This is a genomic window from Variovorax sp. 01N425 (assembly GCF_056399465.1).
Map to the genome: position 1 here is coordinate 167,259 of NZ_JBFTRJ010000014.1, position 44,980 is coordinate 212,238.

37 protein-coding genes (1 of these 37 running past the window's edge) are annotated in these 44,980 nt (G+C 68.6%); 12 read left to right on the forward strand and 25 right to left on the reverse strand.

Annotated features, from left to right (window positions below; genetic code table 11):
• On the forward strand, positions 1-283 hold the 3' portion of the coding sequence (locus tag AC1DSC_RS24235; RefSeq protein WP_436287173.1) for a polysaccharide deacetylase family protein. The gene continues 641 nt to the left of window position 1, outside the view; only the last 283 of its 924 coding nucleotides appear in the window; its start codon lies off the left edge, out of view; it ends in the stop codon at positions 281-283.
• Positions 284-340: 57 nt separating this feature from the next.
• A complete protein-coding gene (locus AC1DSC_RS24240) occupies positions 341-1,111 on the forward strand; it encodes a GntR family transcriptional regulator (RefSeq protein WP_278877475.1) in 771 nt (256 codons plus the stop codon).
• A gap of 45 nt (positions 1,112-1,156) precedes the next feature.
• On the opposite strand, the gene AC1DSC_RS24245 is transcribed toward AC1DSC_RS24240, so the two are convergent.
• The 6 genes from AC1DSC_RS24245 to leuS form a co-directional block, all read right to left on the reverse strand.
• Positions 1,157-3,028, reverse strand: a complete 1,872-nt coding sequence (locus AC1DSC_RS24245) for a potassium transporter Kup (protein ID WP_026283919.1) — start codon at positions 3,026-3,028, stop codon at positions 1,157-1,159.
• Positions 3,029-3,202: 174 nt separating this feature from the next.
• Positions 3,203-4,513 carry a glutamate--cysteine ligase gene (gene gshA / locus AC1DSC_RS24250; RefSeq protein ID WP_012745589.1) on the reverse strand — a complete coding sequence of 437 codons (1,311 nt, stop codon included), beginning with the start codon at positions 4,511-4,513 and terminating at the stop codon, positions 3,203-3,205.
• A gap of 121 nt (positions 4,514-4,634) precedes the next feature.
• On the reverse strand, positions 4,635-5,930 hold the full coding sequence (locus AC1DSC_RS24255; RefSeq protein ID WP_418146624.1) for a glutamate-5-semialdehyde dehydrogenase: 1,296 nt from the start codon (positions 5,928-5,930) through the stop codon (positions 4,635-4,637).
• Between the two features lie 134 nt (positions 5,931-6,064).
• Entirely contained in the window at positions 6,065-7,150 is a 1,086-nt protein-coding gene (holA, locus tag AC1DSC_RS24260; protein ID WP_436034958.1) for a DNA polymerase III subunit delta, read from the reverse strand.
• Between the two features lie 4 nt (positions 7,151-7,154).
• Positions 7,155-7,676, reverse strand: a complete 522-nt coding sequence (locus tag AC1DSC_RS24265; RefSeq protein WP_436034957.1) for an LPS-assembly lipoprotein LptE — start codon at positions 7,674-7,676, stop codon at positions 7,155-7,157.
• Positions 7,677-7,696: 20 nt separating this feature from the next.
• Positions 7,697-10,327, reverse strand: a complete 2,631-nt coding sequence (gene leuS / locus AC1DSC_RS24270) for a leucine--tRNA ligase (protein ID WP_436034956.1) — start codon at positions 10,325-10,327, stop codon at positions 7,697-7,699.
• 203 nt (positions 10,328-10,530) lie between these two features.
• Here leuS and AC1DSC_RS24275 point away from each other — a divergent pair, with 203 nt between their 5' ends.
• Positions 10,531-11,508 (forward strand): Bug family tripartite tricarboxylate transporter substrate binding protein, encoded by a 978-nt coding sequence (locus AC1DSC_RS24275; protein WP_436034955.1) that lies wholly within the window; start codon positions 10,531-10,533, stop codon positions 11,506-11,508.
• Positions 11,501-12,580: an NAD/NADP octopine/nopaline dehydrogenase family protein gene (locus AC1DSC_RS24280; RefSeq protein WP_436034954.1), complete on the forward strand. Its 1,080-nt coding sequence runs from the start codon at positions 11,501-11,503 to the stop codon at positions 12,578-12,580. The genes AC1DSC_RS24275 and AC1DSC_RS24280 overlap by 8 nt, the downstream gene beginning before the upstream one ends.
• On the opposite strand, the gene AC1DSC_RS24285 is transcribed toward AC1DSC_RS24280, so the two are convergent.
• From AC1DSC_RS24285 to AC1DSC_RS24295, 3 genes are read right to left on the reverse strand one after another with little or no spacing between them, the layout of a single operon-like run.
• Entirely contained in the window at positions 12,575-13,192 is a 618-nt protein-coding gene (locus AC1DSC_RS24285; RefSeq protein ID WP_436034953.1) for a peroxidase-related enzyme, read from the reverse strand. The two genes, AC1DSC_RS24280 and AC1DSC_RS24285, sit on opposite strands and share 6 nt — an antisense overlap.
• Positions 13,189-13,710 carry a CMD domain-containing protein gene (locus tag AC1DSC_RS24290; RefSeq protein ID WP_436034952.1) on the reverse strand — a complete coding sequence of 174 codons (522 nt, stop codon included), beginning with the start codon at positions 13,708-13,710 and terminating at the stop codon, positions 13,189-13,191. Before AC1DSC_RS24290 ends, AC1DSC_RS24285 begins: the two co-directional genes overlap by 4 nt.
• Before the next feature lie 25 nt (positions 13,711-13,735).
• Positions 13,736-15,211, reverse strand: a complete 1,476-nt coding sequence (locus AC1DSC_RS24295; protein ID WP_436034951.1) for an FAD-dependent oxidoreductase — start codon at positions 15,209-15,211, stop codon at positions 13,736-13,738.
• Between the two features lie 141 nt (positions 15,212-15,352).
• Between AC1DSC_RS24295 and AC1DSC_RS24300 the strand changes: the two genes are divergently transcribed.
• The 6 genes from AC1DSC_RS24300 (at position 15,353) to AC1DSC_RS24325 (ending at position 26,737) form a co-directional block, all read left to right on the forward strand.
• Positions 15,353-17,026, forward strand: a complete 1,674-nt coding sequence (locus tag AC1DSC_RS24300; RefSeq protein WP_436287172.1) for an alpha-glucosidase — start codon at positions 15,353-15,355, stop codon at positions 17,024-17,026.
• An 8-nt stretch (positions 17,027-17,034) separates the two neighbouring features.
• Positions 17,035-19,206 (forward strand): 1,4-alpha-glucan branching protein GlgB, encoded by a 2,172-nt coding sequence (gene glgB, locus AC1DSC_RS24305; RefSeq protein WP_436287171.1) that lies wholly within the window; start codon positions 17,035-17,037, stop codon positions 19,204-19,206.
• A 4-nt stretch (positions 19,207-19,210) separates the two neighbouring features.
• The gene (gene glgX, locus AC1DSC_RS24310) at positions 19,211-21,292 is read left to right on the forward strand and encodes a glycogen debranching protein GlgX (RefSeq protein ID WP_436287170.1); all 2,082 of its coding nucleotides are present in this window, start codon (positions 19,211-19,213) and stop codon (positions 21,290-21,292) included.
• A 94-nt stretch (positions 21,293-21,386) separates the two neighbouring features.
• A complete protein-coding gene (gene glgC / locus AC1DSC_RS24315; RefSeq protein WP_436287169.1) occupies positions 21,387-22,703 on the forward strand; it encodes a glucose-1-phosphate adenylyltransferase in 1,317 nt (438 codons plus the stop codon).
• A 17-nt stretch (positions 22,704-22,720) separates the two neighbouring features.
• Entirely contained in the window at positions 22,721-24,208 is a 1,488-nt protein-coding gene (glgA, locus tag AC1DSC_RS24320; RefSeq protein WP_436287168.1) for a glycogen synthase GlgA, read from the forward strand.
• A 45-nt stretch (positions 24,209-24,253) separates the two neighbouring features.
• On the forward strand, positions 24,254-26,737 hold the full coding sequence (locus tag AC1DSC_RS24325; protein ID WP_436034949.1) for a glycogen/starch/alpha-glucan phosphorylase: 2,484 nt from the start codon (positions 24,254-24,256) through the stop codon (positions 26,735-26,737).
• 24 nt (positions 26,738-26,761) lie between these two features.
• On the opposite strand, the gene AC1DSC_RS24330 is transcribed toward AC1DSC_RS24325, so the two are convergent.
• The 4 genes from AC1DSC_RS24330 to AC1DSC_RS24345 form a co-directional block, all read right to left on the reverse strand.
• Positions 26,762-27,232 carry an ExbD/TolR family protein gene (locus tag AC1DSC_RS24330; protein ID WP_018903972.1) on the reverse strand — a complete coding sequence of 157 codons (471 nt, stop codon included), beginning with the start codon at positions 27,230-27,232 and terminating at the stop codon, positions 26,762-26,764.
• Between the two features lie 20 nt (positions 27,233-27,252).
• The gene (locus tag AC1DSC_RS24335) at positions 27,253-27,960 is read right to left on the reverse strand and encodes a MotA/TolQ/ExbB proton channel family protein (RefSeq protein WP_436287167.1); all 708 of its coding nucleotides are present in this window, start codon (positions 27,958-27,960) and stop codon (positions 27,253-27,255) included.
• Positions 27,961-27,967: 7 nt separating this feature from the next.
• Positions 27,968-28,768 (reverse strand): 4-hydroxy-tetrahydrodipicolinate reductase, encoded by an 801-nt coding sequence (gene dapB / locus AC1DSC_RS24340; RefSeq protein ID WP_259347626.1) that lies wholly within the window; start codon positions 28,766-28,768, stop codon positions 27,968-27,970.
• 144 nt (positions 28,769-28,912) lie between these two features.
• On the reverse strand, positions 28,913-29,473 hold the full coding sequence (locus AC1DSC_RS24345; RefSeq protein WP_012745570.1) for an outer membrane protein assembly factor BamE: 561 nt from the start codon (positions 29,471-29,473) through the stop codon (positions 28,913-28,915).
• A gap of 91 nt (positions 29,474-29,564) precedes the next feature.
• Between AC1DSC_RS24345 and fur the strand changes: the two genes are divergently transcribed.
• Positions 29,565-29,984 carry a ferric iron uptake transcriptional regulator gene (gene fur, locus AC1DSC_RS24350; protein WP_012745569.1) on the forward strand — a complete coding sequence of 140 codons (420 nt, stop codon included), beginning with the start codon at positions 29,565-29,567 and terminating at the stop codon, positions 29,982-29,984.
• Positions 29,985-29,988: 4 nt separating this feature from the next.
• Here fur and hprK read toward each other — a convergent pair whose 3' ends face one another.
• From hprK to AC1DSC_RS24370, 4 genes are all read right to left on the reverse strand, one after another.
• Positions 29,989-30,948: an HPr(Ser) kinase/phosphatase gene (hprK, locus tag AC1DSC_RS24355; RefSeq protein ID WP_012745568.1), complete on the reverse strand. Its 960-nt coding sequence runs from the start codon at positions 30,946-30,948 to the stop codon at positions 29,989-29,991.
• Between the two features lie 94 nt (positions 30,949-31,042).
• Entirely contained in the window at positions 31,043-31,510 is a 468-nt protein-coding gene (locus tag AC1DSC_RS24360; RefSeq protein ID WP_012745567.1) for a PTS sugar transporter subunit IIA, read from the reverse strand.
• Between the two features lie 184 nt (positions 31,511-31,694).
• On the reverse strand, positions 31,695-32,024 hold the full coding sequence (gene hpf, locus AC1DSC_RS24365; RefSeq protein WP_012745566.1) for a ribosome hibernation-promoting factor, HPF/YfiA family: 330 nt from the start codon (positions 32,022-32,024) through the stop codon (positions 31,695-31,697).
• A 316-nt stretch (positions 32,025-32,340) separates the two neighbouring features.
• The gene (locus AC1DSC_RS24370; protein WP_436034948.1) at positions 32,341-34,461 is read right to left on the reverse strand and encodes an ATP-dependent helicase; all 2,121 of its coding nucleotides are present in this window, start codon (positions 34,459-34,461) and stop codon (positions 32,341-32,343) included.
• Positions 34,462-34,673: 212 nt separating this feature from the next.
• Here AC1DSC_RS24370 and corA point away from each other — a divergent pair, with 212 nt between their 5' ends.
• A complete protein-coding gene (gene corA / locus AC1DSC_RS24375; protein WP_012745564.1) occupies positions 34,674-35,660 on the forward strand; it encodes a magnesium/cobalt transporter CorA in 987 nt (328 codons plus the stop codon).
• Here the strand turns inward: corA and AC1DSC_RS24380 are convergent.
• From AC1DSC_RS24380 to AC1DSC_RS24415, 8 genes are all read right to left on the reverse strand, one after another.
• Positions 35,653-36,435, reverse strand: coding sequence for a 5'-methylthioadenosine/adenosylhomocysteine nucleosidase (locus AC1DSC_RS24380; protein WP_369664063.1), 783 nt, complete (start codon positions 36,433-36,435; stop codon positions 35,653-35,655). The two genes, corA and AC1DSC_RS24380, sit on opposite strands and share 8 nt — an antisense overlap.
• Before the next feature lie 3 nt (positions 36,436-36,438).
• Complete coding sequence (locus tag AC1DSC_RS24385; protein WP_369664062.1) at positions 36,439-38,079, reverse strand: ABC transporter substrate-binding protein; 1,641 nt, start codon at positions 38,077-38,079, stop codon at positions 36,439-36,441.
• Positions 38,080-38,109: 30 nt separating this feature from the next.
• Complete coding sequence (locus tag AC1DSC_RS24390) at positions 38,110-39,156, reverse strand: peptide ABC transporter ATP-binding protein (protein WP_278881113.1); 1,047 nt, start codon at positions 39,154-39,156, stop codon at positions 38,110-38,112.
• On the reverse strand, positions 39,153-40,190 hold the full coding sequence (locus tag AC1DSC_RS24395) for an ABC transporter ATP-binding protein (protein WP_369664061.1): 1,038 nt from the start codon (positions 40,188-40,190) through the stop codon (positions 39,153-39,155). The genes AC1DSC_RS24390 and AC1DSC_RS24395 overlap by 4 nt, the downstream gene beginning before the upstream one ends.
• Positions 40,187-41,101 carry an ABC transporter permease subunit gene (locus tag AC1DSC_RS24400; RefSeq protein ID WP_369664060.1) on the reverse strand — a complete coding sequence of 305 codons (915 nt, stop codon included), beginning with the start codon at positions 41,099-41,101 and terminating at the stop codon, positions 40,187-40,189. Before AC1DSC_RS24400 ends, AC1DSC_RS24395 begins: the two co-directional genes overlap by 4 nt.
• Positions 41,102-41,109: 8 nt before the next feature.
• A complete protein-coding gene (locus tag AC1DSC_RS24405) occupies positions 41,110-42,114 on the reverse strand; it encodes an ABC transporter permease subunit (RefSeq protein WP_369664059.1) in 1,005 nt (334 codons plus the stop codon).
• A 50-nt stretch (positions 42,115-42,164) separates the two neighbouring features.
• Positions 42,165-43,844, reverse strand: a complete 1,680-nt coding sequence (locus AC1DSC_RS24410) for a long-chain-fatty-acid--CoA ligase (protein WP_018903964.1) — start codon at positions 43,842-43,844, stop codon at positions 42,165-42,167.
• Positions 43,845-43,945: 101 nt separating this feature from the next.
• On the reverse strand, positions 43,946-44,980 hold a 1,035-nt coding region (locus AC1DSC_RS24415; protein ID WP_478131934.1), incomplete at its 5' end, for an NAD(P)(+) transhydrogenase (Re/Si-specific) subunit beta.

Here is a 44,980-nt window from a genome sequence, read left to right on the forward strand (position 1 = left end):
TCCGATGATCGTGGGCCGACTCATGGACGCCAGGGATTTCAGCGCGATGGTGGTCGACAACTTCGACGAGATGCGCGAGCAGTCGCGCGCGCAGCCGCTGGTGATGGGGCTCGCGCTGCATCCCTACATCGTGGGCCAGCCCTACCGGCTGCGCCACCTGCGCACCGCGCTCGCGCACCTGGCGCGCGCGCGCGACCGCGGCGACATCTGGTTCACCACGCCCGGGGCGATCGCATCGCACATGCAGCAGCTTGCGGCGGACCGGCCCGCGGACTTTGCATAAGCCCCGGCACGCGCCGCACGCGCTCGATAATGGGCAGGTTCCCCCATCGACTGCGCCATGCCCCGTTCTTCTTCGCCGCCGCCCAAGCCCGCCACCGCGCCGCGATCCACCCGGCGCAAGCTGCCGCCCACCGGCGGCGCCGCGGCAAAGAACGAGGGCAACGGCGACATCGAGGAACGCATCTTCCGCTCGGTCTTCGAAGGCGTGGCCAGCCAGCGCCTCGCGCCCGGCACCAAGCTGCCGGAGGCATCGCTGTGCGAACTGTTCGGCGTGAGCCGCGCGCTGGTGCGCAAGGTGCTGCAGCGGCTCGCGCACGACCACATCGTGGAACTGCGGCCGAACCGCGGCGCCATCGTCGCCATGCCCTCGCCCGAGGAGACGCGGCAGATCTTCGAGGCGCGCCGCGCGCTCGAGGCCGCGCTGGTGCGCATGGCGGTGCGCAATGCCACGCGCGCCGAAGTCGCCGAGCTGCGGCGCCACCTGAAGCAGGAGCATGCGGCGATGCACCGCTATGCGCAGCCCGAGTGGGCGCGCCTGGCCAGCACCTTTCACCTGCGCGTGGCGAAGCTCGCGCGCAACCCGATCCTGGAGCGCTACCTGAGCGAGCTCATGTCGCGCTGCTCGCTGATCGTGGCGCTCTACGAGCCGCCCGGCAATGCATCGTGCGAACACGGCGAGCATGCGGACGTGGTCGATGCCATTGCGCGCGGCGATGCGGACGAGGCCGTGCGCCTGATGGAAGCGCACCTCCTGGTGCTCGAGAAGAACATCGCGCTCGACCGGCCCGCTTCCGGGCGCAGCCTGGGCCAGATGCTGGGACTGGGCTGAGCGGCGGCGGGCGGCCTGCCGCGGCAGGGCCCGTCGCCATCATCATCAGATCTCGATCTTCGAGCCCAGCTCGACCACCGCGTTGTTCGGCAGCCCCAGGAATGCGGCGGCGCCGCTCGCGTTGTGGTGCATCTGCGCGAACAGCTTCTCGCGCCACGGCGCCATGCCGCTGCCCAGCGTGGGAATGACGACGTCGCGCGAGAGGAAGTAGCTCGTCGTCATCGGCTCGAGCTGGCAGCCGCGCATGCGCGCGTTGTCGAGCGCGCGCGGCAGGTCGATGTCGTTCTTGAAGCCGTAGTGCACGGTGACCTGCCAGCAATGGTGGCCGAGCGCCTCGATCTCGATGCGCTTGTCCATCGGTATCCAGGGCACTTCGTGGTTGCGCACGGTCACGAACATGTTCTGCTCGTGCAGCACCTTGTTGTGCTTGAGGTTGTGCAGCAGCGCATTGGGCACCACGCCGGGTTCGGCGGTGAGGAACACCGCGGTGCCGTCCACGCGCGCGGGCGGGCTCTCGAACACCGAATCGAGAAAGGCCTTCAGCTCGATGGCGTCGGCGCGCTGCACCTCGCCCATCAGCCGGCGGCCTTCCTTCCAGGTGATCATCAGCGTGAACACGGCGCCGCCGATCACCAGCGGGAACCAGCCGCCCTCGAACAGCTTGAGCAGGTTCGAGGCGAAGAACAGGAAGTCGACCACGAAGAACATCGCGGTCGATGCAATGCACAGCGCCAGCGGCAGCTTCCAGGCGTAGCGGATCACGAAGAAGGTCAGGATCGTGGTGATCAGCATGTCGGTGGTCACGGCGATGCCATAGGCCGCGGCCAGGCTGCTCGACGAGCGGAACATGACCACCGCCAGCACGATGGCCACGAACAGCCCCCAGTTGACCAGCGGAATGTAGATCTGCCCCGCCGTACGCACGCTCGTGTGCTCGATGTTCAGGCGCGGCAGGTAGCCCAGCTGGATGACCTGGCGCGTGACGCTGAAGGCACCCGTGATGAGCGCCTGCGACGCGATGACGGTGGCCGCCGTGGCCAGCAGCACCAGCGGAACGAGCGCCCATTCGGGCGCCATCATGAAGAAGGGGTTCTTCACGGCCTCGGGGTTCGCCAGCAGCAGCGCGCCCTGGCCGAAGTAGTTGAGCGTGAGCGCCGGCATCACGACCGTGAACCAGGCCACGCGGATCGGCCGCTTGCCGAAGTGGCCCAGGTCGGCGTAGAGCGCCTCGGCGCCCGTCACGCACAGCACCGTGGCGCCCAGCAGGATGAAGCTGGTGCCCGGGTTGTCCCACATGAACTTCAGCGCGAACCAGGGGTTCAGCGACTTGAGGATTTCAGGGTGGTGCAGGATCTGCGACACGCCGAGCACCGCAATGGCCAGGAACCACGCGAGCGTGATGGGCCCGAAGAACTTGCCGATGCCCGCCGTGCCGCGCTTTTGCACCACGAAGAGGCCGAACAGCACCACCAGCGTGACCGGCAGCACATAGTGCTTGAAGTGGGGCGACACCACTTCGAGGCCTTCGACCGCCGAAAGCACCGAGATGGCCGGCGTGATGACGCCGTCGCCATAGAAGAGCGAGGTGCCGAAGATGCCCACCAGCAGCAGCACGTGGCGCAGCCTGGGCTTGTCGGCCACCGCGCGCGAGGCCAGCGCCAGCATGGCGACCAGGCCGCCCTCGCCTTCGTTGTCGGCGCGCAGCACCAGCACCACGTACTTGATCGACACGATGACGGTGAGCGTCCAGAAGAACATCGACAGGATGCCGTAGACGTTTTCGACAGTGAACGGCAGGTGGCCGTGGCCGAACACTTCCTTGACTGCATACAGCACGCTGGTGCCGATGTCGCCATAGACGACACCGATGGCGCCGATGATCAAGGCGGCGGCGGAAGTGGATTTGGGAGGTGACACGAAGTCGATGGGAAAAAGGGAGGCTGCCCGCGCGTAACCAGACGTCACACGCACCGAGATGCTGCCGCGGTGGAATTTCCAGCCGCCGCGCGCACCCCTCCGCCCTTTTGTTTCCTTTGCTGTGGGGCCGCTATTTTGCCGCCGACCGGGGCCCGCGCAAGCCGCCCCGGAAAATCATTCGTAGATTTCGGCGTCCGGATCGGTGGCTTCCATCTCGTAGCTCGCAGCCACCATGGCCAGGCGGCCCACCACGCCATACATGTAGAAGCGGTTCGGGGCGCTCGCGCCGGGCTTGGCGCCGGGCTGCGGCAGGTGCGCGCTTTCGGAGAACGCCAGCGGCACGAAGCTCGCGCCCGGGAGCTTGAGGTTCTCGTCGGGCGCACGCTCGGCATGCACGCGGTAGAAGCCGCCCACCACGTAGCGGTCCATCATGTAGACCACCGGCTCGGCCACGCCGTTGTGCACGCGCTCGTTGGTCAGCACGCCTTCCTGCACGATCACCTCGCCGGGCTCGCGCAGCTCCCTGGCGGCCGCGCCCGCCTTGCCTGCCGGAGCGCTGCGCGGCTTGCCGACCAGGCCCTCGACTTCCTTCGCGTCGCGCACGGTGACCACGCCCGGGCCGTCGCCGCCGACATGGCCCTTGACGACGACGAAAGGCTTCTCATTGATGCCGTATTCCTTGTACTTGCGGCGCACCTTGGTCAGCACCGCGTCCACGTGGCTGGTCAGCACGTCGATGCCGCGGCCTTCGGAAAAATCGACGCCGTCGGCGCGCGCATAGATCGGGTTGATCAGCCAGGGGTCGATGCCCAGCAGCTTGCCGAAGCGCTTGGACAGCTCTTCGTAGCTGTGCAGGTGGTTGCTCTTGCGCCGCACCGACCAGCCCGCGTGCAGCGGCGGCAGCAGGTACTGCTCGTGCAGGTCTTCCAGGATGCCCGGCGTGCCGGCCGTCAGCTCGTTGTTGAGCAGGATGGTGCAGGGATCGAAGTTCTTGAGCCCGAGGCGGCGCTTGCTGCGCACCACGGGCTCCAGGCACACGGTCTCGCCGTTGGGCAGCTCGATCTTCTTGGGCGACTTGATGGCCGGATCGATCGAGCCCACGCGCACGTTCAGTCCCGCCATGTGGAAGATCCGCACCAGCTGGGCAACGTTGGCGAGGTAGAAGGTGTTCTTCGAGTGGTTCTCGGGAATGACCAGCAGGTTGCGCGCTTCCGGGCAGATCTTCTCGATGGCGGCCTGCGCGGCCTGCACCGCCAGCGGCAGCATCTCCTTGGTGAGATTGTTCCAGCCGCCGGGGAAGAGGTTGGTGTCGACCGGCGCCAGCTTGAAGCCCGCGTTGCGGATGTCGACCGCGCTGTAGAACGGCGGCGTGTGCTCCATCCATTCGAGCCGGAACCAGCGCTCGATGGCGGGCGTGGAGTCGAGGACGCGCTGTTCCAGTTCGTTGATCGGGCCGGTCAGGGCGGTGACGAGATGCGGAACCATGCGGCGGCCTTGTTGGATTTGTACTTGAAAGGTAGAGCGGAATTGTAGGATTTGGGGATGGCCGCCCCAATGACAAGACTACGTAGAGCGGACTTGGTTCAGTCCGCCCGCTTCCGGTGCATCAGCTGCGCACTTCGCCCTGCCCGAGCACCACGTATTTGAGCGAGGTCAGCCCTTCGATGCCGACCGGCCCGCGCGCATGGAACTTGTCGGTGCTGATGCCGATTTCCGCCCCCAGGCCAAACTCGAAACCGTCCGCGAAGCGTGTGCTCGCATTGACCATGACGCTGGCCGAATCGACCTCGCGCAGGAAACGCTGCGCATGCACGTGGTCGCGCGTGACGATCGCGTCGGTGTGGTGGCTCGAGTAGCGGTTGATGTGCGCAATGGCCTCGTCGACCCCTTGGACCACCTTGATGCTGATCACCGCGGCAAGGTATTCCTCGGACCAGTCGGACTCGGCCGCGTCGACGATTCTTGCGCCGGCACCGGCCAATGCCTCGTCGGCGCGCAGGATGCGGGCCGCCACCGGGTCGCAGCGCATCTCAACGCCCTTGGCCGCGAAGATGGCGGCGATCCGGGGCAGGAAGTCTTCGGCCACCGCGGCCGACACCAGCAGGCCTTCGGCCGCGTTGCAGGGGCTGTATTTCTGCGTCTTGGCGTTGTCGACGATGCGCAGCGCCATCTCGAACTCGGCCGTGTCGTCCACATAGACGTGGCAGTTGCCGTCCAGGTGCTTGATGACCGGCACCTTGGCATCGCGGCTGATGCGCTCGATCAGGCCCTTGCCGCCGCGCGGGATGATCACGTCGACGAACTCGGGCATCGCGATGAGCTGGCCCACGGCCTCGCGGTCGGTGGTCTGCACCAGCTGCACCGCCTCGACCGGCAGGCCGGCCTCGGCCAGCGCGCCGGACACCAGCAGCGCCAGCGCCTTGTTCGACTCGATCGCTTCCGAGCCGCCGCGCAGGATGGCGGCGTTGCCGCTCTTGATGGCCAGGCTCGCGGCCTCGATGGTCACGTTGGGGCGGCTCTCGTAGATCATGCCGAAGACGCCGATCGGCACGCGCATCTGGCCCACGCGGATGCCGCTGGGCTGCTGCTTCATGCCGATGATCTCGCCGATCACGTCGGCCATGCCGGCGAGCTGCTCGCAGCCCAGCGCCACGGTCTCGATGACCTTGGGCGTGAGCTTGAGGCGGTCGACCATCGGCGCCGACAGGCCGGCGGCCGTGGCGCGCGCCAGGTCCTTCTGGTTGGCCTCGGCCAGCCCCGGGCCGGCTTCGCGCAGGCGCTTGGCCAGGGCCTTCAATGCTCTGTTTTTGGTAGCTGCATCCGCTCGGGCCATGAGGAATGCGGCGGTTTTTGCCTGCAGGCCGAGGGTCTGCATGTGCTCGCTGACGTTGAACGCGTTCATGCGGGCATTTTCCTGCATTTGGATCAACCCCAGGCTTCGCCCATTTGCCGGGTTGTCCCCTCTCCCTCCGGGAGAGGGCTAGGGTGAGGGCCGCGGCACCCGAAAACGCGCGATGCGATGAAGGCCGCCGGCCCTCACCCCAACCCTCTCCCGGAGGGAGAGGGAGCGGGAGCGGTGCTGCAGGCGCGGCACAGCATCAGCGCCAGGCGCTGCAGCGCCTGCCAGCCGCCGGCCGGCCAGTCGGGCTGCTTGAGCCCCTTGCAGATGCCGTCCACCACATGGGCCGCGCGCAGCAGGCGGGCCAGCATGCGGTCGTCCAGCCGCGGCAGCACGCGCTCGAAGGCGCGCTCGCGCGGGCCCCAGATGCGGTTCTCGCGCAGCGCCATGGGCAGCGGCCGGCCCGCGGCCATGGCGTCCTTCACGCGCTTGAGCGCGCGGATGTCCTCAGCGATCGTGTAGTGCACCAATACCTCGGCCTCGCCTTCGGCCTGCAGGCCGTCGAGCATGCGCGCCACGCGCTGCGGGTTGCCGGCCAGCACGGCCTCGGAGAGCTTGAAGACGTCGTAGCGCGCCACGTTGTTGACCGCGCCCTCGACCTGCTCCCAGCTCAGCTCGCCGGCCGGGTGCAGCAGGGCGAGCTTCTGGATCTCCTGGTGGGCGGCCAGCAGGTTGCCCTCCACGCGGTCGGCAAAGAACTGCAGCGTGCGCTGGCCTTCGTCGCCGGGCATCACGCGCTGGCCCTGCAGGCCCAGGCGCTGCGCGATCCACTGCGGCAGCGCGTTGCGCTCGATCGGGTCGACCTGCAGGCTCACGCCGTTGTTCTCGAGCGCCGAGAACCAGGCACCGGTGCGCGTGGCCTTGTCCAGCCGCGGCAGCATCACCAGCGTGAGCGTGCTGTCGTTGCCCTGCGCCGCCTCGGCCAGCTGCTGCAGCGCGGTGCTGCCGTCCTTGCCGGGCTTGCCCGAGGGAATGCGGATCTCGACGATCTGCTTGTCGGCGAACAGCGAGAGCGAACCGCCCGCCGCGAGCACCGCGCTCCAATCGAAGTGCGCGCCGGCCACGGTGTACGAACTGCGCTCCGTATAGCCCGCCACGCGCGCCGCGGCGCGGATGGCATCCGCCGCCTCCTGCGCGAGCAGCGGCTCGTCGCCATGGATCGTGTAGAGGGGCTTCAGCCCCTTCTGCAGATGGGAGCCCAGCTGGGCACTGGCAAGTTGCATCCGCCTAGAGTTCCTTGACGGCCGCGAGGCGGCGCATCAGCTGCTGCGCGATGTCGGCCTGCATGTCGCGGTACAGCAGCTCGGCTTCGCCTTCCTTGGCGAGCGCGTTGGTTTCGTTGAAGCTCAGGTCGCGCGTCTGCGACACCTCGGTGGGCGCAAGCAGCATCTTGCCGCCCGGCGTGCGCAGGCTGAAGCGAACGCGCAATTGCAGCTGCAGCTCGCGCAGCAGGCCGGCCGAATTGGTCGAGATCACGATGCGGTCGCGGTTCTCGCCGAGGATCTCGAGGATCGCGTCGGCGCTCTGGGTCTGATCGGGCGGCACCAGCGTGACGGTGCCCGCGGCGCGCATCTCGCGCCGCAGCCGGTTGATCAGTTCCGAATTGCCCGACAGCGACAGCGTCTTGAACGCGAACACCGGCGCCTTGCGCAGTTCGAACCCGCAGCCGGCCAGCGCGAGGCTCGCGCCCGCCACAGCCAGGCCCAGGAGAAAGCCGCGGCGCGGCAGCGGGGCGTTGCGATTGTTCATGCTTCTATCGTTCGTTTCGTTCAGATGACCACGTTGACCAGCCGGCCGGGAACCACGATGACGCGCTTGGCCGGCGCGCCTTCGGCGAACTTGACGAAGTCGTCGCACGAGAGCGCGAGCGCTTCGATCTCGGCCTTGGAGGCGCCGGCCGGCACGCGCAGCGCGCCGCGCAGCTTGCCGTTGACCTGCAGCATGAGCTCGATCTCGTCCTGCTCCAGCGCGGCCACGTCCACCACGGGCCAGGGCGCATCGAGCAGGTCGCCCAGCTCCTTGTCGTAGCCCAGATGCTGCCAGAGCTGGTGGGCGATGTGCGGCGTGGCCGGATACAGGCAGCGCAGCAGGATGCCCAGGCCTTCGCGCAGCGCGGCGGCATCGCCGGCGCTGCCGTCGGGCTTGAAGCCTTCGAGCGCATTCAGGAGCTTCATCGCGCCTGAGACCACGGTGTTGTATTGCATGCGCTGGTAGTCGTAGTCGACCTGGCGCAGCACGGTGTGCACTTCGCGCCGCAGCCCCTGGGCGGCCTTGCCGAAGGCCTGGCCGCCGAACGCCACCGGGGCCATGTCGGCCTGCGCCACGCCGAAGTTCCAGACCCGGCGCAGGAACCGGTAGCTGCCTTCGACGGCCGCGTCGTTCCACTCGAGCGTGGCCTCGGGCGGTGCGGTGAACATGGTGTACAGGCGCGCGGTGTCGGCGCCGTACTTCTCGATCAGGTCCTGCGGGTCGACGCCGTTGCGTTCGCTCTTGCCCATCTTGCCGACGCCGCCGTATTCGACCTTGGTGCCGTCCGCGGTGGTGCCGCCGACGATGCGGCCCTGCGCATCGAGCGTGGGCGTGACCTCCAGCGGCGGGTGGTAGTTCTTGCCGCCCTTCTCGTCGCGGTGGTAGTAGATGTGGTTGAGCACCATGCCCTGCGTGAGCAGCTTGCTGAAGGGCTCGTCGACCTTCACCAGGCCCAGGTCGCGCATCACCTTGGTCCAGAAGCGCGCGTACAGCAGGTGAAGGATCGCATGCTCGATGCCGCCGATGTACTGGTCCATCGGCATCCAGTAGTCGGCGCCCTCGGCGACCATGGCCTGGTCGTTCTTCGGGTCGCAGTAGCGCATGAAGTACCACGAGCTGTCGACGAAGGTGTCCATGGTGTCGGTCTCGCGCCGCGCGGGCTTGCCGCAGACCGGGCACACCACGCCGGCATGGAAGCCTTCGTGCTTGGCGAGCGGGTTGCCCGAACCGTCGGGCACGCAGTCGGTGGGCAGCACCACGGGCAGGTCCTTCTCGGGGACCGGCACCGCGCCATGCTCGTCGCAATGGATGATCGGGATCGGCGTGCCCCAGTAGCGCTGGCGGCTCACGCCCCAGTCGCGCAAGCGCCAGGTGGTCTGCATCTCGCCCAGGCCCTTCTGGGCGAGCGCATGCGCCACGGCGGCCACGGCCTCCTTGTGGGTCATGCCGCTGAAGTTGTCGGAGTTGATGGTGACGCCGCGCTGCTTGTCGCCATACCAGTCCTGCCACTTGTGATAGTCGAAGTGCGGCTCGTCGTCGACCAGCACCACCTGGATGATCTCGATGCCGTACTTGTTGGCGAAGGCGAAGTCGCGCTCGTCGTGCGCGGGCACGCCCATCACGGCGCCGTCGCCGTAGTTGATGAGCACGTAGTTGCCCACCCACACCGGCACCTGCTCCTCGGTGATCGGGTGCTTGACGGTCAGGCCCGTGGGCACGCCCTTCTTTTCCTGCGTGGCGAGCTCGGCCTCGGTGGTGCCGCCGCTCTTGCATTCCTCGATGAAGGCCGCGACCTTGGGGTCGAGCGTGGCGGCGTGCGCGGCCAGCGGATGCTCGGGCGCCACGGCGCAGAAGGTGACGCCCATGATGGTGTCGGCGCGCGTGGTGAACACGTACATGCGGCCGTCCTGGATCAGCTGGCCGCTCGCGTCCTGGATGTCGTGCGTGAAGGCGAAGCGCACGCCCTCGCTCTTGCCGATCCAGTTCTCCTGCATCAGCTTGACGCGCTCGGGCCAGCCCGGCAGCTTGTGCTGCGTGTGCTCGAGCAGCTCTTCGGCGTAGTCGCTGATCTTCAGGTAGTAGCCCGGAATCTCGCGGCGCTCGACCGTGGCGCCGGTGCGCCAGCCCTTGCCGTCGATCACCTGCTCGTTGGCCAGCACGGTCTGGTCAACCGGGTCCCAGTTGACGACCTGCGTCTTGCGGTAGGCAATGCCCTTTTCGAGCATCTTGAGGAACAGCCACTGGTTCCACTTGTAGTAGCTGGGATCGCAGGTGGCGATCTCGCGGCTCCAGTCGATCGCCAGGCCCATGGCCTGGAGCTGGCCGCGCATGTAGTCGATGTTCTCGTAGGTCCACTTGGCCGGCGGCACGCCGTTCTTCAGCGCCGCGTTCTCGGCCGGCAGGCCGAAGGCGTCCCAACCCATGGGCATCAGCACGTTGTAGCCGCTCATGCGCAGGTAGCGCGTGAGCATGTCGTTGATGGTGTAGTTGCGCACGTGGCCCATGTGCAGCTTGCCGCTGGGGTACGGCAGCATCGAGCAGGCGTAGTACTTTTTACGGCTCGCGTCTTCGGTGACGCGGTAGGCATCGGCGGCGCTCCATTGCGCCTGGGCAGCGGACTCGACGTCGCTGGGTTTGTAGCTGGGGTTCATGGCGGTTCGGCAAGACCCGGCGCGGGGTGGCCGGGGAGGACGGATTATCGCGCCGGACTAGACTCGCCCCCAGTCTTCGCGCACTTCGTGTCGCTGCGCCAACCCCCTGCCGGGGGCAACACCAGCGGCCCGGCAAAGCCGGTTCCGCGGTGTTTCGCGAAAAATGCATGACTTCCTGCCACCTGACGCAGACGGAAAACGCCATGAAACTGCTCCTGAAACACCTCGCCCTGGGCCTCGCGGCCGCTGCCAGCCTGGCCGCGGTGCCGCTGCATGCGCAGCCGAACGGCGACAAGCCGCTGCGCATCGTGGTGCCCTTCGCCGCCGGCGGGGCGCAGGACGTGATCGCCCGCTACCTGGGCGCCAAGCTCAGCGACAAGCTCGGCGGCAGCGTGATCGTCGACAACAAGGCGGGCGCGGGCGGCATCGTGGCGGCCGATGCGGTGGCCAAGGCGACCGATGGCGCCACCGTGCTGCTGGCCACCGGCGGCGCCATCACCATCGCGCCCCACCTGCAGTCCAAGCTTCCCTATGACCCGGTGCACGACCTGGCGCCCGTGGCCCTGGTCGGCGACACGCCGATGACCGTGGCCGTGCGCACCGAAAGCCCCTACAAGACCCTGGCCGAGCTGCTGCGCGATGCCAAGGCGAAGCCCGGGCAGCTGACCTACGCCTCCACCGGAAACGGCACCGTCTCGCACCTGACGGGCGCGCTGCTGGCGCAGGCGAGCGGCGTGAACCTGCTGCACGTGCCCTACCGCGGCGCGGCGCCGGCGCTGACCGACCTGCTGGGCGGCCAGGTGGCGCTGATCGTGACCAGCGCTGCCTCCATCGAGCCGATGGTCGCGAGCGGCAAGGCCCGCGTGCTGGGCACCTTTTCGCGCGCGGCCCTGCCCAGCCTCGGCACGCCGCCGACGGTCGCGGAGGCGGCGGGCCTCGCGGGCATGGACGTGCCGGTGTGGGTGGGCGTGATGGCGCCCGCGCGCATGCCGGCGGCCAGCATCGAGAAGCTCTCGGCGGCGCTGGTCGAGGTGTGCAACCTGCCCGAGACCAAACAACGCTTCGCGCAGCTGGGCGCGGTGAACACCTGCGGCGGCGGCGCGGCGCTGGGCAAGGTGATTGCCGAGGACAGCCAGCGCTGGGCGAAGGTCATCAAGCAGGGCGGGATCAAGATTGACTGAGGCTGCGGCAGGGCGCCTGCGGGTCGGCATCGCAGGCACCGGTGCGATCGCCCTGGCGAGCGCGGCGTGGCTGCGCCAGGCGGGCCACGGCGTGATGCTCTGGTCGCCGGGCGGCCAGGGTGCCGAGGCCCTGCGCACGCAGCCGCTCGAAGCCGCCGGCGTGCAGCCCTGCCGCGTGGCGGTCGAGGTGGCCGGCGATGCGGCGCAGCTTTGCCAGGCGTCGGACGTGCTGCTGATCGCCCTGCCGGTCAATGGCCACCGACAGGTGATGGACGCGCTGCTGCCCTTCCTGCGCGACGGGCAGACCGTGATCGTCAGCTCGATGGCCTCGCTGTCGTCGCTCTATCTGCACGAAGGCGCACGGCGCGCAGGCAAGCGGGTGATGGTCGCGAGCTTCGGCACGACGGTGCTGACCGCGCGCCGCGAATCCGCCACGCAGGTCCGGGTGATGACGCGGCGGCAGGCGGTCGGGGTCTCCGCGCTGCCCAACTCGGAGATCGAGCAGGCCGTCGAACTGTGCACGGCGCTGTTCGGCGGCGGCTTCTTCGCGCAGGAGAACACGCTCGCCAGCGCGCTCGCGAACGTCAACCCGCAGTCCCACGGCCCGCTGGCCGTCTTCAACTGGACCCGCATCGAGCATGCCGAGAACTGGCCGCAGTACCACTGCATGACCCCCGGCGTGGCCCGCGCGATCGAGGCGCTGGACCGGGAGCGGCGCGCCGTGGCCGGCGCCTTCGGCATCGTGCTCGGTCCGATCGAGGAGCATTTCGCGCGCTCCTTCGGCACGGAATCGGCCCGGCTCGAGGACATCGCGGCCGAGCTGCATGCGAAGCGCGGCGGACCGCCCGGCCCCGTGCGCACCGACACGCGCTACCTGAGCGAAGACATGCCTTACGGCCTGGCCTTCGTCGAAGCGCTCGGTGCCATCGCCGGCGTGGCGACACCCGCGACGCGCACCATCGTCGATGCCGCCTCGCTGGTCAACGGCATCGACTACCGGCAGCAGAACGACCTGCTGGCGCCGCTCGGCCTGGCCCGCGAGACCGTCGCCGGGCTGCTCGCCCGCCTATGACGCGGCGGCCGCCGCAGCCGGAAAGACCGGCTCGCCCAGGTTGAGCATCAGCCGGTTGGCCCAGGCGAAGAGCGCCACCGAATGAATCAGGTCGAGGATCTCGAGTTCGGCGAGCCCCACCGCCTTGAGCGTTCGCACATCGTCGGCCGACACCTTGCCGGGCTCGGCGCCGAGCCGGACCGAGAATTCGACGATGGCCTTCTCGCGCGGCGTGGTGCCCGCGGAAGCCGGCTCCTCGAACACCTGCGTGATCACATCGCTGCGCTTGGCCAGCTGCTCGAAGCGCTGCGCATGCACCGAGGCGCAGTACACGCAGCCGTTGACGCGCGACTCCACCGTGGCGCCCAGCTCGCGCTCCGCGCGCGGCATGCCGCCCGGCGCGAACATGATCGCGTTGAAGGCGATGGAGCGCTGCAGCAGCATCTCCGGCTGATGCGCGAGCAGCAGGAAGTACGGCGAGGTGCGGGCCTGCGGGCTCATCTCGTCGAGCGCGGCCAGCTGGGCCGGCGTGGCCGAGGCAACGTCGACCGGGTCGAGCCAGGGCTTCCAGCTCAGCACCTCGTTGGTGAAGCCCTTGATGCGGATCGGCGCGTTCGTATTGCTCGTGCTCATGCTGCAACCTCCGCAGCAGCCAGCGCCTGCAGCCCCGCGACCACGCGGACCTGGTAGGAGAGAAAGGCGATCAGCTGGCCCAGCGCGACGATGGCGGGCGTCGAGAGCCCGGCGTCGGCCAGCGACTGCACCGCGGCCTTGTCGCCCTCGATGGGCCGCTCGATCAGGCTCGCGGTGAAGGCCAGCACCGTGCGCAGCCGCGCATCGGCCACCGGGGCACCGCTGCCCACGGCCGCGATCAGCTCGCGGTCCACGCCCTCGGCCAGCAGTTGCTCTCGGTAGTGCGCGGCGAGCGTCGCGGCCTTCGAGACGCTGCATGCATGCAGCGCGACCAGCAGGCGCTCGGCCACCGAAAGGCCTTCGACCGATGGCGAGAACATCGCGTCGTAGCTGCCCTGCGTGGCCGCCACGACCTTGTCACGCTGCTGGCGCAGCAGGCGGGTGGCGTGGCCGGGCACCAGCGGCACCGTGGCGTCGATCACGTCGATGGCTAGGGGAGAGTCGGAAAGAGTGGTCATGCGTTTCGATGAAGAAATCTGGAGTTCAGCCGCGTTCGGACGGCGGCGGCGCGGGCACCCATTCGTCGCCGAACAGTTCGGGCTCGCTGTAGGCCTCGAGGTTGGCGAAGTGCTGCTCGAAGTCCTCGCGGTAGAACAGGCTGGCCATGCCGCTCGCAAGCCGCCTGGCGCCATCGCTGATCGCGGGAATGTCGCCCGACACCGTGCCGTGCGACAAGGCCGCGGGATAGCAGAAGCAATGGATGCGCTCCAGGCCCGGGCACTCGCCCGCTGTGCGCTCGCGGAATTCGAAGGCCGGCCCGAGATCGGGCGAATCGGCCAGTTCCTGGTCTTCGTCGCCGGGCGCGGGCACGAAACGGTCCTTCCAGGTGCGCACATGCGATGCAATGGTGTCGAACTCGGGGCGGCAGCGCCAGTCGATCTTGAAACCGGTCGAAACAACAAGGAAGTCGAACACGAAGTCGCCCCGGGGCGTGGCCACGCGCATTGCCGCGCCCTGCGGCTCGACCGCAAGCACCGGGCAGCCGAAATTGAAGAACGCGTTCGGGTGGCGCGACACGCGCAGCGTGCTGCCATGCGGCGGCGGCACGTTGGCGACGTTGATGTAGTGGCGGATGCGCCACTTGAACGCGTCGGGCAAGTCGTAGTGGCCCTGCGTCAGGCCCGGCACGCCGGCGCCCTTGCCCTTGTTGACGCGCGGCAGGTCGGGCCGGCGGATCAGGAGCTCGACGCTGTGCGCGCCGGCCTCCAGCGCGGTGGCCGCGCTGTCCATGGCCGACGAGCCCGCGCCGACCACGCCCACGCGCAGCCCGGCGAGCCGGCCGTAGTCCATCTCGTCGGACGAATGGGCCCACTGCGAGCGCGGCAGCGCGTTGACGAACGCCGGAACCGCGGGGCCGCCAAGCCCGTCGCGCCCCGTGGCCAGCACCACGCGGCGCGCCAGCACCTGCTCTGCACCGGCCGGCGTGCGCAGCGCGAGCCGCACCATCGCACCATCGGCGAGCGGCTGGATGCCGGTGACGGCCGTGTCGTTGCGCACATCGACGTTCATCACGCGGCGGTACCAGCGCAGGTAGTCCATCCACTGCAGGCGCGGGATCTTGTCCATCGCGGCCCAGACCTCGCTGCCGAACTGGGCCTCGAACCAGGCGCGGAAGGTCAGCGCGGGCAGGCCCAGCGCGGGGCCGGTCAGTTCCTTGGGCGAGCGCAGGGTTTCCATGCGCGCCGTGGTGGCCCACGGCCCTTCGCTGCCTGCGGTCGCGCGGTCGAACACCACCGCCCGGATGCCCTGCTGGGCCAGTGCGGCCGCAGCCGCGAGCCCGGCCTGGCCGGCGCCGATGATGGCCACGTCCAGCACGGGCTCGCCGCCGTGCGTGCGAGCCGGCATCCAGGCGCGCGCGGGCCAGCCGAAGCATTCGAGATCCCGGGCGAGCCGCTGCTCGAGCGCGGCAAGGCCTTGCGGGTGGAGGGATGGGGCGGGGGAAGCGGCGTCGGTGGTCATCTTGCAAAACGAAACGGGAAGCGGGTTCGCATGGAACCCCGCCCAGTGTAGAAAGCTTTTCAGGCGGGACCGGGACAGGCCCATGCACGGACCGGGCCCGGATCTCGCATGCCACAATGATTTTCAGACCACAGGGACAGCATGCGCAGCAACAACAGCAGCAATGGCGAATGGTGGCGCGGCGCGGTGATCTACCAGATCTACCCGCGCAGCTTCATGGACAGCAACGGCGACGGCATCGGCGACCTGCCCGGCATCACCTCGCGGCTCGATCATGTGGCGAGCCTGGGGGTCGATGCGATCTGGGTGTCGCCCTTCTTCCGCTCGCCGATGAAGGACTTCGGCTACGACGTGGCCGACTACCGCGCGGTCGATCCGATCTTCGGCACGCTGGCCGATTTCGACGAGATGCTGGCGCGCGCGCATGCGCTCGGCCTCAAGATCATCATCGACCAGGTGCTCTCGCACACCTCCGACCAGCACGCCTGGTTCGCCGAAAGCCGCGCGAGCCGCGACAACCCCAAGGCCGACTGGTACGTCTGGGCCGATCCGCGGCCCGACGGCACGCCGCCCAACAACTGGCTCTCCGTCTTCGGCGGGCCGGCCTGGCAGTGGGATTCGCGCCGCCGCCAGTACTACCTGCACAGCTTCCTCCAGGAGCAGCCCGACCTGAACTTCCATTGCGCCGAGGTGCAGGAGGCGCTGCTCGGTGAAGTGCGCTTCTGGTGCGAGCGCGGCGTGGACGGCTTCCGCTTCGATGCCTGCAACCACCAGTTCCACGACGCGCTGCTGCGCGACAACCCGCCGGCCAGCGCCGCCTCGCTGGACGAGGTGAGCACGGTGCGGGCCGACAACCCCTATGCCATGCAGCAGCACCTCTACGACAAGAGCCAGATGGAGAACCTGCGCTTCCTCGAAAGCCTGCGCGGGCTGCTCGACGACTACGGCGCGGTCGCGCTCGGCGAGGTCGGCGACGAGAACGCGCCGCCCGTCATGGCGCAGTACACCGAACTGGGCAAGCGCCTGCACCTGGCCTACAGCTTCAGCCTGCTGACGGCCGAGCACAGCGCCCGGCACCTGCGCCACCAGGTCGAGACACTCGACCAGGCGCTCGCGCCGACCGGCGGCTGGGGCTGCTGGGCCGTGTCCAACCACGACGTGCCGCGCGTGGCCACGCGCTGGAGCGGCGGCGGCCCGGAAGACACGCGGCGCGACCGGCTCTGGCTCGCGCTGCTGCTCGCGCTGCGCGGCAGCGCCAGCATCTACCAGGGCGAAGAGCTCGGCCTGCCCGAGGCCGAGGTGCCGTTCGAGCTGCTGCAGGACCCCTACGGCCGCGCCTTCTGGCCCGAATTCAAGGGCCGCGACGGCTGCCGCACGCCCATGCCCTGGAAAGCCGACGAGCTGCACGCCGGCTTCACCACCGGCGGGCCCTGGTTGCCGGTCTACGGCCGCCACCTGCCGCTGGCGGTCGACCGCCAGTCCACCGATCCAGATTCCATGCTCGCATTCAGCCGCGCGCTGCTGCGCTGGCGCCGCGCCCAGCCGCTGCTGCGCACCGGCAGCATCGCCTTCATCGATGCACCGGAGCCCGTGCTGTGGTTCGAGCGGCGCGAAGGGAACCAATCGCTGCAGGCCGTCTTCAACCTGGGAGGCGAGTCCGTGTCCATCGCGCTGCGCGAGGCGCTCGAGCCGCTCGCGGGGCATCCGTTGGCATCGTCGTCGTCCCTGCAGGCCGGCGGCGAAAGGCGCATGCTGAGGCTGGCGCCCTACGGCGTCTTTTTCGGCCGCCCCGCCGGCGAAGAAGAACCGATGTGAAGAACAACATGCCTTCCCTGCTGCTGCCCGAGCGCGAAGTCCATGCGCTGATGCGCGCCGAGCACGGCGATCCGTTCGCGGTGCTCGGTCCGCACGAGACGCGCGACGGCCTGCTGGTGCGCGCGCTGCTGCCCGGGGCGCAGAGCGTGGCCGTGGTGCACACGCGCACGGGCTGGCCGCTGGCCCTGCTGTCGCGGCAGGAAGGCTCCGACCTCTTCGCGGGCCTGGTGCCCGCGGCGGAGGCGCTGCTGGGCTATTCGTTCCAGGTCGACTGGGGCACGCACAGCTCGCGGCTCGAAGATCCGTACCGCTTTGCGTTCGTGCTGGGTGCCACCGACGTGTGGCTGCTGGCCGAGGGCACGCACCTGCGGCCCTGGGAGCGGCTGGGCGCGCACCTGTGCGAGATGGACGGCGTCAAGGGCGTGGCCTTCGCGGTCTGGGCGCCCAATGCGCGGCGCGTTTCGGTGGTCGGCGACTTCAACAACTGGGACGGCCGGCGCCACATGATGCGGCTGCGCCGCGAATGCGGCGTGTGGGAAATCTTCGCGCCGCAGCTGGCCACGGGCGACAGCTACGAGTTCGAGATCCTCTCGGCCCAGGGCGAGGTGCTGCGCAAGGCCGATCCCTTCGCCTTTTCCTCGCGCCTGCGGCCCGAGACCGCCTGCGTGGTCGCGCCGCTGCCCGCGCCCGTGGCGATGCCGCCCGGACGCGCCGCCGCCAACGGCCGCCATGCGCCAGTGAGCATCTACGAGGTGCACCTGGGCTCCTGGCGCCGCAAGAACGGCCATGAATGGCTGGACTACCGCGAGCTGGCCGACACGCTGGTGCCGTACGCGCGCGACATGGGCTTCACGCACATCGAGCTGCTGCCGGTCAGCGAGCATCCGTTCGACGGCTCCTGGGGCTACCAGCCCATCGGCCTGTATGCGCCCACCTCGCGCTTCGGCACGCCCGGCGACTTCCGCCATCTGGTCGAAGCCGCGCATGCCGCGGGCCTGGGCGTGATCCTCGACTGGGTGCCCGCGCACTTTCCCACCGACGCGCACGGCCTGGGCCGCTTCGACGGCACCGCGCTCTACGAATACGCCGACCCGCGCGAAGGCTTCCACAACGACTGGAAGACCTTCATCTTCAACTACGGCCGCACCGAGGTGCGCAACTACCTGGTCGGCAATGCGCTGTACTGGCTCGAGCGCTACGGCGTGGACGGGCTGCGCGTCGACGCCGTGGCCTCCATGCTCTACCGCGACTACAGCCGCGAGCCCGGCGAATGGGTGCCCAACATCCACGGCGGGCGCGAGAACCTCGAGGCCATCGACTTCCTGCGGCGCATGAACCGGGTGGTGGGCGTCGAGCGCCCGGGCGCCGTCACGCTGGCCGAGGAATCGACCAGCTTTCCGGGCGTGACGCGGCCGCCCGAGGACGGCGGCCTGGGCTTCCACTACAAATGGAACATGGGCTGGATGAACGACACGCTCGCCTATGCAGGCATCGACCCGGTCCACCGCAAGCACCACCACCAGAAGATCACCTTCGGCCTGATGTATGCGCACAGCGAGAACTTCGTGCTGCCGCTCTCGCACGACGAGGTGGTGCACGGCAAGGGCTCGATGTTCGGGCGCATGCCCGGCGACGAGTGGCAGAAGTTCGCGGGGCTGCGCAATCTTTATGGCTACCTCTGGGCCTATCCGGGCAAGAAGCTGCTGTTCATGGGCAATGAATTCGCCCAGGTGGCGGAATGGAACGCCGACCGCAGCCTCGACTGGCACCTGCTCGAGCAGGCGCCGCATCAGGGCATGCGGCGGCTAGTGCGCGACCTCAACAACGTGTACCGGCACTTCCCGGCGCTGCACGAGCTCGACACCGAAAGGGCCGGCTTCGAGTGGCTGGTGCATGACGACCGGGAGCAGTCGGTCTTTGCCTTCGTGCGCCGGGCCCAGGGCGGCTCCTTCGTGGTGGCGGTGTGCAACTTCACGCCGCTGCCGCGCCACGGCTACCGGCTCGGCGTGCCGGCGGCGGGCGCCTACCGCGAGGCCATCAACACCGACGGCGCCGTGTACGGCGGCAGCGGCGTCGGCAACGGCGTGGTCGACAGCGAACCGGTGCCGTGGCACGGCCGGGCCGCTTCGATTCTCATCAGCGTGCCGCCCCTGGCCACCGTGATGTGGGTGCTGGCTTGAAGCGATGCTGAGTCCGGGCTCCCCCTTCCCCCTTGGCGCGACGCTCTCGCCGAACGGCGTGAACTTCGCGCTCGCGGCGCCCAGCGCCGAAGCCGTCGAGCTCTGCCTTTTCGACGGCACGGGCCAGCACGAGCAGCAGCGCATCCGGCTGCCGGCCTTCACCGACGGCGTCTGGCACGGGCTGCTGCCGAGCGGTCGCGCCGGGCTGGTCTACGGCTTTCGCGTGCACGGCCCGTGGGCGCCGCACGAGGGAAAGCGTTTCAATCCCGCGAAGCTGCTGCTCGATCCGTATGCGCGCGAGATCGTCGGCAGGTACGACGGCAGCGAGCTGTTCCTCGGACACGATCCCGCGAATCCGCACCAGCGCAACACGCGCGACAACGGCGCCGTGGCGCTCAAGGGCCGCGTGGCGGCCGCCGCCGATGGCTCGGCCGCACCGGGCCATGCCCGCATCCCGGCCGGCGAGCGCGTGCTCTACGAACTGCATGTGCGCGGCCAGACCCGGCTGCACCCGGGCGTGCCCGCGGCCTTGCGCGGCACCTATGCGGGCCTGGCCGAGCCCGTGGTGCTCGACCACCTGCAGGCCCTGGGCGTCACCACGCTGAGCCTGATGCCGGTGCAGCACCGCGCCGACGAACAGCGGCTGCTCGCCATGGGCCTCAGCAACTACTGGGGCTACAACACCATCGGCTGGTTCGCGCCCGAGGCGCGCTACTGGAGCGGCCGCGCCGGCACCACGCCGGCCAGCGAATTCCGCGCCCTGGCCGACGCGGTGCATGCGCGCGGCATGGAGCTGGTGATCGACGTGGTCTACAACCACAGCGCCGAGAGCGACGAGCTCGGTCCCACGCTGTCGATGCGCGGCATCGACAACGCGCTGTACTACCACCTGCGCGCCGATGACCGCGCGCTCTACGCCAACTGGGCCGGCACCGGCAACTGCCTCGACCTGGCCGAGCCGCGCGTGCTGCAGCTCGTGATGGACAGCCTGCGCCACTGGGCCTGCGCGCTCGGTGTCGACGGCTTCCGCTTCGACCTCGCGCCCGTGCTGGGGCGCGGCGCCGATGGCCATTTCGACCCGCGCGCGCCCTTCTTCGCGGCCATCGCGCAAGACCCCGTGCTCTCGCGCACGCTGCTGATCGCAGAGCCCTGGGACATCGGGCCGGGCGGCTACCGCCTGGGCGAATTCCCGCCGGGCTGGCTCGAATGGAACGACCGCTACCGCGACACGCAGCGCGGCTTCTGGCTGCGGCAGGGGCGCGAGGGCGCCGCCGGCCTGGGCGACTTCGCGCACCGCTTCACGGCCTCGAGCGCGCAGTTCGCCCACCATGGCCGCGCGCCCACCGCCAGCGTCAACTTCATCACCGCGCACGACGGCTTCACGCTGCGCGACCTGCTCTGCTACGAAGAGCGGCACAACCTCGCCAACGGCGAGAACAACCGCGACGGCCATGCGCACAACCTGAGCAACAACTGCGGCGTCGAGGGCCCGAGCGATGACCCCGCCGTGCAGGCCGAGCGCGGCCGCCTGCAGCGCGCGCTGCTCGCCACGCTGCTGCTGTCGCAGGGCACGCCGATGCTGCTGGCCGGCGATGAGCTCGGCCACAGCCAGCAAGGCAACAACAACGCCTACTGCCAGGACAACGAAACCACCTGGCTCGCCTGGATCGGCGCCCACGATCCCGCGAGCGAAGCAGCGCGCCTGAGCGCCTTCGTCGCCCGGCTCGTCGCCCTGCGCCGCGAAGCGCCCGTGCTGCGCAGCACGCGCTGGTGGCCGGCCGAGCCGGCAGAGGGCGCGCCGGGCATCCATTGGCTGCGGGCCGACGGCCAGCCGATGCGCGAAGCCGACTGGCACGGCGGCACGGCGCTTGCAATCCTTTTCGAAGCGGCGGCCGCGGATGCGGGCGCCTGGCTGGTGCTGGTGAATGCGGGGCCGGCGGCCGTGCCGTTCAGGCTGCCGGCGGGTTCATGGCAGTGGCGGCTCGCGACCGACGATCCGGCGCCCGAGGCCGGCGCCGCGCAGCCACAGCCGCATGCCGGCACGGTGGAGGTACCGCGTTCGAGCCTCCGGATTGCAAGAACGTAGCAGCCAGCCGCGCCGCACGGTGCTAGGCTGGCTGCAGAAGCGCTGAAGACGAAGAAGACAAGACGACAAACCGCCAAACGAACGGAGACACAGGATGGACAACCACAGCATCAGCAGCAACAGCGCGCCGCAAGCCCCCCTGCAGGCGCATCAACTGGTCCGCCGCACCATCGCGCTGGTGCTGGCCGGCGGCCGGGGCTCCCGCCTCAAGCAGCTGACCGACCGGCGCGCCAAGCCGGCGGTGTACTTCGGCGGCAAGTTCCGCATCATCGATTTCGCGCTGTCGAACTGCCTGAACTCGGGCATCCGGCGCATGGCGGTGGTCACGCAGTACAAGTCGCATTCGCTGATGCGCCACCTGCAGCGCGGCTGGAGCTTCCTGCGCGCCGAGCTCAACGAGATGGTCGACGTGCTGCCCGCGCAGCAGCGCACGGGCGACGAGCACTGGTACCGCGGCACCGCCGACGCGGTGTACCAGAACCTGGACATCATCCAGACCCGCTCCACCAAGCACGACTACGTGGTGGTGCTGGCCGGCGACCACATCTACAAGATGGACTACTCGATCATGGTCAAGGACCATGCCGAGCGCGGCCTGGGCTGCACGGTCGGCTGCATCGAGGTGCCGCGCATGGAGGCCACCGCCTTCGGCGTGATGGCCATCGACGACGGCCGCCAGATCACGGCCTTCCTCGAAAAGCCGGCCGACCCGCCCGCCATGCCGGGCCATCCCGACGTGGCGCTGGCCAGCATGGGCATCTACGTGTTCGATTCCGAGTACCTCTACCAGCTGCTCGAGGAAGACGCCGCCAACCCCGATTCGAGCCACGATTTCGGCAAGGACATCATCCCGCGCGCCGTGGCGCAGGGCCGCGCGCTCGCGCATCCCTTCGGCATGTCCTGCGTCACGCGCGCCTCGCGCGGGCCCGACGCCAAGGCCTACTGGCGCGACGTGGGCACGATTGATGCATTCTGGGCAGCCAACCTCGACCTGGCCTCGATCACGCCCGAACTCGACATCTATGACACAGACTGGCCCATCTGGACCTACCAGCGGCAGCTGCCGCCGGCCAAGTTCGTGCTCGACCGCGAGGGCAAGCACGGCATGACGGTCAACACCATCGTCTCGGGCGGCTGCATCGTCTCGGGCTCCAAGGTCAGCAGCTCGGTGCTGTTCTCGGGCGTGCGCATCCACTCGTTCTGCGACATCAACGAGGCCGTGCTGCTGCCCGACGTCGAGGTGGGCCGCGGCGCCCGGCTCAACCGCGTGGTGGTCGACCGCGGCTGCGTCATTCCGGACGAGATGGTGATCGGCGAAGACGCCGACGCCGATGCCGCGCGCTTCGAGCGCACCGAGAACGGCGTGGTGCTGGTCACCCGCGAAATGCTCAAGCGCCTGCTGGCTGCCTGAGGCCGCACCCTTCCCCGATGCGAATCCTCCAGGTCAGCGCCGAACTCTTCCCCCTGCTCAAGACCGGTGGCCTCGCCGACGTGGCCGGCGCGCTGCCGCTCGCGCTCATGGCCGCCGGACAGGACGCACGCGTGCTGCTGCCCGGCTTCCCGGCCATCCTGGCCGGCGTGCGCGACCTGGCGCCCGTGGCCGAATTCACGGCGCCCTGGGGCCCGGAACGCTTCGGCCTGCGCGCGGGCCGCATCGCCATCGACGGCGCGGCGGCGCCGATCACCGCCTACGTGATCGATGCGCCCGCGCTGTACGACCGGCCCGGCAACCCGTATGAAGACGCCACGCGCCAGCCCTACGGCGACAACCACCGGCGCTTCGCGCTGCTGGGCTGGGCCGCGGCGCAGCTGGCGCAGGGGCTCGATCCCGCGTGGCAGCCCGAGGTCGTGCATGCGCACGACTGGCATGCGGGGCTGGCGCCGGCCTACCTGCACTTCGCGCGCGAGGCCGGCGCCACCCGCACTGGCAGCGTGTTCACGGTGCACAACCTGGCCTACCAGGGCATCTCGGCGCCATGGAACTTTGCCGATCTCGGCCTGCCCGCGCCGGCGTTCCACATGAACGGGCTCGAATACCACGGGCAGGTGTCCTTCATGAAGGGCGGCCTCTACTTTGCCGACCGCCTGACCACCGTGAGCCCGACCTACGCCCGCGAGATCCAGACGCCCGAGCAGGGCTTCGGCCTGGACGGCCTGCTGCGCCTGCGCGGCGGCGTGCTCACGGGCATCCTCAACGCGGTCGACGACGAGGTCTGGAATCCGGCCACCGACAGCGCGCTGGTGCAGGGCTACCACACGCCCGAAGGCCGCCACATGGCGGGCAAGGCGCGCTGCAAGGCGGTGCTGCAGCACCAGCTCGGCCTGGCCGAGCGTCCCGATGCGCCGCTCTTCATCCTGGTGAGCCGGCTCACCGAGCAGAAGGGCCTGCACCTCGTGCTCGGCGGCCTCGACACCCTGCTGGCCGAAGGCGGCCAGCTCGCGCTGCTGGGCAGCGGCGAGGCCGGGCTCGAGCAAGCCTTCCGCGAGCGCGCGGCGGCCGCGCCCCGGTCGGTCAGCGTCACCATCGGCTACAACGAAACGCTCGCGCACCAGCTCTTCGGCGGCGGCGATGTGACGCTGGTGCCATCGCTGTTCGAGCCCTGCGGCCTCACGCAGATGTACGGCCTCAAGTACGGCAGCCTGCCGCTGGTGCGCCGCGTCGGCGGCCTGGCCGACACGGTGGTCGACTGCACGCTCGAGGACATGGCCAGCGGCCATGCCACCGGCTTCGTCTTCGACCGCTTCGATGCCGCCGACTACGATCGCGGGCTGCGGCGCGCCTTCGCGCTCTACCAGCGTGCGCCCGACTGGCGCCGCGTGCGCGGCAATGCCATGCGGCGCCCGGCCGACTGGGCCAGCGCCGCCGGCCAGTACATCGAGGTCTACCGGCAGGCGCTCGAGTCCGCCGGCACCTGAACCAAGCGCCACGGCGCACCACCCCACCACTCTTCACCGAAGCCCATGACCCTCAAAGACTTCGCCTACGACCATCCCGACCGCGACGTGGCCGCGTTCAAGCGCGCCGTCGCCAACAAGCTGATCTATGCGGTCGGCAAGGACCCCGTCGCAGCCAGCCAGGACGACTGGCTGCACGCCACCGCGCTGGCCGTGCGCGACCAGCTGGTCGAGCGCTGGATGGCGACCACGCGCGCCAACTATGCGCAGGACCTCAAGCGCGTCTACTACCTCTCGATGGAGTTCCTGATCGGGCGCACCTTCACCAATGCGCTGCTGGCGGTCGACCTCTACGACACGGTGCGCGAAGCGCTGGCCGACTTCGGCGTGGACATGGCGGCGCTGGCCGAGCGCGAGCCCGACGCGGCGCTGGGCAACGGCGGCCTCGGCCGGCTCGCGGCCTGCTTTCTCGATTCGATGGCCACGCTCGGCGTGCCGGGCATGGGCTACGGCATCCGCTACGAATACGGCATGTTCCGCCAGCGCATCGTCGACGGCCAGCAGGTCGAGACGCCCGACTACTGGCTCACGCGCGGCAACCCCTGGGAGTTCCAGCGGCCCGAGGTGAACTACCGCGTGCGCTTCGGTGGCCGCGTGCAGAAGCGCGAGGGCACCAACGCGCCCTACGGCGCGGCCGACTGGGTCGACACGCACGACGTGCTGGCCGTGGCCTACGACACCATCATCCCGGGCTACGGCACGCAGGCCACCAACACGCTGCGCCTGTGGTCGGCGCGCGCCACCGAGGAGATCGATCTCTCGGCCTTCAACCGCGGCAACTACATGGCGGCGGTGGAGAGCAAGAACCACTCCGAGAACGTCTCGCGCGTGCTCTACCCCGACGACTCCACGCCTTCGGGCCGCGAGCTGCGGCTGCACCAGGAATATTTCTTCTGCAGCGCGAGCGTGCAGGACCTGCTGCGGCGCTACCTGCGCAACCACAAGAGCTTCGACCAGCTGGCCGACAAGGTCAGCATCCACCTGAACGACACGCACCCGGTGCTCGCGGTGCCCGAGCTCATGCGCCTTCTGCTCGACGAGCACGGCCTGGCGTGGGACACGGCCTGGGCCCACACGCAGAAGGTGTTCAGCTACACCAACCACACGCTGATGCACGAGGCGCTGGAGACCTGGCCGGTCGAGATGCTCGGGCGCATCCTGCCGCGGCACCTGCAGATCATCTACGACATGAACGCGAAGTTCCTCGCCGCCGTGACGCAGAAGGCCGGCAACGACGTCGAGCTGCTGCGCCGGCTCTCGCTGGTGGACGAAGCGGGCGAGCGCCGCGTGCGCATGGCCTACGTGGCGGTGCTCGCGAGCCATTCGATCAACGGCGTGTCGGGCCTGCATTCGGAGCTCATGAAGCAATCGATCTTCGCGGACTTCGCAAGGATCTTCCCCGAGCGCTTCAACAACAAGACCAACGGCGTCACGCCGCGGCGCTGGCTCGCGCAGGCCAACCCGCCGCTCGCGAGCCTGCTCGACCAGCGCCTGGGCAAGGGCTGGCGGCGCGACCTCTCGCAGCTCGAGGCGCTGCGGCCGATGGCGGCCCAGCCGCCCTTCGCACGGGCCTTCCGCCATGCCAAGCGCGAGAACAAGCTGCGCCTGGCCAACTGGGTCGAGCAGCACATGGGCCTGGTGCTCGACACCGACGCGATGTTCGACGTGCAGGTGAAGCGCATCCACGAATACAAGCGGCAGCTGCTCAACGTGCTGCACGTGGTCACGCGCTACCACCGCATCCTCGATGCGCAGGCCGCGGGCGGGCCGATCGACATCGTGCCGCGCGTGGTGGTGTTCGCCGGCAAGGCAGCCTCGGCCTACCAGATGGCCAAGCTCGTGATCCGCCTGGTCAACGACGTGGCCCACACCATCAACAACGACAGCCGCGTCGGCAAGCTGCTGAAGGTGGTGTTCCTGCCCAACTACAGCGTGAGCCTGGCCGAGGTGATCATGCCCGCGGCCGATTTGTCGGAGCAGATCTCCACCGCGGGCACCGAAGCCTCGGGCACCGGCAACATGAAGTTCGCGCTCAACGGCGCGCTCACCATCGGCACGCTCGACGGCGCCAACGTGGAGATGCGCGACAACGTGGGCGCGGAGAACATCTTCATCTTCGGCAACACCACGCCAGAGGTGGCCGACATCCGCGCCCACGGCTACCAGCCGCGCGACATCTACGAAGAGAACGCCGAGCTCAAGCGCGTGCTCGATGCGATCCGCGACGGCGCCTTCTCGGCCGGCGAGCCCTCGCGCTACCAGGGCATCTACGACGCACTCGTGAACTGGGGCGACCACTACCTGCTGCTGGCCGACTACGCGAGCTACGTCGCGAAGCAGGCCGAGGTCGATGCGCTCTACCGCGACCCGGACGCCTGGACGCACATGGCCATCCTCAACGTGGCGGGCATGGGCGCGTTCTCGTCCGACCGCACGATTGCGCAGTACGCGCATGAGATCTGGCACACCAAGCCCGTGGTGCTGGGCTGAGCCTTCGTCCTTGTCTTTTCGGGGTCAGCGCGGCGTTTCGGGCGCCGCCTTGGCCTCGGTCACGAAGCCGATGCGGTTCAGGCCCGCCTTGTTCGCAATGCCCATCAGCGCGACCAGCTTGCCGTAGGGCACGGTCTGGTCGGCGCGCAGCTGCACCTCGGTGTCCTTGCTGTCGGCGGCGGCCTTCTGCAGGCGGGCGGCCAGTTCCTCGTCGGTCACGGCCTGGTCGTTGAAGAAGGTCTTGCCCGCGGCGTCGACCGACACGCTCACGAACTTGGGCGTGTCGTTGGGCTGGCCGGCATCGGTCTGCGGCAGGTCGAGCTTGATCGAGCTCGCCATCAGCGGCGCGGTGATGATGAAGATCACCAGCAGCACCAGCATCACGTCGACCAGCGGCGTGACGTTGATGTCGGACAGCGGCCGCTGTCCGCCCGCCCCGGTCGCGCGCCCGCCGCCGGCGGCACTGCTGCCCAGGGAGGTGCGACCGAAGGCCATGGCTCGTGCGCTCCGTTCGGCTAGGCCGACACCGGCATGGGCCGCGCGGGCGGCGGCGCGGCCGGCGGCGGCGGGCTGCCGAAGCTCCCGAGCAGGTCGTGCGCAAAGCCCTCGAGCTCGGCTTCGATGCGGCCGATGACGCGGCCGAACACGTTGTAGGCCAGCACGGCCGGAATGGCCACGGCCAGGCCGAAGGCCGTCATCACCAGCGCCTCGCCCACCGGTCCGGCCACCTTGTCGATGGTGAAGCCGCCGGTCTGGCCCGCAATGCCCGACAGCGCGCCGTAGATGCCCCACACCGTGCCGAGCAGGCCCACGAAGGGCGCCGTGGCGCTGACGGTGGCCAGCAGGATCTGGCCGGACTGCAGGCGCCGCAGCGCACCATGCAGCGCGCCGCGCAGCGCCCGCGTGAGCCGCTGGTTGCGGTCGCCGGTGGTGGCGCCGAGCGTGGCGTCGCCTGCATCCGTCGCTGCCGCATTCCTGATGGCGCTCACGGCCGGCCCCACCAGCATGGCGCGGTCGAAGGCCTGCAGGCGCTGCTGCGCATCGGCGAGCGTGGCCGACTGCCAGAATGCCGCAATGCTGCGCAGCACGTCGCGCGTGCCGCCGCGCAGCAGCCAGGCTTTCCAGAGAATCACCACCCAGCTGGCGATCGACATCGCAAGCAGCAGCGCCGCCACCGAGCGGCTCACGCCGTCGCCCTGGGTGAGCAGTTCGAGGACGCTCATCGTTCTTTCAGCGCAAGCCCAGCACGTCGAACATGTCGAACAGGCCCGCCTTCTGGCCGGCCAGGAAGCGCACGGCGCGCAGCGCGCCCTGCGCGTAGGTGACGCGGCTCGCGGACTTGTGGGTGATCTCGATGCGCTCGCCGGTGCCCGCGAACAGCACGGTGTGGTCGCCCACGATGTCGCCGCCGCGGATCGCGGAGAAGCCGATGGTGGACGGGTCGCGCTCGCCGGTGATGCCTTCGCGCGCGTACACGGCGCAGTCCTTCAGGTCGCGGCCCAGCGCGCCGGCGATCACTTCGCCCATCTTGAGCGCGGTGCCCGAGGGCGCATCGACCTTGTGGCGGTGGTGCGCCTCGATGATCTCGATGTCGTAGCCCGTCGAAAGCGCCTTGGCCGCCATTTCGAGCAGCTTGAAGGTGACGTTGACGCCCACGCTCATGTTGGGCGAGACCATGATCGCGATGTCCTTGGCGATCTCGGCGATCTCGGCCTTCTGCGCATCGCTGAAGCCGGTGGTGCCGATCACGGCCTGCACGCCGAGTTCGCGGCAGGCAGCCAGGTGCGCGAGCGTGCCTTCGGGGCGGGTGAAGTCGATCAGCACCTGCGCGTCCTTGAGGCCGGTGCGCAGGTCGGCCACGATCGGCACGCCGCTCGTGAAGCCGAGGAACGCGGCCGCATCGGCGCCGATGGCGTTGCTGCCCGCCATGTCGAGCGCGCCGGCCAGCCGGCAATCGGGCGCCTCGCGCACCGCCTCGACCAGCATGCGGCCCATGCGGCCCGAAGCGCCCGCAATCGCGATGCGCCGCAGGGGGGGCGTGGAAGACCCGGAAAGGGACGAAGAAGTGGAAATGGATTCAGTCACGCGGATTCAGCCTTCGAAATTGGCATGGAAACCGGCACGCCCGCCCGACCCGGCGGGTGCGCCCGCCCTCGCCCTGGGTTTGGCGCGTGCTCAGCGCGCGGCTTCGAGCGGGGGGTATGCGGCGGGAAGCGGGGGCAGGCTGGTGGCCGTGGCGGTGGCATCGGCCTTCTTGCCGTCGTCCTTGGGGGCGAATTTCTTGAGCTCTTCTTCCGACGCCTCGAGCGGCGGCACCTTGCCGCTTTTCTTGCGGGTGTCCAGCGTGGCGACGAATTCTTCCTCGCTGGGCATCGGGTCGCCCTCGAAGCGGTCGAGCAGCTCGCCGTTGAAGAAGACAGTCAGGCGGCGTTCCTGGGGATCGACGCCCTGGCGCCTGATCGTGAAGACGTAGTCCCAGCGGTCCTTGTGGAAGACGTCGGTCAGAAGCGAGGTGCCGAGGATTTCACGCACCTGCTGGCGCGACATGCCGGGCTTGAGCGCCTCGACCTGTTCCTTCGACACGAAATTGCCCTGGACCACTTCGACCTTGTAGGGCGTGATGGCCGTCAGCGCACCACGCGTGCGATCGCTGAAGCCGCTGCAGGCACCGAGGCAGAAGGTCGCGGCGACGGCCGCGGCCAGCAGCCAGGGACGGCGTTGGAGAATGGCAGGCATGGGAGGAAAAAAGGGGGTAGCGATATGATCGGCCATTGTAGCGGCTGGCCCTTTTTGGGGCCTGTCTGCAGCCCAGGGCGCAGGAACCATCATGGCCAATATCGACGAACTCAAGAACACCGGCCTCAAGGCCACTCTGCCACGCCTGAAGATCCTCGAGATCTTCCAGACCGGCAGCCAGCGCCACATGACGGCCGAAGATGTTTTCCGCGTGCTCCTGAACGAGCACTCCGACATCGGCCTGGCCACCGTCTACCGCGTGCTGACGCAGTTCGAGCAGGCCGGCATCCTCGAGCGCAGCCATTTCGAAAGCGGCAAGGCGGTCTACGAGCTGAACGAAGGCACGCACCACGACCACCTGATCTGCACCTCGTGCGGCAAGGTCGAGGAGTTCTACGACGCCGAGATCGAGCGCCGCCAGCAGATGATCTCCAAGGACAAGGGCTGGATCCTGCAGGACCACGCGATGTCGCTCTACGGCCTGTGCGGCGACTGCGTAAACAAAAGGTAGCCCGTCAGTCCCCGTCGCGCCCGCTTTCCATCGCCTTGTGGTGGCGCGCCACGAAATCCGCATAGGTGTCGATGCCGCGCAGCTGCAGGATCGAATTGCGCACGGCGGCTTCGACCAGCACGGCGATGTTGCGCCCGGCCACCACCTGGATGATGACCTTGCGCACCGGAATGCCCAGCACGTCCTGCGTGAGCGGCGCCGAGGGCATGCGCTCGTAGTCGCGCTCGAAGCTGTCGCGCCGCACCAGGTGCACGATGAGCTTGAGCCGCATCTTCCGCCGCACCGCCGTCTCGCCGAAGATCGCGCGGATGTCCAGAAGGCCGATGCCGCGCACCTCCAGCAGGTTGAGCAGCAGGTCGGGGCAGCGGCCCTCGATGGTGTTCTGGTTGATGCGGAACAGGTCGACCGCGTCGTCGGCCACCAGGCCGTTGCCGCGCGAGATCAACTCCAGCCCGAGTTCGCTCTTTCCGAGCCCCGATTCGCCGGTGATCATGACCCCCATGCCCAGGATGTCCATGAACACCCCGTGCATCGAGGTGCGTTCCGCGAAATGCTTGGACAGGTAGGCGCGCAGCAGGTCGATCACGAAGGCCGACGATTCGCGCGTGGCGAACAGCGGCAGCTGGGCGCGCTCGCAAATCGATAGCAGCTCGTCCGGCGCGGCCTGGCCGTCGGCCAGCACCAGCATGGGCGGCTCCAGCGTGACGATGCGGGCGATGCGCCGGGCGCAGTCTTCCTGGCTGCCGCGCGTCAGGTAGGCCACTTCGCGCGCGCCCAGGATCTGCACGCGGTACGGATGGATGTAATTGAGGTAACCGACCAGATCGGCCGCCGATTGGGCCCGGCTGATGACTTCAGGGTCGAACTGGCGCTCTGACGCCCCGAGCCCGGCGAGCCATTCCCAGCGGAGCGACCCGCGGAATTCCTCGAACATGGCGTCGGCACTGATGACGGTCGGCTTCATGCGTAGGGAAATGGCGCTGCGCGCCTAGTTGGAGGCCGGCCAGAATACCGCGGAACCGGCCCGGCAGGGCCGCGGGAGCCTCTGGGCAGGCACTTCAGGCGACTTGCGTCGACTGCCAGCCGGCAATGAGTCCGTGCAGTTCGGCCGCGTCGGTGCTCGACTTGATCTGCTCGCGCAGGTTGGCGTCGCTCAGCAGCTCGGCGATCTCGGAGAGGATTTCAAGGTGCTTCTGGGTGGCCGCCTCGGGCACCAGCAGGAAGATCAGGAGCCCGACGGGCTGCTCGTCCGGCGCGTCGAAGCCGATCGGGTTGGCCAGTTGGAAGACCGCGGCCATGGGGGCCTTCAGGCCCTTGATGCGGCCGTGCGGAATGGCCACCCCGTGCCCGAGCCCGGTGGAGCCGAGGCGTTCGCGTGCGAACAGGCTGTCGGTGATGAGCGCGCGGCCGAGGCCGTGAAGGCTCTCGAACAGCAAGCCGGCTTCTTCGAAAGCACGTTTCTTGCTGGTAGCGTCAACGCTCACAAGCACTTGAGCGGGCGGCAGGATGGACGCGAGGCGATTCATGGTGGGGGAAGGGCGGGGGCGATTATGCACCCGCTTGGTAAAAACCCCCACTCCCGTTACTTACTTTTTGGCTACATGTTGCCCGGAGGCCTCGCAGCCTTGTCAGCGCCGGTAACAGCAACAGGCAGCAAAAAGCCGCCCGCAGGCGGCTTGTCGGCAGGGCTGCAGCCCTCTGGCCCGTGGCCTACATCACGCGCTTGGGGGCGGCGTGGTGGTGGTCCTGCAGGCGGTCCTTGTGGCGCACCACCTGGCGGTCGAGCTTGTCGACCAGTTCATCGACCGCAGCATAGAGATCAGCGTGGCTCGACTCCGCGAACATGTCGTTACCCTTGACGTGAATGTTGCACTCCGCCCTTTGGCGGCGTTCCTTTTCCTTCTGCTTTTCCACCGTGAGGAGCACCTTCACATCGACCACCTGGTCGAAGTGCCGTGTGATCCGGTCCAGCTTGCTCGTGACGTAGGTGCGCAAGGCAGGTGTGACGTCGAGGTGATGACCGCTGATCGTCAAATTCATGAATGACCTCCTGAGAATTGACGGTTGGGAAAATGGCCCCGCTCCGGGATGGGGCGTGGCCGGCGAAACAGATATGGGGGTTGGGGGAGAAAAGGGGAAGAAGAGAAAAGAGGGAACGGTCGATTCACTATGCCCAAGCTGTCACGGTATTGCAATAGCAGACTTCTCCGGGTGGCGGACGCCGGCGGACCATGCGCTGCTCACGCTAGCGATTCCATAGCGGCCCGCGCATGCAGGCCCGCCGATGCGGCACTTTGGCAGCAAGTGTTTCAGTGCGTCACCAGCGGTGACCCTGCCGGGCGAAGGGCCGGCGGGCTCAGCTCCAGGCCGCGCGCATGCGGTTGCGCAGGTCGATCACCGCGGCCGGCGGCGGCACCGCGGGCGGGCGCGCCGGCGGCGGCGGCCAGGTCTGCTGCTCGAAGCCGGCAAGATCCGACTCGGAAATGAAGCGCGTGCGGTTGGCATACAGGTGCCGGTCGCCGCGCACGGCCTGCTGCGTCACGTAGAAGCGCTGCGGCACCAGAAGATGCAGGTGGTCGCGCGCCCGCGTCATCGCCACGTAGAGCAGCCGCCGCTCCTCCTCGAGTTCGTGCGCGCCCTGCGCCACGTCGGCCGGCAGGCAGCCGTCGACCACGTTGAGCACATGCACCGAATTCCACTCCTGCCCCTTGGCCGAGTGGATGGTCGAAAGAATGAGGTAGTCCTCGTCGAGCGAGGGCGGGCCCGGCTTGTCGCTGGTGGCTTCGGGCGGATCGAGCGTGAGTTCGGTCAGGAAGCGCTCGCGCGAGCCGTAGCCCGAGGCCAGCCGCGCCAGTTGCTCGACGTCGCCGCGCCGCACGCCGGAGGGGTCGTCGTAGAGCCGGTCCAGGTGCGGCAAATACCAGCGCACCGCCAGCTCCACGTCGGCCGGCCACGGCAGCGAGGGCGCGCACAGCGCGGCATAGGCTTCGGCAAAGACCGCCCATTCCGCGCGGGCGGCCGAGGGCGGCACGAATTCGCGCACCGCCGCCGCCGGATCGGCGGCCTGGTCCATGGCATCGAGCAGCCGCGCGCCCGTGGCCGGCCCGATGCCCGGGATGAGCTGCGTGACGCGGAAACCCGCCATGCGGCCGCGCGGGTTCTCGGCGAAGCGCAGCACCGCGAGCAGGTCCTTCACATGCGAGGCCTCGAGAAACTTGAGGCCGCCGTACTTCACGAACGGGATGTTGCGGCGCGCCAGTTCGAGCTCGAGCGGCGCGCTGTGCGTGGCGGCACGGAACAGCACCGCCTGCGACTTGAGCGCTAGGCCGCCCTCGCGGTGCGCGAGCACCTTGTCGGCCACCCAGACGGCCTGCTGCGCCTCGTCGGGCACCAGCACCAGCTGCGGCCGGCCGGCGGAGGGCTTGTCGGTCCAGAGCGTCTTGGCATGCCGCTCGGCCGCCTGTGCAATGACCCGGTTCGAGACATCGAGAATCGGCTGGGTCGAGCGGTAGTTGCGCTCCAGCGTGACCACGCGCGCAGCCTGCGAGAACTGCGACGGAAAGTCGAGGATGTTACGCACCGTTGCGCCTCGAAACGAGTAGATCGACTGCGCATCGTCGCCCACCACCGTTACGCCGCGGCCATCGGGCTTGAGCGCCCGCAGGATCGAGGCCTGCAGCAGGTTGGTGTCCTGGTATTCGTCGACCAGCACGTGGTCGAAGCGCTCGCCGACCAGCGCCGCCAGCGCGGGCTCGGCCACCATGCCGGCCCAGTAGAGCAGCAGGTCGTCGTAGTCGAGCACGTTCTGCTGCTGCTTGGCCTCCACATAGGCGCCGAACAGGCGCTTGAGTTCGGCTTCCCATTCGGCGCACCACGGAAAGGCCTCGGCCAGCACCTCGGCCAGCGGGGCGCGCGTGTTGACGCAGCGCGAATAGATCGAAAGGCAGGTGCCCTTGCGCGGAAAGCGGTTCAGGCTCGACGACAGGCCGAGTTCGTGGCGCACGAGGCCCATCAGGTCCTCGGCGTCGCCGCGGTCGTGGATGGTGAAGTGGTCGTCGAGGCCGATGTGCGCGGCGTATTCGCGCAGCAGCCGCGCGCCGATGCCGTGGAAAGTGCCGGCCCAGGGCAGCGCGGGCGGCTTGTCGGACTTGAGCCCGAGCACGCGCGCCAGCACCTGGCCCGCGCGGCGCTCCATTTCCTGCGCCGCGCGGCGCGAGAAGGTCAGAAGCAGCAGGCGCTGCGGATCGACGCCGCCGGCGATGAGGTGCGCCACCCGGTGCGCCAGCGTGCTGGTCTTGCCCGAGCCCGCACCGGCGATCACCAGCAGCGGCCGCTCGTCGCGCCCGGCCGTCAGCGTGCCGACGCCGTGCTCGACGGCGGCGCGCTGCTCGTCGTTGAGCGCCGAGAGCGCCGCGGCCAGGCGCTCGGCCTGGGTGGCACCGGTGGCGGAAAAAGCGGGGAGCGCAGCGGTCTGCATGCCCGCGACTTTACTGTATGTCCATCCAGATCGGAGGGCCTGCCGTCACATGGCCGATGACATAATCGCCGCTCGCTGCAACTGGAGACCGCATCATGGAAACCGCACCGTCTCGGCAGCTTTCAACTCCCGCGTCCTGACGCCCGGGCCCGGGGATTGAAAGCACCCCTCCCCTCGCCCCATCGCCTCAGCCATTTCACGGGAGTGAGCCCATGCTCAATATCTTTACGCTTGCCAACGGCCGCCTTGTCCAGGAAGAGATCGAGGCGCTCGAGGAGCTTTCCAAGTTCCAGCCGATCTGGGTCGACCTCGAATCGCCCACGCTCGAGGAAAAGCGCTGGATCAAGCAGTACTACGGCCTCTCGATTCCCGAAGACGCGATGGACGAGGACATCGAGGAGTCGGCCCGCTTCTATGAAGAAGACAACGGCGAGCTGCACATCCGCTCCGACTTCCTGATCGATGACGACGAAGACCCGCGGTCGGTGCGCGTGGCCTTCATCCTGAACCAGCACAACACCGAGCTTCGCAGCCGCGGCGTGCTGTTCTCGATCCACGACGAGGACGTGCCGGTGTTCCGGCTGCTGCGCATGCGTGCGCGCCGCGCGCCGGGCCTCATCGAAGACGCCAAGGAAGTGCTGCTCAAGCTGTTCGACGCCGACGCGGAATATTCGGCCGACACGCTCGAGAACATCTACGACGAGCTCGAGATCGCGGGCAAGAAGGTGCTCGAAGGCAACGTCAGCGACGAGCTGGCCGGCGAGGTGCTGGGCGCCATCGCGCGCCAGGAAGACTTGAACGGCCGCATCCGCCGCAACGTGATGGACACGCGCCGCGCCGTGAGCTTCATGATGCGCAGCCGCATGCTCAACGCCGAGCAGTTCGAGGAGGCGCGGCAGATCCTGCGCGACATCGAATCGCTGGACAACCACACGGCCTTCCTGTTCGACAAGATCAACTTCCTGATGGATGCGACCGTCGGTTTCATCAACATCAACCAGAACAAGACCATCAAGATCTTCTCGGTGGCCAGCGTGGCGCTGCTGCCGCCCACGCTGATCGCGAGCATCTACGGCATGAACTTCAAGCTGATGCCCGAGCTCGACTGGTCGCTGGGCTATCCGTATGCGCTGGCCTTGATGGCGGCAAGCGCGCTGGTGCCGATGTGGTACTTCCGCCGGCGCGGCTGGCTCAAGTAGCGGCCGGCATTCCGCAAGAAGGCAGCGTGGCCAGCCACGCATCGACCAAGGCCAGGCTGTAGCGGCTCGCCACCTCGGCGACGAAGCGCGCGAAGTCGCCATGCGCGGCGTCGTCGGCTCGGTCCGAGATGGTGCGCATGGCCGCGAACGGCACGCCGTAGTCGTGGCACACCTGCGCGACCGCCGCGCCTTCCATCTCGACTGCGAGCGCATCGGGCAGGCTGCGCCGCAAGGCAGCGCTCTCGGCGGCCGTCGAGACGAAGCGGTCGCCGCTCACCAGCAGGCCGCGGTGCACCTTCGGCGACCGGAGGCCGAATTCATCGGCGGCCGCCTGCCCCACCAGCGCCGCCGGATCGCGCAGCGCGGCTTCGGCCACGGCCGCCAGCGCATCGCCGATCGAGGCATCGGCCGCAAAGCGCGAAAGGCCCATGAGCGGCACTTCGTACTTCGGGAAGATCGGCGAGGCGTCGAGGTCGTGCTGCAGCAGCTGCGTGGCGACCACCACGTCGCCAACGTCCACGCCCGGCGCGAGCCCGCCTGCCACGCCCGTGAACACGATCGCGCGCACGCCGAAGCGCTCGAGCAGCACCGCGGCCGTGACCGCCGCCGCGACCTTGCCGATGCGCGACAGCACGGCCACCACCGGCTGGCCGTGCAGGTGGCCGACCCAGAAGTCGCGGCCCGCGGCGCGCACGCGCTGCTCGTCCGGCATCTGCGCGAGCAGCGCGCCCAGCTCCTCGTGCATCGCCGCGACGATGGCAACGGGTGCGTTCATCGGCTACTTGATGTCCACGCCGTAGAAGGTGTGGCGGCCGAAGGGGCTGAGCTTGAAGTCGACCACCTCCTTGCGCACCGGCTTCAGCTGCACCGCGTGCGCGATGGTGAACCAGGGCGCCTGCTCCTTGAAGATGACTTGCGCCTTCTTGTACAGCGCATCGCGCTCGGCCTGCTTGGTCGCGCTCTTGGCCTTGAGCACGAGGTCTTCGTAGGGCTGGTAGCAGAACTTGGAGATGTTGCTGCCGCTGGCCGACTTGGCCGAGGCGCAGCCCAGCAGCGTGTAGAGGAAGTTGTCGGGATCGCCGTTGTCGCCGGTCCAGCCGAGCATGCCCATCTGGTGCTCGCCGGCCTGCAGGCGCTTGCGGTACTCGCCCCACTCGAAGCTCTTGATCTCGGCTTTGACGTTGATCTTGGCCAGGTCGGCCTGCATCAGCTCGGCGATGCGCTTGGCATTCGGGTTGTAGGGCCGCTGCACCGGCATGGCCCACAGGTCGGTCGAGAAGCCATCGGGAAAGCCGGCCTGCGCCAGCAGCTTCCTGGCGGCTTCGGGGTCGTAGGGATCGTCCTTGACCGCGTCGTTGTAGGACCACATGGTCGGCGGGATCGGGTTCTTCGCGGCCACGCCGGTCGACAGGTACACGCCGTCGATGATCGCCTTCTTGTTGATCGCCATGTTGATGGCCTTGCGCACGCGCACGTCGTCGAAGGGCTTCTTGGTGGTGTTGTACGAAAGGTAGCCCACGTTGAGGCCGGGCTGCTCGAGCACCTGCACGTTCGGGTCCTTGCGGATCGCGTCGAGATCGGCCGGATTCGGATACGGCATGACGTGGCATTCGCCCTTCTGCAGCTTGGCCCAGCGCACCGAGGCGTCGGGCGTGATCGCGAACACGAGGTCGTCGATCTTCGCCTTGCCGCCCCAGTACTGCGGGAAGGCCTTGAAGCGGATGACCGCGTCCTTCTGGTATTGCACGAGGTAGAACGGGCCGGTGCCGATCGGGTCCTGGTCGACCTTCTCGGGCGTGCCGGCCTTCAGCATTGCAATGGCGTATTCCTTCGACTGGATGCCCGCGTACTGCATGGCCAGGTTGGCAAGGAACGGCGCCTCGGCCTGGTTGAGCGTGATCTTCACGGTCAGGTCGTCGATGCGGTCCACCGACTTCAGGAGCTTGGGCATGCCCATGTCGTTGAAGTAGGAGTGGTTCTGGCTCGTGACCTTGAAGAAGGGGTCGCTCTCCTTCCACTGCCGCTCGAGCATGAAGATGAAGTCGTCGGCGTTGAAGTCGCGCGTGGGCTTGAAGCTCTTGCTGGTGCTGTGCCACTTGACGCCCTTGCGCAGGTGGAAGGTGTAGACCGTGCCATCGGCCGAGATGTCCCATTTTTCAGCCAGGCCCGGCACGACCTTGGTGCCGCCGCGCTCGAACTCGACAATGGTGTTGTACACCTGCGTGGTCACGTCGAACGAGGTGCCGGTGGTGTTCACGCCCGGATAGAAGTTCTCGGGACTGCCCTCCGAGCAATAGACCAGCGTCTTGGCGGACACGGCGCCCGCGCCCAGTGCGAGTACGGCGAGCGCCGCCGGCGCGAGCAGCGCGCCAAGCCTGGGCGAGCGGCGCAAAACGGATGGCTGGGTGGTCTTCTTCATGGCAACTCCTTGGGACACGGTGGAAGTGAACTAGGGGTTCGCCGCCAGAGGCGCGGCGAACGGCGGGGACAAGGGCACATCGGCGCTGACCGGCGGCGTGCCATCGAGGAATTTCTCCGCGTAGTGGCAGGCCACCAGGCGCTCGTCGAGCGCGCGCAGCAGCGGCCGCTCCTCGCGGCAGCGCTGCGTCGCGTGCGGGCAGCGCGTGTTGAAGACGCAGCCCGTGGGCGGATCGAGCGGCGACGGCAGCTCACCCTTGAGCACGATGCGCTGGCTGCTGAGGCCGGGCGTGGATGCCAGCAGCGCCTGCGTGTAGGGATGCAGCGGCCGCGCGAAGATGCGCGCCTTGGAACCTTGCTCCACCGCATGGCCGAGGTACATCACGAGCACCTCGTGCGCGATGTGCCGCACCACGCCCAGGTCGTGCGAGATGAAGAGATAGGCCAGGCCCAGCTCGGCCTGCAGGTCGGCCAGCAGGTTCAGCACCTGCGCCTGGATCGACACGTCGAGCGCCGACACCGGCTCGTCGGCCACCAGCAGGCGCGGCTCCAGCATGAGCGCGCGCGCAATGGCGATGCGCTGGCGCTGGCCGCCCGAGAACATGTGCGGATAGCGGTTCGCATGCTCGGGCCGCAGGCCCACGCGCGCCAGCATCTCGCGCGCCTTGGCAACCCGCTCGGGCTTTCCGAGCGCGGTGTTGATGGCGAGCGGATCCTCGAGCACCGCAGAGATCTTCTTGCGCGGATTGAGCGAGCCATAGGGGTTCTGGAACACCAGCTGCACGGCCTGGCGCAGTTCGCGCCGGTATGCGGGCGGCGGGTCCACGGCATCGTGGCCGGCCAGCACGAGCTGCCCGGCCGTGGGCTTTTCGATCAATGCGACCATGCGCGCGAGCGTCGACTTGCCGCAGCCCGATTCGCCGACCACCGCAAGCGTGCGGCCGCGCTCGATGCGAAAAGAAATGTCGCCGACCGCGCGCAACTGCGCAGGCGCGCGGAACATGCCGCGCCGCACGGCATAGGTGCGCTGCAGGTTGCGCGCCTCCACGACGACGTCGCCGATGGCATCGCCACTCATGGCAGCGCCTCCACGGCCTGTGGCCGCGGCCGGTCGGCCTCGATGGCCGCCATGCGCCCGGGCTCGCCGAGCGGGAAATGGCAGCGCACCTCGGCGCCGGGCGGCGACGCAACCGCGCGCAGCGCCGGCCGCACGTTGCAGGCCTTCGTCGTCACATAGCCGCAGCGCGGCGCGAACAGGCAGCCGGCCGGCCGGTCGTGCACGCCCGGCACCACGCCCGCGATGGTGGCCAGCCGCCCCTCGGGCGCGGCGCGTTCGGGCAGCGCGGCCAGCAGGGCCTCGGTGTAGGGATGCTGCGGATCCGCGAAGAGCCGGTCGACGCGCTGCTGCTCCATCACCTGGCCCGCATACATCACGGCGATGCGCTGCGCCATCTCGCTGACCACGCCCATGTTGTGCGTGATGAGCACCAGCGCCATGCCGCGCTCCTTCTGCAGCTCGCGCAGCAGGTCGAGGATCTGCGCCTGGATCGTCACGTCGAGCGCGGTGGTCGGCTCGTCGGCGATCAGCAGGCGCGGGTTGCAGGCAATGGCCATTGCGATCATCACGCGCTGGTTCATGCCGCCCGAGAGCTGGTGCGGATAGCTGCCCAGGCGCGACGACGCGGCCGGTATGCCGACCTGCTCGAGCAGCTCGGTCGCGCGCTTTTTCGCCGTGCGCCGGTCCAGATGAAGGTGCAGCCGCAGCGTTTCCATCAGCTGGAAGCCGATGGTGAAGCAGGGGTTGAGGCTGGTGGTCGGCTCCTGGAAGATCATGGCCACCTCCTTGCCGACCAGCGCGCGGCGCGCCTTGTCGGAAATGCCGAGCAGTTCCTTGCCGGCAAAGCGCATGTGCTGTGCGCGCACGCGGCCCGGAAAGCCCACGAGGCCCATCAGCGCCATCATCGTCACGCTCTTGCCCGAGCCCGATTCGCCGACGATGCCGAGCACCTCGCCCTCCTCGAGCGTGAGGCTCACGCCGTCGACGGCGTGCAGCACGCCGCCCTGAGTGGGAAACTCGACGTGCAAGTCCTTGATGTCGAGCAGCATGTTCATCGCTTGAGCTTCGGGTCGAGCGCATCGCGCAGGCCGTCGCCGAGCAGGTTGAACGCCAGCACCGCCGCAAGAATCGCAAGGCCCGGGAAGGTGACGACCCACCAGGCGCGCAGCACGAACTCGCGCGCATCGGCCAGCATCGTTCCCCATTCCGGCGACGGCGGCTGCGCGCCCAGGCCGATGAAGCCCAGCGCCGCCGCATCGAGGATGGCCGTGGAGATGCCGAGCGAGGCCTGCACGATCAGCGGCGCTGCGCAGTTGGGCAGCACTTCGCGGAACATCAGGCGCAGCGTGCCGGCGCCGCTCACGCGCGCGGCGGTCACGTAGTCGCGCGAGATCTCGGCAATGACCGCGGCGCGCGTGATGCGCACGTAGTGCGGCAGCACGACGATGGCCACCGCCACCATGGCGTTGACCAGCCCCGGCCCGAGGATCGCGACGATCACGATGGCCATCAGCAGGCTCGGCATCGTGAGCACGATGTCCATCAGCCGCATGATCGCGATCTCCAGCACGCCGCGAAAGAAGCCCGCGACAAGGCCGAGCACCACGCCGACGACCACCGACAGCGCCACCACCGCCACGCCGATGGACAGCGAGAGCCGCGCGCCGTGCATCAGCCGCGAAAGAATGTCGCGCCCGATGGCGTCGGTGCCCAGCAGGTAGCTTGCGGAGCCGCCCTGCTGCCATGCGGGTGGCAGCAGGAAGACGGCGCTGTTGGTCTCGTTGGGTGCATGCGGCGCGATCCACGGCGCGAACAGCGCGACCAGCAGCAGCAGCGCGACGGTGGCAAGGCCGATCACCGCGCCGCGGTTGGCAGAGAAGGCCGTCCAGAACTCGCGCCAGGGACCGGGAGGCGCTGCGCCGCCAGCGCTGCTGCTCGAAACTGCGTGTGTCGTTGTCGTTGCCATGGAATCGGTCAATGCCGGATGCGTGGATTGATGACGCCGTAGGCCACGTCGACCAGCAGGTTGACCAGCATCACGATGCCGCCCAGCAGCAGCATGCCGCCCTGCAGCACCGGGTAGTCGCGCCGGCCGATGGCCTCGATCAGCCACTTGCCGACACCGGGCCACGAGAAGATGGTCTCGGTGAGGATCGCGCCCGTGAAGAGCACGCCCACCTGCAGCCCGATCACCGTGACCACCGGAATCAGCGCATTGCGCAGCGCATGCAGCCCCACCACGCGAAGGCGCGAGAGGCCCTTGGCGCGCGCGGTGCGGATGTAGTCTTCGCCCAGCACCTCGAGCATGGCCGAGCGCGTCATGCGCGCGATGACCGCGAGCGGCACGGTGCCGAGCACGATGGCCGGAAGGATCAGGTGATGCAGCGCCGACCAGAAGGCGCCGGTGTCGCCGGCGCGCAGCGCATCGATCAAGAGAAAGCCCGTTTCAGGCTCGACGAAGTACTGCACCGAGATGCGGCCCGACACGGGCGTCCAGCCCAGCTGCACCGAGAAGAACAGGATCAGCAGCAGCCCCCACCAGAAGATCGGCATCGAATAGCCGGTGAGCGAGGTGGCCATCACGCCATGGTCGAAGATGGAATTGCGCCGCACCGCCGCCAGGATGCCCGCCGGCAGCCCCAGCAGCAGCGCAAAGGCGATCGCGCACGCGGCAAGCTCGACCGTGGCGGGGAACAGCGCAAGGAACTCGCTGGCGACCGATTCCTGCGTGATGAGCGACTTGCCGAGATCGCCATGCAGCACGCGGCCGATGTAGATGCCGTACTGCACGATCACCGGCTTGTCGAAGCCGTAGGCCGCGCGCAGCTGGGCATGGCGCTCGGGATCGATCCCGCGCTCGCCCGCCATGGTTTCGATGGGGTCGCCCGGCACCAGCCGGATCAGGAAAAAGGCAAGCAGCGTCATGCCGATGAAGGTCGGCACCAGCAGGCTCACGCGCGTGAGGAGGAAGCGAAGCATCGACCCGCAATATGCAAGATCGATGCCGCGGCCCTACCCGGGCCGAACCCTTACTTCTTGACGTCGCGCAGTTCGCGCCGCAGGATCTTTCCGACTGGCGTCTTCGGGAGTTCGCCACGGAACTCCACGATCCGCGGCTGCTTGTAACCCGTAAGGTTTGCTCTGCAGTATTCGCGCACCTGCGCTTCGGTCAGCGACTCGTCCTTCTTGACGATCACCAGCTTGACGGCCTCGCCGGTCTTGTCGTCGGCCACGCCGACCGCGGCGCATTCGAGCACGCCCGGAATCTGCGCCACCACGTCCTCGATCTCGTTCGGGTACACGTTGAAGCCCGAGACCAGGATCATGTCCTTCTTGCGGTCGACCACCTTGAAGTAGCCGCGCTCGTCGACCACGCCGATGTCGCCGCTCTTGAAGTAGCCGTCGGGCGTCATGACCTTGGCGGTTTCGTCGGGGCGCTGCCAGTAGCCGGCCATCACCTGCGGGCCCTTGATCGCGATCTCGCCGGGCTGGCCCGGCGGCACCTCGCGGCCTTCGTCGTCGAGCAGCTTGAGCCAGGTGCTCGGCAGCGGCAGGCCGATGGTGCCGGTGTAGGCCTTGCTGTTGGTGGGGTTGCAGGTGGCCGAGGGCGAGGTTTCGGACAGGCCGTAGCCCTCGCAGATCGGGCAGCCGGTCTTCTCGAGCCAGAGCTTCGCGACCGCCGCCTGCACGGCCATGCCGCCGCCCACCGACACCTTGAGGTTCTTCCAGTTGACGGTGTTGAAGTCGGGGTGGTTGGCCAGCCCGTTGAACAGCGTGTTGACCGCGGGAAAGCTGTGGATCGTGTGCTTGGACAGTTCCTTGAGCACGCCCGCGAGGTCGCGCGGATTCGGAATGAGGATCAGCTTGCCGCCCGTGCGCATGTTCAGCATCATGCCCACGGTGAAGGCGAAGATGTGATAGAGCGGCAGCGCGCACACGCTCGTGGGCTGCTCGCCCGCCGGCACCTGGGCCATCACGGGTTCGTTCCAGGCTTCGGACTGCAGCACGTTCGCAATGACGTTGCGGTGCAGCAGCACCGCGCCCTTGGAGACGCCGGTGGTGCCGCCGGTGTACTGCAGGACGGCCACGTCGTCGGGGCCGAGGGCCGGCGCCTTCAGCGTGCGGCCCGCGCCCTGGTCGAGCGCATCGTTGAAGCGCACCGCGCCCGGCAGGCTGTAGTGCGGCACCAGCTTCTTCACGTTGCGCACCACGTAGTTGACGAGCGCGCCCTTGAGGAAGCCGAGCCGGTCGCCCATGGCCGCGAGCACGATGTGCTTGATGGGCGTGGCCGCGATGCACTGCTGCAGCGTGGTGCCGAAGTTCTCCATGATGACGATGGCCTTGGCGCCCGAGTCCTTGAGCTGGTGCTCGAGCTCGCGCGGCGTGTACAGCGGATTCACGTTCACCAGGATCAGGCCGGCGCGCAGGATGGCCGCGACCGCGATCGGGTACTGCGGGCAGTTGGGCATCATGACCGCGACGCGGTCGCCCTTGGCGAGGCCGAGCCCCTGCAGGTACGCGCCAAAGGCCTTGCTGAGCTTGTCGGTCTCCGCATAGCTCACGTCCTTGCCCATGAAGCTGTAGGCCGTGCGGTCGGCGTACCTGGCAAAGCTCTCCTCCATGAGACCGACCAGCGAGGAATACTGCGAGGCGTCGATGTCGGCGGGCACGCCTTGCGGATAGCTGCTGAGCCAGGGGCGGTCGGTCATGGGTGTGTCTCCTCGGAATCGCGTGTTTTTGAAACGACAGCGGCGCACAAGTGGCGCCGCGGTGATGATCTGCCCGCACTGCGCGGGTGCGGACCTTGGGCCTATTCGATGGCCTTGCCCATATCTTCCACTACTTTCTTCGCATCCCCAAAGACCATCATGGTCTTGTCCATGTAGAAGAGCTCGTTGTCCAGGCCCGCATAGCCCGCCGCCATGGAGCGCTTGTTCACGATCACCGTCTTGGCCTTGTAGGCTTCGAGAATGGGCATGCCGTAGATCGGGCTGCCCTTGGTGAGCGCGGCCGGGTTCACCACGTCGTTGGCGCCCAGAATGATCGCCACGTCGGCCTGGCCGAACTCGCCGTTGATGTCTTCCATCTCGAACACCTGGTCGTAGGGCACCTCGGCCTCGGCCAGCAGCACGTTCATGTGGCCCGGCATGCGCCCGGCCACCGGGTGGATCGCGTACTTCACGGTGATGCCCTTGTGCGTGAGCTTCTCGGCGAGTTCCTTCACCGCATGCTGGGCGCGCGCCACCGCCAGGCCGTAGCCCGGCACGATCACCACCGTCTCGGCGTTGCCCAGCACGAAGGCCGCGTCGTCGGCGCTGCCGCTCTTGACCGGCCGCTGCTCCTTGGCCGCGCCGCCGGCCGTGACCGCCTCGCCGCCGAAGCCACCCAGGATCACGTTGAAGAACGAGCGGTTCATGGCCTTGCACATGATGTAGCTCAGGATCGCGCCCGACGAGCCCACCAGCGAGCCGGCCACGATCAGCATCGCGTTGTTCAGGCTGAAGCCGATGCCCGCGGCCGCCCAGCCCGAGTAGCTGTTGAGCATGGACACCACCACCGGCATGTCGGCCCCGCCGATCGGGATGATGATGAGCACGCCCATCACGAAGGCCAGCGCCAGCATCGCGAAGAACGCCGGCCAGCTTTCGGTGGCCATGAACACCAGCCCCAGGCCGATCATGGCCAGGCCGAGCACCAGGTTCAGCATGTGCTGGCCCTTGAACTGCACCGGCGCGCCCTGGAACAGGCGGAACTTGTAGGTGCCCGAGAGCTTGCCGAAGGCAATCACCGAGCCGCTGAAGGTGATGGCGCCGATGGCCGCGCCCAGGAACAGCTCGAGCCGGTT

Excerpts from the sequence above, each read along its gene's own strand:
- AC1DSC_RS24240 (WP_278877475.1), top strand. The coding sequence starts at position 341 with ATGCCCCGTTCTTCTTCGCCGCCGCCCAAGCCCGCCACCGCGCCGCGA.
- gshA (WP_012745589.1), bottom strand. The coding sequence starts at position 4,513 with ATGGTTCCGCATCTCGTCACCGCCCTGACCGGCCCGATCAACGAACTG.
- AC1DSC_RS24255 (WP_418146624.1), bottom strand. The coding sequence starts at position 5,930 with ATGAACGCGTTCAACGTCAGCGAGCACATGCAGACCCTCGGCCTGCAG.
- holA (WP_436034958.1), bottom strand. The coding sequence starts at position 7,150 with ATGCAACTTGCCAGTGCCCAGCTGGGCTCCCATCTGCAGAAGGGGCTG.
- AC1DSC_RS24265 (WP_436034957.1), bottom strand. The coding sequence starts at position 7,676 with ATGAACAATCGCAACGCCCCGCTGCCGCGCCGCGGCTTTCTCCTGGGC.
- leuS (WP_436034956.1), bottom strand. The coding sequence starts at position 10,327 with ATGAACCCCAGCTACAAACCCAGCGACGTCGAGTCCGCTGCCCAGGCG.
- AC1DSC_RS24275 (WP_436034955.1), top strand. The coding sequence starts at position 10,531 with ATGAAACTGCTCCTGAAACACCTCGCCCTGGGCCTCGCGGCCGCTGCC.
- AC1DSC_RS24285 (WP_436034953.1), bottom strand. The coding sequence starts at position 13,192 with ATGAGCACGAGCAATACGAACGCGCCGATCCGCATCAAGGGCTTCACC.
- AC1DSC_RS24290 (WP_436034952.1), bottom strand. The coding sequence starts at position 13,710 with ATGACCACTCTTTCCGACTCTCCCCTAGCCATCGACGTGATCGACGCC.
- AC1DSC_RS24295 (WP_436034951.1), bottom strand. The coding sequence starts at position 15,211 with ATGACCACCGACGCCGCTTCCCCCGCCCCATCCCTCCACCCGCAAGGC.
- AC1DSC_RS24300 (WP_436287172.1), top strand. The coding sequence starts at position 15,353 with ATGCGCAGCAACAACAGCAGCAATGGCGAATGGTGGCGCGGCGCGGTG.
- glgB (WP_436287171.1), top strand. The coding sequence starts at position 17,035 with ATGCCTTCCCTGCTGCTGCCCGAGCGCGAAGTCCATGCGCTGATGCGC.
- glgX (WP_436287170.1), top strand. The coding sequence starts at position 19,211 with ATGCTGAGTCCGGGCTCCCCCTTCCCCCTTGGCGCGACGCTCTCGCCG.
- glgC (WP_436287169.1), top strand. The coding sequence starts at position 21,387 with ATGGACAACCACAGCATCAGCAGCAACAGCGCGCCGCAAGCCCCCCTG.
- glgA (WP_436287168.1), top strand. The coding sequence starts at position 22,721 with ATGCGAATCCTCCAGGTCAGCGCCGAACTCTTCCCCCTGCTCAAGACC.
- AC1DSC_RS24325 (WP_436034949.1), top strand. The coding sequence starts at position 24,254 with ATGACCCTCAAAGACTTCGCCTACGACCATCCCGACCGCGACGTGGCC.
- AC1DSC_RS24330 (WP_018903972.1), bottom strand. The coding sequence starts at position 27,232 with ATGGCCTTCGGTCGCACCTCCCTGGGCAGCAGTGCCGCCGGCGGCGGG.
- AC1DSC_RS24335 (WP_436287167.1), bottom strand. The coding sequence starts at position 27,960 with ATGAGCGTCCTCGAACTGCTCACCCAGGGCGACGGCGTGAGCCGCTCG.
- AC1DSC_RS24345 (WP_012745570.1), bottom strand. The coding sequence starts at position 29,473 with ATGCCTGCCATTCTCCAACGCCGTCCCTGGCTGCTGGCCGCGGCCGTC.
- fur (WP_012745569.1), top strand. The coding sequence starts at position 29,565 with ATGGCCAATATCGACGAACTCAAGAACACCGGCCTCAAGGCCACTCTG.
- hprK (WP_012745568.1), bottom strand. The coding sequence starts at position 30,948 with ATGAAGCCGACCGTCATCAGTGCCGACGCCATGTTCGAGGAATTCCGC.
- AC1DSC_RS24360 (WP_012745567.1), bottom strand. The coding sequence starts at position 31,510 with ATGAATCGCCTCGCGTCCATCCTGCCGCCCGCTCAAGTGCTTGTGAGC.
- hpf (WP_012745566.1), bottom strand. The coding sequence starts at position 32,024 with ATGAATTTGACGATCAGCGGTCATCACCTCGACGTCACACCTGCCTTG.
- AC1DSC_RS24370 (WP_436034948.1), bottom strand. The coding sequence starts at position 34,461 with ATGCAGACCGCTGCGCTCCCCGCTTTTTCCGCCACCGGTGCCACCCAG.
- corA (WP_012745564.1), top strand. The coding sequence starts at position 34,674 with ATGCTCAATATCTTTACGCTTGCCAACGGCCGCCTTGTCCAGGAAGAG.
- AC1DSC_RS24380 (WP_369664063.1), bottom strand. The coding sequence starts at position 36,435 with ATGAACGCACCCGTTGCCATCGTCGCGGCGATGCACGAGGAGCTGGGC.
- AC1DSC_RS24385 (WP_369664062.1), bottom strand. The coding sequence starts at position 38,079 with ATGAAGAAGACCACCCAGCCATCCGTTTTGCGCCGCTCGCCCAGGCTT.
- AC1DSC_RS24390 (WP_278881113.1), bottom strand. The coding sequence starts at position 39,156 with ATGAGTGGCGATGCCATCGGCGACGTCGTCGTGGAGGCGCGCAACCTG.
- AC1DSC_RS24395 (WP_369664061.1), bottom strand. The coding sequence starts at position 40,190 with ATGAACATGCTGCTCGACATCAAGGACTTGCACGTCGAGTTTCCCACT.
- AC1DSC_RS24400 (WP_369664060.1), bottom strand. The coding sequence starts at position 41,101 with ATGGCAACGACAACGACACACGCAGTTTCGAGCAGCAGCGCTGGCGGC.
- AC1DSC_RS24405 (WP_369664059.1), bottom strand. The coding sequence starts at position 42,114 with ATGCTTCGCTTCCTCCTCACGCGCGTGAGCCTGCTGGTGCCGACCTTC.
- AC1DSC_RS24410 (WP_018903964.1), bottom strand. The coding sequence starts at position 43,844 with ATGACCGACCGCCCCTGGCTCAGCAGCTATCCGCAAGGCGTGCCCGCC.